The sequence below is a fragment of the Roseospira visakhapatnamensis genome (assembly GCF_014197915.1).
Lineage (GTDB): Bacteria > Pseudomonadota > Alphaproteobacteria > Rhodospirillales > Rhodospirillaceae > Rhodospira > Rhodospira visakhapatnamensis.
This window is the reverse complement of the sequence record NZ_JACIGK010000011.1, coordinates 1-55899: the sequence shown is the minus strand read 5'-3', so window position 1 is coordinate 55899 and position 55899 is coordinate 1. Positions and strand designations below refer to the sequence as shown.

General features: G+C 71.1%; 53 protein-coding genes, 1 tRNA gene and 1 riboswitch. Of the genes, 26 read left to right on the top strand and 28 right to left on the bottom strand.

Features of this window, described 5'->3' with window-relative positions:
* Window positions 1–107 precede the first annotated feature (107 nt).
* From GGD89_RS08805 to GGD89_RS08790, 4 genes are all read right to left on the bottom strand, one after another.
* Window positions 108–183, bottom strand: a tRNA-Phe gene (locus tag GGD89_RS08805).
* Window positions 184–288: 105 nt separating this feature from the next.
* A complete protein-coding gene (locus tag GGD89_RS08800) occupies window positions 289–2592 on the bottom strand; it encodes a VTT domain-containing protein (protein ID WP_184044236.1) in 2304 nt (767 codons plus the stop codon).
* A gap of 30 nt (window positions 2593–2622) precedes the next feature.
* Window positions 2623–3051, bottom strand: coding sequence for a MaoC family dehydratase (locus tag GGD89_RS08795; protein ID WP_184044382.1), 429 nt, complete (start codon window positions 3049–3051; stop codon window positions 2623–2625).
* A 114-nt stretch (window positions 3052–3165) separates the two neighbouring features.
* Window positions 3166–5580 carry a PAS domain S-box protein gene (locus tag GGD89_RS08790; protein WP_184044234.1) on the bottom strand — a complete coding sequence of 805 codons (2415 nt, stop codon included), beginning with the start codon at window positions 5578–5580 and terminating at the stop codon, window positions 3166–3168.
* A 129-nt stretch (window positions 5581–5709) separates the two neighbouring features.
* Window positions 5710–5825: riboswitch (glycine riboswitch) on the top strand.
* 256 nt (window positions 5826–6081) lie between these two features.
* Here GGD89_RS08790 and gcvT point away from each other — a divergent pair.
* The 5 genes from gcvT to GGD89_RS08765 all read left to right on the top strand — a co-directional run bounded on the left by gcvT (window position 6082) and on the right by GGD89_RS08765 (window position 11315).
* The gene (gcvT, locus tag GGD89_RS08785; RefSeq protein WP_184044232.1) at window positions 6082–7206 is read left to right on the top strand and encodes a glycine cleavage system aminomethyltransferase GcvT; all 1125 of its coding nucleotides are present in this window, start codon (window positions 6082–6084) and stop codon (window positions 7204–7206) included.
* 102 nt (window positions 7207–7308) lie between these two features.
* A complete protein-coding gene (gene gcvH, locus GGD89_RS08780) occupies window positions 7309–7686 on the top strand; it encodes a glycine cleavage system protein GcvH (protein WP_184044230.1) in 378 nt (125 codons plus the stop codon).
* 105 nt (window positions 7687–7791) lie between these two features.
* A complete protein-coding gene (gene gcvPA, locus GGD89_RS08775) occupies window positions 7792–9144 on the top strand; it encodes an aminomethyl-transferring glycine dehydrogenase subunit GcvPA (RefSeq protein WP_184044228.1) in 1353 nt (450 codons plus the stop codon).
* Window positions 9141–10676, top strand: coding sequence for an aminomethyl-transferring glycine dehydrogenase subunit GcvPB (gene gcvPB / locus GGD89_RS08770; protein WP_184044225.1), 1536 nt, complete (start codon window positions 9141–9143; stop codon window positions 10674–10676). The genes gcvPA and gcvPB overlap by 4 nt, the downstream gene beginning before the upstream one ends.
* A gap of 180 nt (window positions 10677–10856) precedes the next feature.
* On the top strand, window positions 10857–11315 hold the full coding sequence (locus GGD89_RS08765) for a hypothetical protein (protein ID WP_184044223.1): 459 nt from the start codon (window positions 10857–10859) through the stop codon (window positions 11313–11315).
* Window positions 11316–11406: 91 nt separating this feature from the next.
* Here GGD89_RS08765 and GGD89_RS08760 read toward each other — a convergent pair whose 3' ends face one another.
* The 5 genes from GGD89_RS08760 to rbsD all read right to left on the bottom strand — a co-directional run bounded on the left by GGD89_RS08760 (window position 11407) and on the right by rbsD (window position 16851).
* The gene (locus tag GGD89_RS08760) at window positions 11407–12444 is read right to left on the bottom strand and encodes a LacI family DNA-binding transcriptional regulator (RefSeq protein WP_184044221.1); all 1038 of its coding nucleotides are present in this window, start codon (window positions 12442–12444) and stop codon (window positions 11407–11409) included.
* 281 nt (window positions 12445–12725) lie between these two features.
* Complete coding sequence (rbsB, locus tag GGD89_RS08755; protein WP_184044219.1) at window positions 12726–13607, bottom strand: ribose ABC transporter substrate-binding protein RbsB; 882 nt, start codon at window positions 13605–13607, stop codon at window positions 12726–12728.
* Between the two features lie 254 nt (window positions 13608–13861).
* A complete protein-coding gene (rbsC, locus tag GGD89_RS08750) occupies window positions 13862–14875 on the bottom strand; it encodes a ribose ABC transporter permease (protein WP_246422992.1) in 1014 nt (337 codons plus the stop codon).
* 16 nt (window positions 14876–14891) lie between these two features.
* The gene (locus GGD89_RS08745; RefSeq protein ID WP_184044217.1) at window positions 14892–16379 is read right to left on the bottom strand and encodes a sugar ABC transporter ATP-binding protein; all 1488 of its coding nucleotides are present in this window, start codon (window positions 16377–16379) and stop codon (window positions 14892–14894) included.
* 52 nt (window positions 16380–16431) lie between these two features.
* Window positions 16432–16851 carry a D-ribose pyranase gene (rbsD, locus tag GGD89_RS08740; protein ID WP_184044215.1) on the bottom strand — a complete coding sequence of 140 codons (420 nt, stop codon included), beginning with the start codon at window positions 16849–16851 and terminating at the stop codon, window positions 16432–16434.
* Window positions 16852–17103: 252 nt separating this feature from the next.
* Here rbsD and GGD89_RS08735 point away from each other — a divergent pair, with 252 nt between their 5' ends.
* On the top strand, window positions 17104–17919 hold the full coding sequence (locus tag GGD89_RS08735) for a DeoR/GlpR family DNA-binding transcription regulator (RefSeq protein ID WP_184044213.1): 816 nt from the start codon (window positions 17104–17106) through the stop codon (window positions 17917–17919).
* 7 nt (window positions 17920–17926) lie between these two features.
* Here GGD89_RS08735 and GGD89_RS08730 read toward each other — a convergent pair whose 3' ends face one another.
* The 11 genes from GGD89_RS08730 to GGD89_RS08680 form a co-directional block, all read right to left on the bottom strand.
* Window positions 17927–18931, bottom strand: a complete 1005-nt coding sequence (locus GGD89_RS08730) for a phosphotransferase enzyme family protein (RefSeq protein WP_184044211.1) — start codon at window positions 18929–18931, stop codon at window positions 17927–17929.
* Between the two features lie 176 nt (window positions 18932–19107).
* The gene (locus GGD89_RS08725) at window positions 19108–20682 is read right to left on the bottom strand and encodes a receiver/sensor box histidine kinase (RefSeq protein WP_184044209.1); all 1575 of its coding nucleotides are present in this window, start codon (window positions 20680–20682) and stop codon (window positions 19108–19110) included.
* 478 nt (window positions 20683–21160) lie between these two features.
* Window positions 21161–22651, bottom strand: a complete 1491-nt coding sequence (gene glpK, locus GGD89_RS08720) for a glycerol kinase GlpK (protein ID WP_184044207.1) — start codon at window positions 22649–22651, stop codon at window positions 21161–21163.
* A gap of 96 nt (window positions 22652–22747) precedes the next feature.
* The gene (locus GGD89_RS08715; protein WP_184044205.1) at window positions 22748–24469 is read right to left on the bottom strand and encodes an ABC transporter substrate-binding protein; all 1722 of its coding nucleotides are present in this window, start codon (window positions 24467–24469) and stop codon (window positions 22748–22750) included.
* Between the two features lie 95 nt (window positions 24470–24564).
* Window positions 24565–24843 (bottom strand): DUF2160 domain-containing protein, encoded by a 279-nt coding sequence (locus GGD89_RS08710; protein ID WP_184044203.1) that lies wholly within the window; start codon window positions 24841–24843, stop codon window positions 24565–24567.
* Window positions 24844–24865: 22 nt separating this feature from the next.
* Entirely contained in the window at window positions 24866–25771 is a 906-nt protein-coding gene (locus GGD89_RS08705; RefSeq protein ID WP_246422988.1) for a carbohydrate ABC transporter permease, read from the bottom strand.
* On the bottom strand, window positions 25768–26670 hold the full coding sequence (locus GGD89_RS08700) for a carbohydrate ABC transporter permease (RefSeq protein WP_184044201.1): 903 nt from the start codon (window positions 26668–26670) through the stop codon (window positions 25768–25770). Before GGD89_RS08700 ends, GGD89_RS08705 begins: the two co-directional genes overlap by 4 nt.
* A 3-nt stretch (window positions 26671–26673) precedes the next feature.
* A complete protein-coding gene (locus GGD89_RS08695; protein ID WP_184044199.1) occupies window positions 26674–27750 on the bottom strand; it encodes an ABC transporter ATP-binding protein in 1077 nt (358 codons plus the stop codon).
* 33 nt (window positions 27751–27783) lie between these two features.
* Window positions 27784–28875, bottom strand: a complete 1092-nt coding sequence (locus tag GGD89_RS08690; RefSeq protein ID WP_184044197.1) for an ABC transporter ATP-binding protein — start codon at window positions 28873–28875, stop codon at window positions 27784–27786.
* 127 nt (window positions 28876–29002) lie between these two features.
* Window positions 29003–30598, bottom strand: coding sequence for a glycerol-3-phosphate dehydrogenase (gene glpD, locus GGD89_RS08685; protein WP_184044195.1), 1596 nt, complete (start codon window positions 30596–30598; stop codon window positions 29003–29005).
* Window positions 30588–31382: a DeoR/GlpR family DNA-binding transcription regulator gene (locus tag GGD89_RS08680; protein ID WP_184044193.1), complete on the bottom strand. Its 795-nt coding sequence runs from the start codon at window positions 31380–31382 to the stop codon at window positions 30588–30590. The genes glpD and GGD89_RS08680 overlap by 11 nt, the downstream gene beginning before the upstream one ends.
* Here GGD89_RS08680 and GGD89_RS08675 point away from each other — a divergent pair.
* Window positions 31381–31614, top strand: a complete 234-nt coding sequence (locus GGD89_RS08675; protein WP_184044191.1) for a hypothetical protein — start codon at window positions 31381–31383, stop codon at window positions 31612–31614. The genes GGD89_RS08680 and GGD89_RS08675 overlap by 2 nt on opposite strands.
* Window positions 31615–31721: 107 nt before the next feature.
* On the opposite strand, the gene GGD89_RS08670 is transcribed toward GGD89_RS08675, so the two are convergent.
* The gene (locus tag GGD89_RS08670) at window positions 31722–32630 is read right to left on the bottom strand and encodes a transglycosylase SLT domain-containing protein (protein ID WP_246422986.1); all 909 of its coding nucleotides are present in this window, start codon (window positions 32628–32630) and stop codon (window positions 31722–31724) included.
* A gap of 242 nt (window positions 32631–32872) precedes the next feature.
* On the opposite strand from GGD89_RS08670, the gene GGD89_RS08665 reads away from it, so the two are divergent.
* Window positions 32873–34102, top strand: a complete 1230-nt coding sequence (locus tag GGD89_RS08665) for a TsoY family (seleno)protein (RefSeq protein WP_184044189.1) — start codon at window positions 32873–32875, stop codon at window positions 34100–34102.
* Window positions 34103–34220: 118 nt separating this feature from the next.
* Here the strand turns inward: GGD89_RS08665 and GGD89_RS08660 are convergent, their stop codons facing one another.
* The 7 genes from GGD89_RS08660 to rplU form a co-directional block, all read right to left on the bottom strand.
* A complete protein-coding gene (locus GGD89_RS08660; protein ID WP_184044187.1) occupies window positions 34221–34439 on the bottom strand; it encodes a hypothetical protein in 219 nt (72 codons plus the stop codon).
* A gap of 65 nt (window positions 34440–34504) precedes the next feature.
* On the bottom strand, window positions 34505–35080 hold the full coding sequence (locus tag GGD89_RS08655) for a GNAT family N-acetyltransferase (protein ID WP_184044185.1): 576 nt from the start codon (window positions 35078–35080) through the stop codon (window positions 34505–34507).
* A 13-nt stretch (window positions 35081–35093) separates the two neighbouring features.
* Complete coding sequence (locus GGD89_RS08650) at window positions 35094–36371, bottom strand: glutamate-5-semialdehyde dehydrogenase (RefSeq protein WP_184044183.1); 1278 nt, start codon at window positions 36369–36371, stop codon at window positions 35094–35096.
* A gap of 26 nt (window positions 36372–36397) precedes the next feature.
* Window positions 36398–37579, bottom strand: coding sequence for a glutamate 5-kinase (proB, locus tag GGD89_RS08645; protein WP_184044374.1), 1182 nt, complete (start codon window positions 37577–37579; stop codon window positions 36398–36400).
* A complete protein-coding gene (gene obgE, locus GGD89_RS08640) occupies window positions 37567–38658 on the bottom strand; it encodes a GTPase ObgE (RefSeq protein ID WP_184044180.1) in 1092 nt (363 codons plus the stop codon). Before obgE ends, proB begins: the two co-directional genes overlap by 13 nt.
* 122 nt (window positions 38659–38780) lie before the next feature.
* Window positions 38781–39059 (bottom strand): 50S ribosomal protein L27, encoded by a 279-nt coding sequence (gene rpmA / locus GGD89_RS08635; RefSeq protein ID WP_184044178.1) that lies wholly within the window; start codon window positions 39057–39059, stop codon window positions 38781–38783.
* A 55-nt stretch (window positions 39060–39114) separates the two neighbouring features.
* Window positions 39115–39414 (bottom strand): 50S ribosomal protein L21, encoded by a 300-nt coding sequence (gene rplU, locus GGD89_RS08630; protein ID WP_184044371.1) that lies wholly within the window; start codon window positions 39412–39414, stop codon window positions 39115–39117.
* Window positions 39415–39750: 336 nt separating this feature from the next.
* Here rplU and GGD89_RS08625 point away from each other — a divergent pair, with 336 nt between their 5' ends.
* The 18 genes from GGD89_RS08625 (at window position 39751) to terL (ending at window position 55654) form a co-directional block, all read left to right on the top strand.
* Complete coding sequence (locus GGD89_RS08625; protein ID WP_184044176.1) at window positions 39751–41079, top strand: hypothetical protein; 1329 nt, start codon at window positions 39751–39753, stop codon at window positions 41077–41079.
* Window positions 41080–41206: 127 nt separating this feature from the next.
* Window positions 41207–41626, top strand: a complete 420-nt coding sequence (locus GGD89_RS08620; RefSeq protein ID WP_184044174.1) for a secondary thiamine-phosphate synthase enzyme YjbQ — start codon at window positions 41207–41209, stop codon at window positions 41624–41626.
* Window positions 41627–41833: 207 nt separating this feature from the next.
* Complete coding sequence (locus tag GGD89_RS08615; protein ID WP_184044172.1) at window positions 41834–42208, top strand: hypothetical protein; 375 nt, start codon at window positions 41834–41836, stop codon at window positions 42206–42208.
* On the top strand, window positions 42205–42666 hold the full coding sequence (locus tag GGD89_RS08610) for a hypothetical protein (RefSeq protein WP_184044170.1): 462 nt from the start codon (window positions 42205–42207) through the stop codon (window positions 42664–42666). Before GGD89_RS08615 ends, GGD89_RS08610 begins: the two co-directional genes overlap by 4 nt.
* A 143-nt stretch (window positions 42667–42809) precedes the next feature.
* On the top strand, window positions 42810–43142 hold the full coding sequence (locus GGD89_RS08605) for a hypothetical protein (protein ID WP_184044168.1): 333 nt from the start codon (window positions 42810–42812) through the stop codon (window positions 43140–43142).
* A 4-nt stretch (window positions 43143–43146) separates the two neighbouring features.
* On the top strand, window positions 43147–44856 hold the full coding sequence (locus tag GGD89_RS08600; RefSeq protein WP_184044166.1) for a portal protein: 1710 nt from the start codon (window positions 43147–43149) through the stop codon (window positions 44854–44856).
* Window positions 44843–45124: a Bbp19 family protein gene (locus GGD89_RS08595; protein ID WP_184044402.1), complete on the top strand. Its 282-nt coding sequence runs from the start codon at window positions 44843–44845 to the stop codon at window positions 45122–45124. The genes GGD89_RS08600 and GGD89_RS08595 overlap by 14 nt, the downstream gene beginning before the upstream one ends.
* 87 nt (window positions 45125–45211) lie before the next feature.
* Entirely contained in the window at window positions 45212–45979 is a 768-nt protein-coding gene (locus GGD89_RS08590) for a capsid assembly protein (RefSeq protein WP_184044164.1), read from the top strand.
* A gap of 48 nt (window positions 45980–46027) precedes the next feature.
* Window positions 46028–46846: a phage capsid protein gene (locus GGD89_RS08585; RefSeq protein ID WP_184044162.1), complete on the top strand. Its 819-nt coding sequence runs from the start codon at window positions 46028–46030 to the stop codon at window positions 46844–46846.
* A gap of 53 nt (window positions 46847–46899) precedes the next feature.
* On the top strand, window positions 46900–47136 hold the full coding sequence (locus GGD89_RS08580; RefSeq protein ID WP_184044160.1) for a hypothetical protein: 237 nt from the start codon (window positions 46900–46902) through the stop codon (window positions 47134–47136).
* Between the two features lie 107 nt (window positions 47137–47243).
* The gene (locus GGD89_RS08575; RefSeq protein WP_184044158.1) at window positions 47244–47813 is read left to right on the top strand and encodes a phage connector family protein; all 570 of its coding nucleotides are present in this window, start codon (window positions 47244–47246) and stop codon (window positions 47811–47813) included.
* The gene (locus tag GGD89_RS08570; protein WP_184044156.1) at window positions 47810–49714 is read left to right on the top strand and encodes a phage tail protein; all 1905 of its coding nucleotides are present in this window, start codon (window positions 47810–47812) and stop codon (window positions 49712–49714) included. Before GGD89_RS08575 ends, GGD89_RS08570 begins: the two co-directional genes overlap by 4 nt.
* Window positions 49714–50454 (top strand): hypothetical protein, encoded by a 741-nt coding sequence (locus GGD89_RS08565; protein WP_184044154.1) that lies wholly within the window; start codon window positions 49714–49716, stop codon window positions 50452–50454. The genes GGD89_RS08570 and GGD89_RS08565 overlap by 1 nt, the downstream gene beginning before the upstream one ends.
* A gap of 21 nt (window positions 50455–50475) precedes the next feature.
* Complete coding sequence (locus GGD89_RS08560; RefSeq protein ID WP_184044152.1) at window positions 50476–51648, top strand: hypothetical protein; 1173 nt, start codon at window positions 50476–50478, stop codon at window positions 51646–51648.
* Window positions 51648–52592 (top strand): phage head spike fiber domain-containing protein, encoded by a 945-nt coding sequence (locus GGD89_RS08555; protein ID WP_184044150.1) that lies wholly within the window; start codon window positions 51648–51650, stop codon window positions 52590–52592. The genes GGD89_RS08560 and GGD89_RS08555 overlap by 1 nt, the downstream gene beginning before the upstream one ends.
* Window positions 52589–53800, top strand: a complete 1212-nt coding sequence (locus GGD89_RS08550) for a phage head spike fiber domain-containing protein (protein WP_184044148.1) — start codon at window positions 52589–52591, stop codon at window positions 53798–53800. The genes GGD89_RS08555 and GGD89_RS08550 overlap by 4 nt, the downstream gene beginning before the upstream one ends.
* 32 nt (window positions 53801–53832) lie before the next feature.
* Window positions 53833–54165, top strand: coding sequence for a hypothetical protein (locus GGD89_RS08545; RefSeq protein ID WP_184044146.1), 333 nt, complete (start codon window positions 53833–53835; stop codon window positions 54163–54165).
* Window positions 54155–55654, top strand: a complete 1500-nt coding sequence (gene terL / locus GGD89_RS08540) for a phage terminase large subunit (protein WP_184044144.1) — start codon at window positions 54155–54157, stop codon at window positions 55652–55654. Before GGD89_RS08545 ends, terL begins: the two co-directional genes overlap by 11 nt.
* Window positions 55655–55899 lie beyond the last annotated feature (245 nt).

Below are 55899 nucleotides of genomic sequence, written 5' to 3'. Positions count from 1 at the left end.
ACGGTTTGCAAAACAATGCGGACCAAACCGCAAAACGGCCTCAAAGGCAGCCCCTGGAACGCAACACAAAACCCCCTGAAAACGGTTTGTTTTCAGGGGGTTGGAAATGGTGCCCAGGGACAGATTCGAACTGCCGACACGGGGATTTTCAGTCCCCTGCTCTACCAACTGAGCTACCTGGGCATTCAAAAAAGTCATCCAACGGACACAGCGCTCATGCCCGCCCCACCGTGGGAGGCGTTGTTTACGGGAAAACGGCGGGGCTGTCAAAGGGGTTTCACGCGCCTGTCACGGGGCCTCCGCCTCGGGGGCACGGTCGCGGTCCCGGCGCGCGATCAGGCGCGCCCAGACCAGCCGCGCCAGCACCACCGCCCCCAGCAGGCCGGCGGCGACGGGGACCGCCTGGGCCAGGCTGCCGGCGCGCAGAACCTGGCCCAGGCCCTCGCCGAACAGGCTGGCGGCGGCGATCACCGGCGCCATGCCGATCAGCGTGCCCCACAGGTAGGGCCGCCAGCGGATGCCGGTGGCGCCACAGGCGACGCTGACCAGGCCATACACCAGGGCCGGCAGCACCCGGGCGATGACCACCGTCTTGAACCCATGGTCCTGCAGGGCGTCCAGCACGCGCGCGGCCCGTGGCCAGCGTCGGGCCAGGTGGTGCGCCGGCCGGCGCCCCAGCGCCCGCCCCAGGGCGAAGCCCGCGACCGCGCTGGCGAGGGCTCCGGCCAGGGAACAGAGAAAGCCCGGTCCCGGCCCCAGCACCAGCGCCACGGCGGTGACCAGCAACAGGATGGGCGCCAGAAGCAGACTGCCCAGGGCCACGGCCACGACGGCCAGCGCCGGCGCCAGCGGCGTCTGGCGGGCGGTCTCCACCCACGCCGTCAGGGTTTCCGGAGTCAGCGCCGCGTCCACGGGCACGACGCGCCACACCCCCACCAGGGCCACCAGGGCCACCCCGGCGGCGACGGCCGGCCCCAGGGACCGCGACCGGCTCGGCACGGCGGCGGCCACCGGCCGCGCGTCACCGCGTGCCGAATGGGACAGGTCGGTTCCCAGATCCTCGACGGACACCGGCCGTTCGAAGTCGCCGGGCACCGGGTTGGGCAGCATGGAGAGCAGGTCATCGGGCGCGTCGCCGCCGGTCACCGGAGACAGGGCGCGCTCCGGATGGCCGTCATACCGGTCCAGGACGGCACACAGGGATCCGGTTTCGCGCAGTGTCTCGCGCACCGGTTCGGGGCCGACCCCCAGGTGTTCGCCCAGCATCTCGCATAGCACGGTGTCGGTCAGGTGCCGGACGGTCTCGGGATCACCCTGGATCTGGCCGTCACCGGGCCATCCCTCGGTGGCCTCGATGTGCCAGTCCAGCTCCGTATCCAGCCCCATGGAGCGGTTGTTGAGGTTGGCTGATCCATGACACAGGGCCCGGTCGTCAACGATCAGGAGCTTGGTATGGACCTTGATCGGCGCGGAGTCCCGCGCGCCCAGCGTCGGGCTCAGCACCCGCAGGCGGCCATGCCGGTCGGCGGCGCGCAGGTGGGACAGCAGGCGTTCGCGCCCCACCCCCATGGTGGCGGTCTCCAGCCAGCCGGCCGACACACAGGAGATGACGGCCACCACCTCGGGGCCGTCCGGCTCCCGCAGGCGATCAGCCAGCGCCTCGGCCACCATGCGGCCGGTCAGGTACTGGTCCTCCAGGTAGATCCAGCGACGGGCGGCGGCGATGTTGGCGTGGATCAGGGTCGCGATCTCGTCGATGCCGGGCGCGTCGTCGATGGGGGGCGCGGTGCGGGCCAGGGCCACGGGCATGGCCTCGGCCCGGGCCACGGCCAGCCGGTCGGCCTCGCTCTCCGGCCAGGGCGACGGCAGGTCGCCCGGCGGCGCCGGCTGCGGCGGCTCCTCCGTGACCCGGGCCCAGCGCTCCCGCACCATGGCGCCCAGGGTGGTCGCCACGGGTCCCTCCATCATCACCTGCATGTCATGGAAGGGGGGGTAGGGCTCGCCGCTGCCGGGCAAGCGTCGGCGCGGGTCGTTCGCTTCGTGGGCGCGGGTATCCCAGCGGGCCGGCGCCAGGTCCAGGCCCCCGAAGAACACCAGGCGGTCGTCGATGACGACGATCTTTTCGTGGTGCGCGCCCTCCACCGGACCCGACCCGTCCAGGCGCAGCCGCATGCGCGGGTGGGGGTTCCACGTCTCGCGCCACTCGGGCAGCAGTTCCCGCTTGCTGGCGTAGAGCATGGGAAAGTCCCACAACAGCACCGACACGGTCAGGTCCGGTCGCGCCTCGGTCAGGGCGCGCAACAGGGGGGCCAGGACCGTGGGCCACCCGTCGTCCGGGGGATCGGCCTGGGGGTCGAGCAACGGCACGGTGCCGGAGATGTCCCAGGCGACGATCAGGACCTGCCGCCGGGCGTTGATCAGGGCGGCCCGCAGGGTCTCGAAATAGGCGGCGGCATCGATCAGCAGCGCCAGGCGGTCGGCGCGGTCGATCCGCCAGCACGTTTCGCCGGGGTGGGCGATCACGCCCGGCGCGGCGGGGGGTGTGTCCGCGCGCGCGCTCTCGCCCTCGTCTGCGTTGGTGCCGTTATCCATGGGTGTCACCGATGCGCCGAGGCATGGGGGTCATCCCCGCGACGGCACCAGGAGGGTGGCCTCGCCATCGGTCACAAGCTTGCCGTTGACGGTGGCGGTGGTGCGGAACACGGCGAACTTCTTGTCCGCGATCAGGTCGGTGATCTCGGCCTTGACCCGCACCGTGTCGCCGATGCGCACCGGGGCCTTGAAGCGCAGTGCCTGGCTGACGTAGATGCAGCCCGGACCCGGGAACTTGGTTCCGAACAGCGCCGATATCAGGGCGCCGGTCAGCATGCCGTGGGCGATGCGTCCCTTGAACAAGGTGCCGGCGGCGTACTCCTCGTCCATATGGGCGGGGTTGGTGTCGCCGGACACACCGGCGAACATCAGGATGTCCGCCTCGGTGATGGTCTTGCCCAGGGTGGCGGACCGGCCGACCGCCAGATCCTCGAAATAGGTATGGACGATGTCTTCCATGGCGGTATCCACGGGGCGGGCCCTCCTTGCCGTGCCGGGGTGCGCGGGCGCGATCGCGCCGGGGTCACAGTAGGCCCTGTGGTGGCCCCGGCGCAACAGCCGGCGGCGGACCGGTTACGGCGGCGGACCATTCTCCGGCCGGACGCGCAAGAGGTCGGTCAGTTTCACGCGCAGGTGGTCGGGCTGCACCGGCTTTTGCAGCACCGGCAGCCGGCCCCGGTTGACGTCGTGCAGGCGGTGCGTGAGCGCGCCGCCGCTCAGGATCAGGGCCGGGACGGGCGTGTGAAAATGGCTGCGGACCAGGGCCACGGCCTCCACACCGGTGCGCTGGTGGGGCAGGTGAAAGTCCACCAGCATGGCGTCGGGGCAGGTCAGGGTGTCGGTGAGCAGCGCCTCCGTCAGTTCCGCCAGGTTGGCGAAGGGCGAGACCCGGAATCCCCATCCCTCCAGCAGCAGGGTGAGGCTCTCGCGCACCGTCGCCGCGTCGTCCAGGATCACCAGGTGGGGTTTGGCACGCGGTATCGCGTCGCCCTCGGCCGCCACGCCGGGGGGGGCCGCGCCGTCGCCGGCCGTCGCCGGGCGGGTTCCGTCGCCGGCGGTCGCGCGGGGCACGCGCACCGAGAACCGCGAACCGCGCCCCGGGGCCGAGGCCACGGTCACGGTCACCCCCAGCAGGTGGGCCACGCGGCTGACGATGCCCAGGCCCAGGCCCAGGCCGCCCCCGGGGTTGCTGGCGCGTTCCGCCGAGACCCGGTGGAAGTCCTGGAAGATCAGCGCCAACTGGTCGGCGGCGATGCCGTGTCCGGTGTCGATGACGTCCAGCCGCAGGTGACGGCCCTGGCGCCGGCCGCCCACGAGGATGCGTCCGCCGGGGTCCGTGTACTTGATGGCGTTGCCGATCAGGTTGCGCAGGATGATTTCCAGCAGGTGCGGGTCGGTCTGCAGGGTCGCGGTGGGCATCACCAGGCGCAGGTCGAGGTGCCGCTGGCGGGCCACCGGCGCCAGTTCCTCGGCCAGCCGCCGCAGCAGCGCGGCGGCGTCCGTGGCGCGCGGCTCGGGCAGGATGGTCCCGGCCTCCAGCCGCGAGACGTCCAGCAGGGTATTGAGCAGGTCGGCCAGCGCCCCCACCGATCGCTCGATCTTGGTGAGGATGTCCCGGGTCGAGGGCTCCTGGATGCGGCCGGCGAGCACCGAGACGAACAGGTTGAGCGCCTGCAACGGCTGGCGCAGGTCGTGGCTGGCGGCGGCCAGGAAGCGGGTCTTGGTCAGAAGCGCCTGTTCGGCGGTGTCCACGGCCTCGCGCATGCGCCGTTCGGCCTCGACCTGGCGCGTGATGTCCTGCACATGGGCGATGACGTGACGGGGGCGCCCCTTGCCGTCCCGGGTCAGGGCCAGGGCCATGTGTGCGTGCACCACGCCCCCCCCCTTGCGCACGTAGCGCTTCTCGGCCGAGAACACCCGCGCCTCGCCGCTGAGCAGCCGCCGCATGGCCTCCAGGTCGACACCGTGGTCCTCGGGGTGGGTCACCGCTGGCATATCCAGGGCGAGCAGCTCCGGTTCCCGGCGGGCGAGGATGGTGCACAGGGCCGGATTGACCTCCCGGAAGCGGCTGTTCAGGTCGAGGATGGCCATGCCGTGGGCGGCGGCGTCGAAGGTCTCGCGGAACCGGCTTTCGCTGGCGCGCAGCGCCTCTTCCATGCGGCGCTTGGGCGTGATGTCCAGGATCTGGGAGACGATCTCGCGCGGTGTGCCGTCGTCGTCGCGCATCAGGGCGCCGGTGACCCGGGCCCAGACGATGGTGCCGTCGGGGCGCAGGAAGCGCTTTTCCCGGTCGAGGGGGGTCTCGTCGCCGCTCAGGGCGCCATCCAGCCAGCCGAGATCGGCCGCCCAGTCGTCGGGATGGGTGGCGGACAGGGTCGAATGCCCCACCAGCGCCTCCGCCGGCCGGTCGAGGATGAGCGTCAGCGCCCGGTTGACGCGCCGCCAGCGGCCCTCGGTGTCGAGCAACGCCATGCCGTGGGGCGCCTGGTCGAAGGCGTTGCGGAAGCGGGCCTCCAGGCGCCGCTCGCTGGGGGGCGTGGGGGGGACCGGCGGCACGAAGGCGGCGTCCGATCCGGTCGGCGCGGCGGCCAGGGTCAGCGCGTCGTCCTCGTAGACCACCACCCGCGGAGGGGGCGGAGGCGCCCCGGCCTGGGTATCGCCGGACGGCGGCATCATCAGGGCCATGATGCAGCGCACCAGCCGCACACCGGCGTTCGAGTCGGGCACCCGCTCCACGGTGCTGACGCGCCCGCCGCCCTCGGCCGCCCCGGCGTCCAGCAGGGCGGCCAGGCGTGCCTGTCGCGCCCGCGCCAGGGCCGGCGGCAACAGGGCGAAGTAGTCGCGGCCCGGCAATGTGTCCGGCGCCGGCGTGCCCAGGCGCCGGGCCGCCGCCGGGTTCGCCGCCAGGATCACGCCGCCGTGGTCCAGGACCACCACGGCCTGGGGAGACAGGGCCAGGACGGATCCGGCCGAAAGGGAGTCGTCCATGCGCCGCGCATCCCGCGTCTTGGCGGTCCGGTTCCCCCGACCCGGCCGGACCGACGCGGGCCGCCCCGGCGCGGAGCGGTTGACCTGGGCCGCGTCGTGCCTATTCTGAAGGACAGACCATACACCCGTGCAGGCCGCGTGGGAGAGTCCGGTCCTCGCCTTGAGACGATCACAGGGTGGGAGATCGGCGCCGAAGGAGCAACCGCCCCCGGAAACTCTCAGGCACCCAGGACCGCGTGGCTTTCGGGACTCTGGAAAGCGGGCAATCGCCGGCCATGGCCGGCGCGCGCCTCACCGAAGATGTAAGCCGTCGTCTGAAGGACTGTCCGCCGGTCCTTCCGCCCACCTCGGGGATCGGTGATCCGCTTCCGCCGGGTGCTTGCGTGGACGGTCAATCTTTCAGGTTCCAAGACAGAGGGGGGCAGGGGATCGCCGGTGCGATCGCCCGTGCTTCCGTTCCGTCCGGCCTTGGCCGGACCCTGCTGGAAAGGAACCGACTCCATGGCGGATGCGGATATGGATCCCACCCCGGAGACCCCGCTCACCACCCCGCTGGACGCGCTGCATCGGGCGCTTGGTGCGCGCATGGTGCCGTTCGCCGGCTATGCCATGCCCGTGCAGTACCCCGCCGGGGTGCTGGCCGAGCACACCCACACCCGCGCCCGGGCCAGCCTGTTCGACGTCTCCCACATGGGTCAGGTCCGCCTGAGCGGATCCGATCCGGCGGGCGCGCTGGAGCGCCTGGTGTGCGGCGCCATGGTGGGGCTGAACCCGGGGCGCCAGCGGTACACGCTGCTCACCAACGACGACGGCGGCATCCTCGACGATCTGATGGTCGCCAACACCGGGGACGGCCTGTTCCTGGTGGTGAACGCCGCGCGCAAGGCCGCCGACATCGCCCATCTGCGCGCCGGTCTGCCCGATGTCGCCATCACCGTCCTGGAGGACCGGGCGCTGCTGGCCCTTCAGGGGCCGGCGGCGGCGGCGGCGCTGGCGCGGGGCGCGCCGGCGGTGTCCGCGATGCGGTTCATGGATGCCCGCGCCGTGTCACTGCTGGACATCCCGTGTTTCGTGACCCGTTCGGGCTATACCGGCGAGGACGGCTTCGAGATCAGCGTGCCCGCCGCCGAGGCAGAGCGGCTGGCGCGCTGGCTGCTCGACCAGCCGGAGGTGGCGCCGGCCGGCCTGGGGGCGCGCGACTCGCTGCGTCTGGAGGCGGGCCTGTGCCTGTACGGGTCGGACATCAACACCACCACCACGCCCGTGGAAGCGGACCTTGCCTGGACCATCGGCAAGGCCCGGCGCGAGGGCGGCGGCTTCCCGGGCGCCGAGGTCATCCTGGCGCAGCTTCGCGACGGGGCCTCGCGCCGCCGTGTGGGCCTGCGGCCCGAGGGACGCGCGCCGGCGCGCGCCCACACCGAGATCCGCGACGCCGGCGGTGCCGTGGTCGGCGAGGTCACCAGCGGCGGCTTCGGCCCCACGGTGGGCGGGCCGGTGGCCATGGGCTATGTGCCGACGGCCCTGGCCGCGCCGGACACGCCGCTGACCCTGACGGTGCGGGGGAAGGCCCTGCCGGCCCGGGTCGCGGCCTTGCCGTTCACGCCGCCCCGCCAGCATCGGGGCTGACGGTCGGGCAACCTCGCCGGGCCGACGGCGAGACGGGATATCATCACGGGATATCATCACGGGATATCGTCACGGGACATCATCACAGGGGGATCACGGATTATGACGACGCTTTACTTTACCGAGGACCACGAGTGGATCGCCGTCGACGGCGACGTCGGCACGGTGGGCATCACCGACCATGCCCAGGCGCAACTGGGCGACGTGGTGTTCGTCGAGGTGCCCGAGGCCGGCCGCGACCTCAACCGGGGCGACGAGGCGGCGGTGGTCGAATCGGTCAAGGCCGCCAGCGAGGTGTATGCGCCGGTCAGTGGTACGGTGACCGAGGGCAACGCGGCCCTGGCCGAGACCCCGGCGATGGTGAACACCGATCCCCTGGGCGAGGGCTGGTTCTTCCGCCTGACCCTGGCCGATCCCTCCGAACTGGACGGGCTCATGGACCAGGCCGCCTACGACGCCCATGTGGCCGGTCTGGACTGAGGCGCCCGCCCCGATCCGTGCGGCCCGCGCCGTGATGCCGGTGGTTTTCGCCGTCAACGAGGGCGCGTCCGTTCGCGTCGCCGCCCCTCCGGAGGACCTTGCCCGATGCGTTATCTGCCCCTGACCGACGGCGACCGACGGGCCATGCTGGCCCGCATCGGCGCGGCCTCGGTGGATGATCTGTTCCGCGACGTGCCGGACGAGGCCCTGGCCGCCGCGCGCTTCGACGACCTGCCCGACCACGCGACCGAGATGGCGGTCGAACGCCAGTTGTCCGCCCTGGCCGCGCGCAACCGGGCGGCGGGGGCGGGGCCTTGCTTCCTGGGCGCCGGGGCCTATCGCCATCATGTGCCGGCGGCGGTGGATCACCTGATCCAGCGGGGCGAGTTCCTGACCGCCTACACGCCGTACCAGCCCGAGGTCAGTCAGGGAACCTTGCAATACCTTTACGAGTTCCAGACCCAGGTGGCGCTGATCACCGGCATGGAGGTGGCCAACGCCTCCATGTACGATGCCGCCACGGGCGTCGCGGAGGCGGCGGCCATGGCCTGCCGCATCACCCGGCGCAAGCACGTCCTGCTGTCGGGCGGGCTGCATCCGCACTACGGCGACGTGACCGGGACCTTCCTGCGCTACACCGACGTCGCCGTGGAGCGGCTGGCGCCCGATCCCCTGGGGGTCGAGGACCGGATGGGGCGGGTCACCGGCGAGACCGCCTGCGTGATCGTCCAGAACCCGGACGTGTTCGGGCGCCTAGCCGACCTGTCGGCGCTGGCGCGGGACTGCCATGCCCAGGGGGCGCTGCTGGTGGTGGCGGTGGCCGAGCCGGTGTCCCTGGGGCTGGTGACGCCGCCGGGGGCGATGGGCGCCGACATCGTGGTGGCCGAGGGCCACGCCATCGGCAGTCCGCTCACCTTCGGCGGTCCGGGCGTGGGCCTGTTCGCCACCCGCCAGAAGTTCCTGCGCCACATGCCCGGGCGGCTGTCCGGGGAGACGGTGGACGAGGACGGCCGGCGCGGCTGGGTGCTGACCCTGTCCACCCGCGAGCAGCACATCCGCCGCGAGAAGGCCACCTCCAACATCTGCACCAACAGCGGCTTGATCGCCCTGGCCTGGACCATCCACATGACGCTGCTGGGCGAGGCCGGGTTCACGCGGCTGGCGCGCCTGAACCACCAGGCGGCCGTGGCCCTGGTGGAGCGGCTGGAGCGGGTGCCGGGCCTGACCGTGGTCACGCCCACCTTCTTCAACGAGGTGCTGGTGCGCCTGCCCGGGCGCGACGCCGCCGCCGTGGTCGAGACCCTGGCGGCGCGCGGTGTCCTGGCCGGGGTGCCGCTGGCGCGGTTCTGGCCCACCTGGCCGGAACTGGCCGATGGCCTGCTGATCTGCGCCACCGAGACCAATACCGACGCGGACATGGACGCCCTGGTGGCGGCCCTGACGGAGGCGCTGCAATGACCGGACCCACCCCGTCCACCGTCTCCGGCAACCTCGGTCTGCGTCTGGAGGAACCCTTGATCTTCGAGCAGGGCGACCCCGCCAAGACCGGCGTGGACCTGCCGGAGCCCGGCGACCGGCCGGACCGCCTGGGCGGGCTGGCGCGCTCGGGGCCGATCGGCCTGCCGGGCCTGAGCGAGCCCGAGGTGGTGCGCCACTACACCCGGCTGTCGCAAAAGAACTATGCCATCGATTCCGGGTTCTATCCCCTCGGCTCCTGCACCATGAAGCACAACCCGCGCCTGAACGAGCGCATGGCGCGGCTGCCCGGGTTCGCCGACCTGCATCCGTTCCAGCCTCAGGGGACCGTGCAAGGCGCCTTGGCGGTGATGGGGGCGCTGTCCGACTGGCTGCTGGGTCTGACCGGCATGCGGGCCGTTGCCCTGTCGCCGGCCGCCGGGGCGCATGGCGAGTTGTGCGGCATGCAGGCCATCCGCGCCGCCCTGGACGCGCGCGGCGAGGGCGATCGGCGGGTGGTGCTGGTGCCCGAGTCCGCCCACGGCACCAACCCGGCCACCGCCGCGCTGTGCGGCTTCAAGGTGCGCGGCGTCCCCGGCGACGCGCGCGGGCGGGTGGACCTGGACGCCTTCCTGGCGGCGCTGGACGACGGCGTCGCCGCCGTCATGATCACCAACCCCAACACCTGCGGGCTGTTCGAGACCGAGATCATCGCCTTGTCCCAGGCGGTGCATGATGCCGGCGCGTTCGTCTACATGGACGGCGCCAACTTCAACGCCATCGTCGGCCGGGTCCGCGTCGCGGACCTGGGCGCCGATGCCATGCACATCAACATCCACAAGACCTTCTCCACGCCGCATGGCGGCGGCGGCCCGGGCGCAGGCCCGACGGTGCTCAGCGCGGCGCTCGCGCCCTTCGCGCCCCTTCCGCATGTGGTGGCCGAGGGCGAGGGTGAGGGCGACGACGGCGGGTGGCGCCTGGTCGAGCACGCCGAGGGCGACATGCGGCCGTTCGGTCGCATGAAGGGCTTCCACGGCCAGTTCGGCGTGCTCGTGCGCGCCCTGTCCTACATGATGAGCATGGGCAAGGACGGCTTGCGCCAGGCCTCGGGCGACGCGGTGCTCAATGCCAACTACCTGCTGGCCAGCCTGGGCGACGGGCTGACCCCGTCGTTCGAGGGGCCGTGCATGCACGAGGCCCTGTTCGATGATCGGTTCCTCAAGGGCACCGGCGTCTCCACCCTGGATTTCGCCAAGGCCCTGATCGACGAGGGCTTCCACCCCATGACCATGTACTTCCCGCTGGTGGTGCACGGCGCCATGCTGATGGAGCCCACCGAGACGGAGAGCAAGGCCAGCCTGGACGCCTTCTGCGAGACCGTGCTGGCGCTGGCCGAGAAGGCGCGGGCCGGGGAGACCGCCGTGTTCACGGAGGCGCCGCGCCACACGCCCCGCCGTCGCCTGGACGAGACGCGCGCGGCGCGCCAGCCCGTGTTGCGCTGGGCGCCCCCCGCGTCGGCCAGGGCGGCGGAGTAGGGAGGGGTGCGGCGCCTGCACCTCTGACGCGGGAGAGCGGTCAGGCAACTTTTTGGATGGATACGGCCGAACCAAAACTAGGTTCGGTCGTATGCATCAACTGTCATGTATAAATCCGTTGCCGACTCTATCTCAGGCCACTAGTGTGCCAAGCGCTCATCGTATGGAGGGAGCCGGCATATGGCCGTGGACGTTAAATACCATGACGAGGGTGGCTTTCTTGAAGTCATTCTTTCCGGTTTATTTTCCTTGGATGAGGTCGTCGACGCGCTGGGCGTCATCGTCAATAGCAATGAATGGCCACCGAACGTGAACGTCATTTGGGACGGGCGCGCGGTCGATCTTGAACACACGGATCGGCGTGTCTTCGAGGATTTGGCGGATTTTCGAAGCAATATTGATTTGTTACGCCGCGATTCCCGGTCGGCCGTGGTCGTGTCCGCGCAGTCGAAAGACGTTTCGGCGCACCTGGCGAAGTTGTTCTCTGAACGATACATGGTCGGCGACATCCGGGTGTTCCTGGACTGGGAGGAGGCGGTCCGGTGGATTCTTCGCGCGGGTGGACCGGAGGCGCCGGATACCGTACCCGCTGGAGACGCTGTCGAACCCGGCGACCGTTGTCGGCCGCCCCGGCGATGATCGTGGCGTCACGCCGGCACGACGTGGTGCCGGCAGAACGTGTTGAAGACAGCGGGCATCTTGAAAACAGGGACCTCCGCCCTGGCGCGGCCTAAAGTTGAGGATGCCGTCTGATCTGTCGGCATGCCGCCGGTCGGCCCACGGACCGCCGTTCCACCAGCCGGGGGGTCGTCTTGATCACCGGGGGCAGGTCGGCGACACCGTCCAGGTGATCGATCAGGGTGGTGGCCGCGACGGTGCCCAGCCCGCGCGTATCCTGTCGGATGGTGGTCAGCGGCGGCGTCATGTAGGCCGCCAGCTCGATATCGTCGTAGCCCATCACCGACACGTCGCCGGGGACGCTCAAGCCGACCTCGTTGGCGGCGCACAGGGCCCCCATGGCCGACATGTCGTTGAAACAGAAGACGGCGTCCGGCCAGGCGGACCGGGGCTGGGCGAGCAGGGCGCCCATGGCGCGGCGGCCGCTGGCCACGGTCAGGTCGCCGGGCATCACCAACGCGGGATCGATGGTCAGCGCGGCCGTGGTCAGCGCGGCGGTGAAGCCGGCCATGCGGCAGGCCGCGCGGGGATGTCCCGCCGGTCCGGTGACGCAGGCGATGCGCCGGAAGCCGCGCTCGGTCAGGAACCTCCCGGCCATCAGGCCGCCGGCATGGCTGTCGTCGGCGACGGTGGCGATGCCCGGCGTGGCCTCCGCGTCCAGCGCCAGGGTGGGCACGCCGGCGGTGGCGAAGGCGGCCGGTGCCTTGGGGTTCATGTTTCGGGTCATGACCACCAGGGCGTCGATGCGCTTCATGCGCAGGGTCGCCAGGCAATCGTGCTGCCTCAGGGGGTCGTCCGCGGAGTTGCACAGCATCAGGCTATAGCCACGGTCGGAGCAGGCGGACTCAACCCCCTGAATGACCTCGGCGAAGAAGGGGTTGGTGGAGTTGGTGACCATCATGCCGATGGTCAGGGTGCGGTTCGCCTTCAGGGCACGGGCCACGCCGCTCGGCGCATAGGCCAGGCGGGTCACGGCGTCGTGGACGCGGGCGGCGGTCTCGGGGGCCACGGTCCGGGTCCCGTTGATGACGTGGCTGACCGTGGTGACCGAAACGTCGGCGGCGCGGGCGACGTCCTTGATGGTGGCCATAAGAGAACCCAGGAAGCGAAAGCATGGGGCGAGCGGGCGACGCCATCCAGAGCGGTGGCCCAGAGCGGTGACCCAGAGCGGTGACGACGTCGCCGGCCCTGGATGGCGTCGGAGGTCATGCGCCCCGCGAAGACGGGGCCCCGCCGAACGGGGTGGTGTACCAGCGGTCCTTGACCACGACCGGTGCCCGTCTTCCAGGATGGGGCGCCTGCACGGCGCCTGTCTTCCAGGACGGGGCGCCTGCGCGGCGCCCCTGGGCGCAGGACGACGGGGCGCCGGTCCTACTTCGTCACCGCCTGGAGCGGAACCGGCGTGAACGCCGGCACGTCCTCGCCGGACGCGACCTTGGCCGCCGTCTCCACGCCCATGGCGCCGATCTTGGCGGCCTGCTGGGCGATGGTCGCCAGCATGGAGCCGTCCTCGACCGCCGCCACGCCGTCGTCGGTGCCGTCGAAGCCGACCACGATGATGTCGCGGCCCGACGCCTGGATGGCCTTGATGGCCCCCAGCGCCATTTCGTCGTTGTGGGCGAACACGGCGTCTATCTCCGGCTGGGCCTGAAGGATGTTCTCCATGACGTTCAGGCCCTTGGTGCGGTCGAAGTCGGCCGGCTGGCTGGCGACGATCCGGATGCCCGAGGCGGCGTCGACGGCCTGGTGGAAGCCCTCGCCACGGTCGCGGGCGGCCGACGTGCCGGGCACGCCCTGCAGTTCGACGACGGCGCCGGACCCGCCCAGGGCCTCGATGATCACCTCGCCGGCCATCTTGCCGCCGGCCACGTTGTCGGAGGCGATGTGGCTGACCACCGTGCCGCCGCTGGCGGCGCGGTCCAGGGTGATGACCGGCACGTCGCGGCGGTTGGCCGTGCGCACGGCCGAGCGCACGGCGTCGCTGTCGGTCGGATTGATCAGCAGCACCGCCACGTCCTGGTTCAGCAGGTCCTCGACATTGGCCAGTTCCTTGGCCGGGTCGTTCTGGCTGTCGAGGACGGTCAGGTCGTAGCCCAGCGCCTCGGCCCGGGCCTCGGCCCCGTCCTTGAGCGTGACGAAGAACGGATTGTTCAGGGTCGAGACCACCAGGGCGATGGACTCGGCCGCCTGGGCGGTCATCGCGGCGCCGAGGACGGTGATCGACGCGACGGTCGCGATCAGTATCTTGCGCATGATGTTTCCTGCCTTTCTTGTCTTGTCCGGGACGAGGGTCCGGGACCGGAAACCCCTGATCCGAGGCCGGGCGGTTTCGGGCCGGACGGCGTGGATCGGAGGTCGCGAGGATGCCTCGGGCGCGCGCCTAGTGCACTGATCCAGACAAAAGATGCAGTCCACATTCTTTTGTCTGGATCGAAAGTGCACGAGAAACAATGTTTTGTGCAGCGACGTTTGCATTCAAGGGGGAACCCCTTGAATGCGTCGCTGCACTAGGCACGCGACTTGCCCCGGCTGTCCACCAGCACGGCCAGCAGAATGACGGCGCCCTTGGCGATCATCTGGTAGTAGGACGAGACATCCATCAGGTTCAGCGCGTTGTTCAGCACGCCGATGATGAGGGCGCCGACCAGCGTGCCGAAGATCAGGCCGCGTCCGCCCATCAGGCTGGTCCCACCCAGGACCACCGCCGCGATGGCGTCCAGTTCATAGGCCATGCCGGCGGTCGGCTGGGCGCTTTCCAGGCGCGCGGTGAGGATGATGCCGGCCAGGGCGGCCATCAGGCCGGAGACGGCGAACACCGCGATCTTGACGGCGGTCACGTTGATGCCCGCCAGCCGGGTGACCTGCTCGTTGCCGCCGATGGCGTAGACGTAGCGGCCGAAACGCATCTGGCCGAGCACGAACCAGCAGATGCCGAAGGCGACCGCCGCGATCACCACGGGGACCGGAATGCCCTGAATGTAGGCGCCACCGATGGCCCAGAAGGGATCCGAGAGGGTGGTGATGGGCCGCCCGTCGGTGAACACCAGCGTGGCGCCCCGAAGGACGGTCATGCTGACCAGCGTGGCGATGAAGGGCTGCACGCCGCCGATCGCGACCACCACGCCGTTGGCGGCGCCCAGCGCGGCGCCCAGCATCAGGGTCGCCGGCAGCGCCACCCACAGGCTGGCGTCGGCGGCCACCAGCGAGGCGCAGACCGCGCCGGTGAACGCCAGCACCGACCCCACCGACAGGTCGATCCCGGCGGTCAGGATGACGAACGTCATGCCCATGGCGATGATGGCGTTGATCGAGGTCTGCCGAAGGATGTTCAGCAGGTTGTCGACCGTCAGGAAGTTGGGGCTGTACGCCGCCACGACGGCCATCAACACGATGAGGCCGATCAGGGACTTGTTGTCGGCGAGCATGCGCAGCAGCACCCGCCCGGCGCCTCCCGTCGACGGGGGGCCGATCTCGGTGGCCGTGGCGGCCATGGTGGTGGCGGGCGGCTTGGTCTTGGGCATGGTGGTGGATCCCTCCTCAGGCCACGGCGCGTTCCATGATGCGTTCCTGCGTCGCCTCGCCGCGATCGAAGGATCCGGTCAGGCGGCCCCGGGACAGCACCAGGATGCGGTCCGACAGGCCCAGCAGCTCCGGCATGTCCGAGGACATCAGGAGCACGCACAGGCCCTGGCGCTTCAGCGCGTTGATCAGGGTGTAGATGTCCCGGCGGGCGCCGACATCGACGCCGCGCGTGGGCTCGTCCAGGATGACGATGCGGGGCCGGGTGAGCAGGGACTTGGCCAGCGAGACCTTCTGCTGGTTGCCGCCCGATAGCGTGCTGACGGCCGCCTCCATGTCGCGTGCCTTGACCGAGAACATCGTCATGTACTCGGCGACGCTGGTGGTTTCGCGCCGACGGTTCACAACCGGGCCGGTCGACAGCCGCCCGAGCGCCCCGAGCGCCATGTTGAAGCGGATCGAATGCGACTGGATGAGCCCGTCCGCCTTGCGGTCCTCGGTGACATAGGCGATGCCGGCGCGCTGGCCGTCGCACGGGCTCCTCAGGCGGATCGCGGCGCCGTCCACCCGGACCGTGCCGCCGGAGAGACGGTTGGCGCCGTAAAGGGCGCGGCCCAGCTCGGTGCGGCCGGCGCCCATCAGGCCGGCGAAGCCCACCACCTCGCCGGCGCGGGCGGTGAAGGTCACATCCTCCACGCCCCGGGCGGAGAGCTGGCTCACCTCCAGCATCACCGGCTTGGCGTCGCTTTGGACATACGGATACTGGTCGGAGATCTCCCGCCCGACCATGTGGCGGATCAGGTCGGCCTCCGTCAGGTCGGCGACCGGTCCGGCATGAACCATCCGGCCGTCGCGCAGCACCGTGACGTCGTCGCACAGGGCGAAGATCTCGTTCAACCGGTGGCTGATATAGATGATGGCCTTGCCCTCGGCCTTCAGCGTGTCGACCACGTCGAACAGGATGCGGGTCTCCACGTCCGTCAGGGCGTCGGTGGGTTCGTCCATGACGATGACCTCGGCCTCCAGGGACAGGGCGCGGGCGATTTCCACCATCTGCTGGGTCCCGACCCCCAGGTGTTCCACGGGCGTGCCCGGCGCGACATGGCCCTGGCGCAGGCGCGCCAGCAGATCGGCGGCGCGGACCTTCATGGCCGACCAGTCGATGCGGCCGATGGCCGTGCGCGGCTCCCGGCCCAGAAAGATGTTCTCCGCCACGGACAGGCTGGGCAGCAGGTTCAGTTCCTGGTGAATGATGGCGATGCCGGCGTCCATGGCCTGACGCGGCGTGGTGAAGCGCACGACCTCGCCTCGCAGGCGGATTTCGCCGCCCGGGTCGGGCGGGTGGATGCCCGACACCACCTTCATCAGCGTCGACTTGCCGGCGCCGTTCTCGCCGACCAGGGCCATGACGCGCCCCGCGCGCGCCGTGAAGGCCACGTCCCGCAGCACGGTGACCGACCCGAACGTCTTGCCGATGCCATGGAGAGAGAGGAGGGGCGGTGTCATGCGGTCGCCTTCCCTGAGCCGGGGACCGTTGCGGGGAGCGTGACGAGGTCGGTCAGAACACCACGCCGGCATACAGGATCACGTTCGCGAACGGAGAGCACTCGCCGGTGCGGACGACGGCCCGGGCCTCGCGGGTGCGCGCCTTGAAGCGCGCGTGCGGGTCCTGGTCGATGGAGATGGGGGCGCCCTGCGCGGTGCCGATCTCGTCCAGCAGGGCTTGCAAGGCGGCATGAACCCGGGGGTTGCGCGCGGGCAGGTCCGTTGCGATGAGCGCGCGCTCGATCCGAAGCTCGGCGCCGATGGCGGCCACGACCTCCAGGAACGACGGCACGCCCGCCACCAGGGCCAGATCGATCCGCTCGGGACCGGCGGGGATCGGCAGGCCCGCGTCGCAGACCACAAGTCCATCGGTGTGACCCATGCGCGCGACGGCGGCCGACACCGGGGCGTTCAACAGGGCGGTCTTCTTCATCGGGGGGGTCCTCTCGTATCCGGAGGCCGACGGGGGACGCGCCATCGACGATGATCGACGCAGGCCAAACCGTAACATAGTTTTCATATTTCCGCAAACGTTTGCGCAAACGTTTGCGGAAAGGTTGGCGTAGGATGCGCGAGACCATGCGCATGAGCGTGCGGAGACCATGCCGCGCTGTTCTCGTAAGGGCCGGCGGGTGGCCCGGCCGTTCGGCTGGTGTCCACGTTGGGGATCGGCTAGCGTGCGGCCATGGCAAGCCGTCGGAAGACAACGCGACAGCGGCGCATCATGGAGATCCTGGGCACGCGGTCGGCCCTGCGGGTCGCTGACCTCGCCGCCGAGCTCGACGTGTCCACCGAGACGGTTCGCCGCGACCTGGACGACCTGACCCGACAGGGGCTGATCGACCGCACCTATGGCGGCGCGGTCCGCCGGCCGTCGCTGGAACCGGGCTTGAGCGAGCGCCAAACCCAGTTGGTGCCGCAGCGTCAGGCGATCGCCCGCGCGGCGGTGCCGCTGCTGGCCGGGGCCCGCCATGTGATGATCGGGTCCGGGTCGACAACGATGCACGTGTCACGGCGCCTGGCCTTCGAGATGCGCGATGTCACCGTGCTCACCCACTCCTTCGGCGCGGCGACCGTGCTGGCGGGCAATCCGGCCATCACCGTGATGATGACCCCGGGCGTGTACCACCTGGGGGAAGGGGCGCTGCACGGCGGCCAGACGTTGCGCTTCCTGGAGGACTTCCGCGCCGACTGGGCGGTGGTGGGCGCGAGTGGGCTGATGCCCGACGGCGCCAGCGACGCGATGATCGAGGCCGCCGAGGTCTACGGCGCCATGGCGCGCCGCTCCGCGCGGGTCATGGTGGTCGCCGACAGTTCCAAGTTCGATCGCGCGTTCCCGGCGTCGTACGCCTCGTGGGAGGGGATCGACGTGCTGGTGACCGACACGCCGCCGCGCGGCCCGCTGGCCCGGGCCATCGCCGCCGCCAAGGTGTCGGTGCGGGTGGAGTGCTCCGCTGCTCCGCCCCCGGGGACGGAGACCTCCGGCGGTCGGGCGTCGTGACGGGTGCTCAGGACGTGCCCAGGAACCGCTCGGCCAGGTCCACGGTACCGTCGGTGTAGGGCGCGCCCAGCTCCTGCGCGGTGGGGGTCTCGGCATGGCTGGCCAGCCAGGCGGTGAGCAGCACACGGCGCAGCATGACGAACGTGGGCAACATGGCCTCCTCCTCGGCCCGCAAGGGGGCGACGGTCCGATAGCCCGCGACCCAGGCGTCTTGCAGGTCGGGGATATAGGGTTCGTGTTCGAGGAAGCTGACGGCGGCGGCGAAGTCGTAGCCGAACCAGCCGAAGCCGCAGTCGTCGAAGTCGATGACCCCCAGGCGGTCCCCCTCGACCAGCAGGTTGGCGAGCCGCAGGTCCGCGTGGATGAGGCCGAACCGGTCCGGCCCCGTGCCATGGGCCTCCAGGCGCGCGCGGAGCACCCGGCACGCGCGCGCCAGCACGGCGGCGCCGGCCGGCTCCAGGCCCATGGCGGCGCGCCAGTCGCCCCAGTGCGGCGTCGGTCCCACGGTGGTGTCCCAGGTCCAGGTCTTGCGGCGGAAGCCCTGGGGGCGGGTCCAGGCGCGGGCATGCGCGTGGAGGCGGGCGCTGATGGCGCCCAGGGTGTGGAAGTTGCCGGTCAGGTCGGTGTCGGGGGACGGCTCGGCCCCGCTCATGAAGGCGAAGGCCGCGACCGCGCGGTGGTCGCCGTTCAGGGCGAAGGTGGCGATGTGGCCACCCCCGGCGACGGCGAGGGGTTCCGGGGTGTCCACGACGTGGTGGGCGCGCAGGTCAGTGATCCAGTCCAGTTCGGACTCGATCTCCTGGCGGGTGTGATAGCCCGGGCGGTACACACGAAGCACGATGGTGTCGTCCGACGTGGGGTCGGCCCCGGCCTCCCTGGCCAGGAAGGTGGCGTTCTCCGAGATGTTCAGCAGCGTGACCCGGGCGTCCGGCGACAGGCCCCAGGTCCCCAGCAGGCCGGCGGCGCCGACGCGAAGCGTGTCCAGGACCTCATCGGTGTACAGACCGGTCATGTCGCGTCCCAGGTTTTGAGTTCCAACAGAAGCGGGCGCATTCTGGGCTCAAAATGTGGGACCTGCAACATGTCCGCGGTGTTCTGGCCGTCGGGCGGCGGCTCGCGCGGGGACGGGCGCGGGGACGGGCGCGGGACGGGCGCGGCGGTGGTGCCGGCGCTCTCAGGCTGCGGCCATCACGCCGCCGCCACCGTCACGACCCGGTCGCGGGGAAGGCTGACCGTCGCCTTGGTGCCACGGCCCGGCTGGCTGGCCAGCGCGAGGGTGCCGCCGTGCAGTTCCACCAGGCCCTTGGTCAGGGGCAGGCCAAGCCCCGTGCCCTCGTGCTTGCGCGACAACGAACTGTCCACCTGGCCGAAGGCGCTCATGGCCTTGCGAAGCCCGGCCTCGTCCATGCCGATGCCGGTGTCCGTCACCGTCAGCACCAACGCGCCGTCCTCGCCGACGAAGGCGTCGCAGGCGACCGTGCCCCCCGGTTCGGTGAACTTGACCGCGTTGGACATCAGGTTCAGCAGGATCTGCTTGAGCCGGCGCGGGTCGGCGCGCACGGCCGGCAGGTCGGGATCGCCGATGCCCGTCAGGACGACGTCCCCTTTCTGGGCGCGCGACATCAAGAGGCGGGTCGCCGCCTCGCAGAGGTCGCGGAGGCTGACCACCTCCTCGTGCAACACCAGCTTGCCGGCCTCCACGGCGGAGACGTCGAGGATGTCGTTGATCAGCTCCAGAAGATGGGAGCCGGAATGGTGAATGAAGTCGGCGTATTCGCTGTAGCGATCATGGCCGAGCGACCCGAACAGCCCGTCCCGCATGGCCTGGGAAAAGCCGATGATGGCATTCAGGGGGGTGCGGAGTTCATGGCTCATGTTGGCCATGAAGTCCGACTTCGCCTTGTTGGCCATCTCGGCCGCGTGGCGCGCCTCCGCCATGACGCGCGCCGCCTGTTTGTGCTCGGTGATGTCCTCGCACACCGCCACATGGTGGGTGACGGCGCCGTCCGATCCCCGGATGGGCGCGAAGGACACGTTGGCCCAAAAATCGCTGCCATCCTTGCGGCGATTGCGCAACTCCGCCCGCCAGGCCCCGCCGGCGCGAAGCGTGGCCCAGAGGTCCGCCAGCACGCCCCTCGGCGTGTCGGGTGACATCAGGATCCGCGGCGTCTGGCCCAGGACCTCGTCGCGCGCGTAGCCGGTGAGCGCCTCGAACTTCGGATTGACGTATTCGATCAGGCCCTCGGGGTCGGTGATGAACGTACAGACGGGGCTCTGCTCCACCGCCAGGCCCAGCTTGCGCGAGGCGGTCTCGGCTTCCCGCCGCATCACCACCTCGGCCTTGAGCGAGGCGGTGCGTTCCTCCACCTGGCGTTCCAGGGTCTCCCGGGCGGCGCGCAGGTCTCCGGTGCGATCGGCGATCTCCTGTTCCATCGGCTTGACCATCCAGCGGAACAGGACGAACCAGAGGGTCAGCGCCGTGGCCCCGATCAGGAAGAAGGCCAGCAGGAACAGGCCCCGGCCCATCGACGTCAGCGTCGCCGCCGTCTCCGAGTCGTCATGGCACAGCACCAGCGAGAGCGATCTGTCACGGTAGTGGAACGTTCGGGTCACGGTCAGGGGTGTGTCGATCTTGCCCGGCGTTCGGTACGAGAACAGGGTGCGACCGTTGTCGAAGGTCACCTCCAGCACGTTGACGTCGGTATACTTGACCGGCCAGTCCGCCAGGAAGACGCGCGCCTCGGCATAATCATTGCGTAGCATGGAATCGGTGAGGAACGCGCCGATCAAATCCGCCTCAACATCCATCTTACGCAAGTAAGATGTGATTAACTGTTCCCTCTGCTGGTTGTAGACCAGGACGCAGGAAATCGACGCAAATACCGTCAGAACCAGGACGATTGCCGCCAGCAGTCGCCAGCGACTATATTGAAATCTTCGTCCCGACATGCCGCGCCGTCCCGACCCTGGTCGCTCCCCGCCCTCCCGCCAACACCGGCACCCGCACCCGCGCTTCTGGTTCGTGCGAAGGATAACCGGACGGACGAGAGGGCCACCCTTTCAGCATCCGGCCAAACCACCGGGCAAATCAAGGGGTGCCGAAGAAATAGAGGTCAGCGGGTCCCCTGCCTTTCGACGGGGACTGGGCATCTGGGTTGAATGTTGTGCGCGCTCTTTCAGGTTTTGGGACCGGCGACCTTGGTTGATTGACCCATCCGGCCGCCGGTGTTGTCGCGGTCCGCTATCGGTCGCCGGTCATGACCCGGCGCACGGCGGCGGCCCAGCCGGCGTACAACCGTTCCCGCCGGTCGGCTGGCATGTCCGGCGTGAACATCCGGTCGCGGCTCCAGCGATGCGACAGGTCGTCGAGGCCCTGGAACACCCCAACCTGAAACCCCGCGAGGTAGGCCGCGCCCAGCGCCGTGGTCTCGATCACCGCCGGCCGTTCCACCTGGATGTCCAGGACGTCGGCCAGGAACTGGCAGGCCATGTCGTTGGCCACCAGGCCGCCGTCGACCCGCAGCGACACCGGCGCGGTGCCGCTGTCGGCGGTCATGGCCTCCATCAGGTCGCGGGTCTGGTAGCCCTGAGCCTCCAGCGTGGCGCGGGCCACGTGGGCGCGGCCGGTGTCCCGGGTCAGGCCGACCAGGGCGCCGCGCGCGTCCGGGTCCCAGTAGGGCGCGCCGAGCCCGGTGAAGGCCGGCACCAGGTAGCAACCGCCGCTGTCCGGCACCTGTCCGGCCAGGGCCTCGCTCTCCGCCGCCGTCGCGATGAGGCCGAGGCCGTCGCGCAGCCATTGCACGGCCGCCCCGGCGACGAAGATGGACCCCTCCATGGCGTAGACCGTGCGGCCATCGAGCCGGTAGGCGATGGTCGTCAACAGCCGATTGCGGCTTTCCACGAAGGTCTCGCCGATGGTGAGCAGCGCGAACGCCCCGGTGCCGTAGGTGGACTTGATCATGCCGGCGTCGAAGCAGCACTGGCCAACCACGGCGGCGTGCTGGTCGCCGGCCATGCCGGCCACCGGGATCGGCGCGCCCAGCAGGTCCGGAACCGTGGTGCCGAAGTCGGCGGCGTTGTCGCGCACCTCGGGCAGCACGGCGCGCGGGATGGTGAACAGGGCCAGCAGGTCGTCGTCCCAACGGTGGGTGCGGATGTCGAACAGCAGGGTCCGCGCGGCGTTGGTGGCGTCGGTGGCGTGCACGGCGCCGCCGGTGAGGTTCCACAACAGCCACGAATCAACGGTGCCGAAGCAGATCTCGCCGGCCTCGGCGCGGGTCCGCAGGCCGTCGACGTGGTCCAGCATCCACGCCACCTTGGTTGCCGAGAAGTAGGGGTCGATCAACAGGCCGGTCTTGCGCCGGATCAGGGGTTCGTGGCCGCCGGTCCGCAGGTCGCGGCACAGGGGCGCGGTGCGGCGGTCTTGCCAGACGATGGCGCGATGCACCGGCGCGCCGCTGGCCCGGTCCCACAGGATGGCGGTCTCCCGCTGGTTGGTGATGCCGATGGCGGCGATGTCGCCGGCCGTCACGCCAGAGTCGGCGATCGCCCGCCGGCAGACGGCGAGGGTATCCATCCAGATGTCGGTGGCGTCGTGCTCGACCCAGCCGTCGGCCGGGAAGTGCTGGGTCAGGTCCTTCTGGGCGCTGGCGACGGCGTGGCCGTCGGCGTCGAAGACAATGGCGCGCGAACTGGTGGTGCCCTGGTCGATGGCGAGGATGTGGCTGGCCATGGGAACGGGAGTCCTCGATGGGGGAGTGCTGAGATCCGTGGGGCATGGCGGCGGCCATGAAACGGACGCGTCCGTTTCATGGCCGGTCGCACGGACTCACTGCGCGTTGGCGTCCTGCCAGCTCTGCACCAGCTCGTCATAGTCCACGGTCTGGCCCTGCGGCTTCTCGTTCTCCAGGCGCGGCTTGGGCGCCCCCGGCTGCGACAGCCAGTATTCGGGATCCCGCGCGTCGTTGAGGCGCGGCCCGCAGTCGCCCTGGATGCCGGCGCGCTCCAGGCGGGCGAGAATGTTGTCCTGCTGCTCGGCCAGGCTGTCCATGGCCTCCTGCGGGGTCTTGGCGCCGGTGACCGCGTCGGCGACGTTCTGCCACCAGAGCTGGGCCAGCTTCGGATAGTCCGGCACGTTGGTGCCGGTGGGCGTCCACTGCACCCGCGCCGGGCTGCGGTAGAACTCCACCAGGCCGCCCAGGAGGGGCGCCCGCTCGGTGAAGGACTCGTGGCGGATGTCGCTGTCGCGGATCGGCGTCAGGCCGACGTGGGTCTTCCTGAGCGACACCGTCTTGGAGGTGACGAACTGGGCGTACAGCCAGGCGGCCTTGCGGCGATCGACCGGCGTGGACGTCATCAGGGTCCAGGATCCGGCGTCCTGATAGCCCAGCTTCATCCCGTCCTCCCAGTAGGGGCCGCGCGGCGACGGCGCCATGCGCCACTTCGGTTCACCGTTCTCGTCCACCACCGGGATGCCGTCCTTGGCCATGTCGGCCGTGAACGCGGTGTACCAGAAGATCTGCTGGGCGACATTGCCCTGGGCGGGAATCGGGCCGGCCTCGGAGAAGGTCATGCCGGCCGCCTCGGGCGGGGCATAGGCCTTCAGCCAGTCGATGTACTTGGTCAGCGCGAACACGGCCGCCGGGCCGTTGGCCGCGCCGCCGCGTGACACGCTGGAGCCGACCGGATTGCAGCCCTCCACGCGGATGCCCCATTCGTCCACCGGCAGGCCGTTGGGAATGCCCGTGTCGCCGGCGCCGGCCATGGACAGCCAGGCGTCGGTGAAGCGCCAGCCGAGGGACGGGTCCTTCTTGCCGTAGTCCATGTGGCCGTAGACGCGCTGGCCGTCGATCTCGCCGACGTCGTTGGTGAAGAACTCGGCGATGTCGGCATAGGCCGACCAGTTGACGGGCACGCCCAGGTCGTAGCCGTATTTGTCCTTGAAGCGCGCCTTCAGGTCGGGATCGGTGAACCAGTCGTAACGGAACCAGTAGAGGTTGGCGAACTGCTGGTCCGGGAGCTGGTAGATCTTGTCGTCCGGGCCGGTGGTGAAGCTGATCCCCATGAAGTCGTCGATGTCCAGCGTGGGGCTGGTGACGTCCTGGCCCTCGCCGTCCATCCAGTCCGACAGCGCCACCACCTGGTCATAGCGGAAGTGGGTGCCGATCAGGTCGGAATCGTTGATGTAGGCATCGTAGATGTTGCGGCCCGACTGCATCTGCGTTTGCAGCTTCTCGATCACGTCACCCTCGCCGATCAGGTCGTGGGTGATCTGGATGCCGGTGATTTCCGTGAACGCCTTGGCCAGCACCTTGCTTTCGTACTCGTGCGTGGTGATGGTCTCGGAGACGACGTTGATCTGCATCCCCCGGAACGGCTCGGCCGCCTTGATGAACCAGTCCATCTCGGCCAGCTGTTGGTCCCGGGTCAGGGTGGAGGGCTGGAACTCGTCGTCAATCCATCGCTCCGCGGCGGCCATGTCGGCCCATGCCGGCGTCGCGGACAGCATCGCGACGCAGGTTGTCGCCGCGACCACGGTTGTCCGTTTCATGAAGGAACCTCCCTCTTTCGTTGTCCGTCCGCGGTTCGGGAACGACGACGCCGGCCGGGCCGCGGTTTCACGGCCGGGCGCCCCTCGGTCCCCGCCTAGACCCACCGGAACACGGCGGCGGCATAGACGAGGCATACGGCCAGCGCCCCCCACAGCGGCGGACCGGCGAACGCCAGCCAGCCGACGCAGATGAAGGCGCTGCCCAACAGGCTGATGAACACGCGGTCCCCGCGCGTGGTCTCGATGCCCAGGATGCCGATCCGCGGCACCGTCGGGCGCGCCTGCTGGAGGAGGGTGAAGGTCGCCAGGATGAGGGCGATGACGATGAAGAAGATCGCCGTCGGCCAGGTCCAGGCCATCCATGCAAGGGTCATGGTCGTGCCTCCCCGGGTCCGGTCACACTCGCCCGAGGGCGAAGCCCTTGGCGATGTAGTTGCGCACGAAATAGATGACCAGGGCCCCCGGGACGATGGTCAGGATGCCGGCCGCCGCCAGCACACCCCAGTCCAGCCCGGAGGCCGAGACGGTGCGGGTCATGGTGGCGGCGATGGGCTTGGCGTCCACGCTGGTCAGGGTGCGGGCCAGCAGCAGCTCCACCCAGGAGAACATGAAGCAGAAGAAGGCGGCGACGCCGATCCCCGGCGCGATCAGCGGCATGAAGATGCGGGCGAAAAAGCGCGGGAAGCTGTAGCCGTCGATGTAGGCGGTCTCGTCGATCTCGCGCGGCACGCCGGACATGAAGCCCTCCAGGATCCACACCGCCAGCGGCACGTTGAACAGGCAGTGGGCCAGCGCCACCGCGATGTGGGTGTCGAACAGCCCGATCGAGGAATAGAGCTGGAAGAACGGCAGCGCGAACACCGCCGGCGGCGCCATGCGGTTGGTCAGCAGCCAGAAGAACAGGTGCTTATCGCCCAGGAACCGATAGCGCGAGAAGGCATAGGCGGCCGGTAGCGCCACGGCGACGGAAATGATCGTGTTCATGACGACGTAGAGGGTCGAATTGACATACCCCATGTACCACGCCGGGTCGGACAGGATGACGGCGTAGTTGGCGAAGGTCAGGTCGATCGGCCACAGGCTGAAGGTCGACAGGATTTCGTCGTTGGTCTTGAGCGACATGCCGAGCAGCCAGTAGATCGGCAGCAGCAGGAACACGAGGTACAGCGTCAGCACCAGCGGCTTCACCGGCAGGCCGCCGCCGCGCGTGCGGCGTTTCGGTCGCGCCCGTCCCTGGTCCTGTCCTTCACGCGCCGTGTCCGTGGGCCCCGGGGGGGCGGGCCTGGTGATCCGGGTCATCATGCGTCGGCCCTCCCCCGGCGGCGCGTGGCGCGGCCGTTGCCCTCGCCACTGGTCATCACGGTGTAGAACACCCAGGACAGCAGCAGGATGGTGAGGAAGTAGAGGATCGACATGGCCGCCGCCTTGCCCAGGTCGAACTGGCCGATGGCCATCTTCACCAGGTCGATCGACAGGAAGGTGGTGGAGTTGCCGGGGCCACCGCCGGTCACCACGAAGGGCTCGGTGTAGATCATGAAGCTGTCCATGAAGCGCAGCAGCACGGCGATCAGCAGCACCCGCTTCATCTTCGGCAACTGGATGTGGCGGAACACGGCCCAGCGCGAGGCGCCGTCGATGCGGGCGGCCTGATAGTAGGCATCCGGGATGGACTGGAGCCCGGCGTAGCACAGCAGCGCCACCAAGGAGGTCCAGTGCCAGACGTCCATGACCACGACGGTGATCCAGGCGGACAGGGGATCCTGCGTGTAGTTGTAGTCGACGCCGAGCGAGTAGAGGGCCTTGCCCAGCAGGCCGATGTCGACGCGCCCGAACACCTGCCAGATGGTGCCGACCACGTTCCAGGGAATCAGCAGCGGCAGCGCCATCAGCACCAGGACGACGGCGGTCCAGAAGCGGCGGGTCGGCATGCACAGGGCGACGGCGATGCCCAGCGGGACCTCGATGGCCAGGATCAGGGCCGAGAACAGGATCTGGCGCAGGAAGGCGTCATGGAACCGCTCGGACTGGAGAATGTCCTCGAACCACTCCAGGCCGACCCAGAAGAACTGATTGTTGCCGAACGTATCCTGGACCGAATAGTTCATCACGGTCATCAGGGGGATCAACGCGCTGAACGCCACCAGCAGGAACACCGGCAGGACCAGGAACCAGGCCTTCTGGTTGACGGGTTTGGTCTGCATGGCTCATGCCTCCCCCTCGACGAGATGGTCGTCGACGTAGACGTTGACGTGCGCCGGATCGAACCCGACGCGGGTGGTGTGACCGTCCAGGCGGGCGCCGTCGGGCAGGATGGCGGCCATCGGATGCCCCTCCAGGCGTAGCCGCGCGATGCGGTAGCGGCCCACGTCCTCCACGTCGGTGACCTGCGCCGCCAGGCCGTCCGGGCCGTCGTCGACGCGCACGAACTCCGGCCGCACGCCCAGTTCGACCTTGCCGCCGCTGGGCGCGTAGCCGCGCGCCAGCGGAACGGTCTGGTGCCCGACGCGGGCGCTGGCGCCGGTGATCTCGCAGGGCAGCACGTTCATGCCGGGCGAGCCGATGAAGTAGCCTACGAAGGTGTGGGCGGGGCGCTCGAACAACTCGGTCGGCGTGCCCACCTGCACCACCGCGCCCTCGTGCATCACCACCACGCTGTCGGCGAAGGTCAGGGCCTCCGTCTGGTCGTGGGTGACGTAGATCATGGTGAAGTCGTAGCGGCGGTGCAGGTCCTTGAGCTGCGAGCGCAGCAGCCACTTGAGATGGGGGTCGATGACCGTCAGCGGCTCGTCGAACAGGATGGCGGCCGTGTCCCGGCGCACCAGCCCGCGCCCCAGCGAGATCTTCTGCTTGGCGTCGGCGGTCAGGCCGCGCGCCTTGCGTGGCAGGTCGTCGGTCATGTGCAGCGCCTCGGCGATCTCGGCCACGCGGGCGGCGATCTCGGGTTCGGGGACCCGCCGGTTGCGCAAGGGGAACTCCAGGTTCTGTCGCACCGTCATGGTGTCGTAGATGACGGGGAACTGGAACACCTGGGCGATGTTGCGGTCCTCGGGGATGATGTCGGTGACGTCCTCGTCGTCGAACAGCACCTGTCCCTGCGACGGCACCAGCAGGCCGGAGATGATGTTGAGAAGCGTCGTCTTGCCGCAGCCCGAGGGGCCGAGCAGCGCATAGGCGCCGCCGTCGCGCCAGGTCATGTCCATGCGCTTGAGCGCGTAGTCGGCGCGCCCACGCGGGGCGGGTCGATAGGAGTGCGCCAGGCCGCGCAGGTCGATCCGGGCCATGATCGGGGGGACCTCCGTTTCCCGGGGTGTCGTTCAGGCCGCCGCCAGCGTGGGCGGCTCGGCGACCAGGCGATCGTCCGGCCCGAACACCAGGCAGCGCCGGGCGTCCAGGTACAGGGTGACGGTCTGGCCGGGCGAGACCGCGTGGATGCCGGGGTCCAGCGCCACCCAGCGCTGGCCCAGCGCCTGGGCGTGGACGTAGCTTTCCGAGCCCGTGATCTCGGTGACCGCCACCACGCCCGGCGCGCTCAGCACGCCGGCCGTGGTCGCCGGCGGACGCAAGGACAGCTCGTGCGGCCGGAAGCCGAGGGTGTATCCGCCGTCGCCAAGGCCGGTCATGCGATCGCCCAGCGGCACGGCCGTGCCGTCTGCGGCCGTCACGGCGGGGCCGCGCTTGGTCACCGGCAGCACGTTGAGGGGCGGGTCGCTGAAGGTCTGGGCCGTCAGCAGCGTCGCCGGGCGGCGGTAGACGTCCAGGGTGGGGCCGAACTGGGTGACCCGCCCCTGGTGCAGGGTGGCGGTGTGGCCGCCCAGGAGCAGCGCCTCGGCCGGCTCGGTCGTGGCATAGACCAGGATGGATCCGCTGGCCGCGAACAGGCGTGGCAGTTCGGCGCGCAGGTCCTCGCGCAGCTTGTAGTCCAGGTTGGCGAGCGGCTCGTCCAGCAGCACCAGGCTGGCGTCCTTCACCAGGGCGCGGGCCAGGGCCGTGCGCTGCTGCTGACCGCCGGAGAGCGCCTGCGGCGTGCGGTCCAGCATGTCCTCCAGGCGCAGCAGGGCGGCCGCCTCGCGGACCTTGCGATCGATCTCCGCCTTCGGCCGGCGCGCCACGCGCAGGGGCGAGGCGATGTTCTCGTAAACCGACAGCGTCGGATAGTTGATGAACTGCTGATAGACCATGGCCACGGCGCGGTCGCGCACCGGCACGCCGGTCACGTCGCGATCGTCGACCAGCACCCGCCCGCTGGTGGGCGCGTCCAGCCCGGCCATCAGGCGCATCAGGCTGGTCTTGCCTGCCAGGGTGGGACCCAGCAGGATGTTCAACGAGCCACTCTCCAGGGTCAGCGAGATGTCGGCGAGATGGGTCTCGCCGTCCACGACACTGGTGACCGTGTCCAGGGTAAGCATGGGGTCCGTTTCCTCGTCTCAGGGCCTCTTGATGGGCCTTCGGGGAGCCGTCGCGCGGCCCGGTCCGATCCAGTCTCGCCGTCGTTGCGGTCGTCCGTCTCCTTGTCGTCGTTGCGGATCGGCTGGCTCAAGCCGCCGGCGACGCCATCCGCTCGGCATGGTCCGCCATCCAGGTCTCCAGGTCGGCGGCTTCCGCCGTCGTCACCCGCAGTCCCAGCTTGGTCCGCCGCCACAGCACGTCGGCGGCCGCGCGGGCGAACTCGCGGCGCATCAGGTAGTCGACCTCGCGCTCGTACAGATCGGCCCCGAAGTGCCGGCCCAGGTCGCGCCGCGCCCGGGCCGTGCCCAGCAACTCGCGGGCGCGGGTGCCGTACAGGCGCGCCAGCCGGCGGAGGTGGTCGGCCTCCAGGAACGGGTAGGCCCAGCGCAGTTGCGCCACCAGCGTCTCGAAGCCGTCGACCGGGATGTCGCCGCCCGGCAGCGCGCGGCCCGCCGTCCAGGCGCCACCCATGTCCGGCAGCGCCGGCCGCATCTTCTCCAGGGCGCTTTCGGCCAGGCGACGATAGGTGGTGATCTTGCCGCCGAACACCGACACCAGCAGGGCCCGGTCGCGCCCGTCGCCGTCGGCGCGCAGCACATAGTCGCGGGTGACCTGCTGTGCCGTGCCGGCGCCGTCGTCGTGCAGCGGCCGGACGCCGGCGTAGCTCCAGCACACGTCGTCGCGCGTGATCGGCGTGCTCAGGTAGGCGCCCACGGCCTCGATCAGATAGTCGATCTCGGTGTCGTCGATGGTCACCTCGCCCGGGTCGCCGTCGACGTCCAGGTCCGTGGTGCCGATCAGGGTGAAGTCCTGTTCGTAGGGGATGGCGAACAGAATGCGTCCGTCGGTGTTCTGGAAAATGTAGCAGTGGTCGTGATCGAACAGCCTGCGGGTGACGATGTGGCTGCCCTTGACGAGGCGCACGCGCTCCGACGTCGCGGCGTGGATGGTCTTGAGCACGGGCAGCACCCAGGGGCCGGCGGCATTGACCAGAACGCGCGCGTGTACGGTTTCGTTTGGCGCGGTTGCGTCGTCGGCGGCCGACTCCAGCGTGAGCCGCCACAGGGTACCCGTCCGGACCGCCGTCCCGCAGCGTGTGCGCGGGCGCACGACCGCGCCGCGCTCCACCGCGTCCAGGGCATTGAGGACGACCAGGCGGGCGTCCTCGACCCAGCAGTCCGAGTATTCGAGGGCGCGGGTGAACGCCGCCCGCAGGGGCGCGCCCCGCCGGTCGTCGGCCAGATCCAGCACCTCGGTCCCGGGCAGCAGGTGGCGGCCCCCCAGATGGTCGTACAGGAACAGCCCCAGCCGCAGCAGCCAGAACGGCCGCAGCCCGCGATGGTGAGGCAGCACGAACCGCAGCGGATGAATGATGTGCGGGGCGGCGCGCCACAGCACCTCGCGTTCCTTCAGGGCCTCGCGCACCAGGCGGAACTCGTAGGTCTCCAGGTAGCGCAGGCCGCCATGGATCAGCTTGGTGCTGGCCGAACTGGTGCCGCCGCCCAGGTCGCCCTGGTCGCACAGGAACACCGACAGGCCGCGTCCGGCCGCGTCCCGGGCGATGCCGCAGCCGTTCACGCCGCCGCCGATGATGGCGACGTCGAAGGGCGCGGCGGCGCTGCCGTCGGGGCGGGCTCCAGGGGTGGCGGTGGGGGCGGCGGTGGGCGCGGGGTCAGGCCGCATGGCTCGTCTCCTCCCCCCGTCCGCAGGTCTCGTGGATCTCGGTGCCGGCCTCCCGGCAGAGGCGCCGGATCTCCGGGTCCGGCAGCGTGTCGGTCACGAACACGTCGAGCTGGCTCAGATGCGCGATCCGCACCGGCGCCCGGCGGGCGATCTTGGACGAGTCGGCCACCAGGATGCGGCGCCGGGCATTGGCCAGGATGGCCTGGGTGATGCGAACCTCGCGGTAGTCGTAGTCCAGGAGCGTGCCGTCCTCGTCGATGGCCGAGGTGCCGATGATGGCGATGTCCACCTTGAACTGCCCGATCATGTCGAGCGCGGCCTCGCCGACGATGCCGCCGTCCGAATGGCGCAGCAGACCGCCGACGATGACCACGTCGAGCCCCCGGGCCTCGCGCAGGATGGTGGCCACGTTCAGGTTGTTGGTGATGACCAGCAGGTCGGAGCGCCCGGCGAGCGCCCGCGCCACAGCCTCGGTGGTGGTGCCGATGTTGACGAACAACGAACTGTCGTCGGGAATCAGACCGGCGGTGCGCTCGGCGATGCGGTCCTTGGCGTCGGCCGCGATGAGGCGGCGGGCCTCGTAGCCGACGTTGGCCTTGCCGGTGCGCAACAGGGCGCCGCCGTGCGTGCGCACCAGATGGTTGGTGTCGCACAGGTCGTTCAGATCCTTGCGGATGGTCTGCGGCGAGACGGCCAGCCGGGCCGCCAGATCGTCGACCGCCACCCGGCCCTGTTCACGGGCCAGGTCCAGGATCAGGCGCTTGCGCGAGAGGGCGGTGCTCATGGCCGACTCCACTCAACCCGTGATCGACCGAACCAGAATTCGCCGACGCCAGCGCGGTGTCAATCAAAAACCGAAAAAAATGCGTTTCGAAATAGAGCATGTGGCGTGGGAAACCGAGGGAATCGCGCTCCTAAACGAGCGCCACGCCCCATGGCACGGGGATGCGGGCGCCGACGGCCGCCCGGCGATGTCGCCGGCCCGGTCCACGCGGATGAAGATGTCGAGCGGATGAAGAAGAACGGAGCACCGCGCGCGTCGGGACGCGGCGCGGCGCCCAAAGGGATGCCTTCAGGGATGCCCAAGAGATAGATCGGGGGGGCCGGGGGGGGAGGCGGTTGGTCAGGACGCCCCGGCGGCCGCCCGCCGTGCCTCCACCTCGGCGCGGCGCGCCAGGTAGGCGGCCAGCTTGTCGCGCCGCCAGGACTCGGCGTATGCCCGCGCCTCCGCCTGGGCCTGGGCCCGCTCGGCTTCCTGGCGCGCCCGCTCGGCCTGGCTGGCGGCCTCGATCTCGGCGGCCCGCGCCAGGATGTCGCGCATCGGCGGCGCGCCGGATGCCGCGCGACCGTCCTGAACCTCGCGCCACGCGACGCGGAACTTCTTCATGTAGCGCCGTGCCAGGTGCGGCGTGCCCGAGTGGTAGCGCGAGACCGCGCGTGTCCAGGATCCGGTGTCGGCGTGCAGGCGGGTGAGGAAGTCCACCGCGTAGGCGACGTTGGCCCGGGGCTCGAACGCCTTCTCCAGCGTGGGAAAGGCATCGCCGTGATAGCGCAGGTTGATCTGCATGCAGCCGACGTCGATGTTGGTCACGCCGCGTGCCTGCAAGGACCGGACATGGGCGATGGCTTCCGTCTTGGTGCGGAAGAACCTGCCGTCGGGGCCGCTGGTCACCGTCCAGGGCCAGGCAATTCTTGCCTGCCGGCGTTCGTCCCAGCGTCCCGATTCCACCAGGGAAATGGCCGTCAGGATATGCAGGGGAACGCCGCTGGTCTGCTCCTGCCGCGACGTCTGGTCGTGGCACAGGTCGTCGGCCGAGGCGTACTGGTGTTCGCTCGGCGGCTGGGCGCGCGCGCTGGCGACTCCCAGGGCTCCAGCCAGAACCAGGCCCAGAATCGCCCCCGGAATCGACGCCAGCGTCGCCCGCCGGGCCATCCGCCGGGCCACGCCCGCGCGGCGCGACGGCTCTGGGGAGAGCACGGCCGGGCGGTGGGGGCGAGGGCAGGGGGCCGGGGTGGGGGCGGTCTGGACCATGGGCTGAGTCCGGGCTGGCGGTGGGAACGGCGATCCGTTCGATGACATGCGGTGCAGCAAACCACGTGCCAGGCCCGCCGGTCGCATCGGCCGCCCCCGGTTCGGACGGTGACCGGCGCGCCTCGACCCCCAGGGCGGCCCCCGTGTCCCGCCCGATTGCGATTCGTCAATGTCATATCAGAAAAAACTAATATTATAGCCGCTTTCCTGGTTTCCCCCTTTCGCATGCACGAGGTCCCCCAATGGCCCTGAGACACGGCCTGAAGGAGCACTACAGCCCCACCCTGTTCCTGGCGGCGCTGGGCAACGGCGGCCTGACCGTCTCCTTCTTCCTGTACCTGCTGTTCCTGACGCCGCGCCCGAGGACGGCGCCCATTCCCACCTTCGACACCCTGTGGCCGCTGCTGACCGGCCCCGATCCGGCCATGGCCGGCCTGGTCGCCGTGGCCATGGTCGGCATCCTGATCTTCGCGGCGCGGTTCTATCGGCTGTTGGTCTGGAACCTGGTCGAGTACCGGGGCTTCAAGGACACCGATGCCTACCGGCGCCTGAAGACCGGCAACGCCGAGGTGTCGTTGATGGCCATTCCGCTGACCCTGGCCATGGCCATCAACGTGGGCTTCATCCTCGGCGCGGTGTTCGTGCCCGGCCTCTGGGCGGTGGTGGAGTACCTGTTCCCGCTGGCCATCGTCGGCTTCGGCGCCGTGGCCGTCTATGGCGTGCGCCTGTTCCTGGACTACTTCGGCCGCGTCATCGTCGAGGGCAGGTTCGATCACGGCCAGAACAACCACCTGAGCCAGCTCATCGCCATCTTCGCCTTCGCCATGATCGGTGTCGGCTTCGCCGCCCCGGCGGCCATGAGCACCGTGCGCGAGACCGTGGCGGTCGGGACGGTGCTGTCCATCACCATGCTGTCGGCGGTGCTGCTGTTCGCGCTGGTCAAGACGGCGCTCGGCTTCCGCGACATGATGGAGCACGGCATCAGCGAGGAGGGCAGCCCCAGCCTGTGGATCATGATCCCCATCCTCACCGTCACCGGCATTGCCCTGGTGCGGCTGTCGCACGGCCTGCACGCCTTCTTCGGCGGCCATGTGCAGCCGGGGGACTACCTGGTGATGCTGTCGCTGCTGATGGGATTGCAGGTGACGTTCGGCCTGCTGGGCTGGGTTGTCATGCGCCGGCTGAACTACTTCCAGGACTACCTGCACGGCGACAAGTACTCGCCCATGTCCTTCGCGCTCATCTGCCCCGGCGTGGCCTCGTATGTGGCCGGTATGTTCTTTGTGCACCTGGGCCTGGTGAAGACCGGGCTGGTGGACAAGTTCTCCATCGCCCACATCGTGCTGATGGCGCCGCTGGTCTATGTGCAGGTCATCACCATCGTCACAAACGAGCGGCTGGTGTTTCGCCTGCTGAAGACCAAGGGCGGCGCGGCGATCCTGGCCCGGCGGCCGGCCGGCGCGGCGGAGTAGGGATCGCGGGCCTTCGCGAGACCGGCGGGGGCGACCTTTCGGGGCGCCCCCGTCGGCGCTCCGGACCCTGGTGTCGACCGCTGTGACCGGCGCGAGGCCGGATCCCGCCGACCGCCGGTCAGGAGGACGGCGGGGCCGTCATCCGGGCCGACCGCACGCCCTCGCGGATGTACAGGACGGCATCCTCGACGGTCTCACGGATGGCGGCGCGGGCGGCCTCGCCCACCGCGTCGGCAATGACATTGCAGGTAAACACCTCCTCGGATGCCTGGCCCGTTCCCTGCACGGTGTGTTGAAAAGACAGGCCATCGGCCGTCACGATCGCGATTACACCCATCCGTGGTCCGGACACCATGATCAATCCATGCGAACGCCGTCCCTGTCGTGGGCGCGGGTGTGCCGTCACGGCACCCAGCGGAGGAGGCTGCGCCGCTCGGAGCGTTTCTCGACCAGGGTGAAGCCGGCGCGCTCCAGCGCCGAGGCGATCCCCACATAGCCATCGTCCCACGTCAGCGGCCGGTGGGGGGTGACGGGCGCGGCCTCCACGGCCTGGGCGCCCTGGCGGGCGGCGAAGGCGCAGGCCTCCCGCGTCAACGCGGTCATCAGACCCTGCCCGCGCGCGTCCTTGCGCAGGAAGAAGCAGGAGATGGCCCACACGGCGTCGAGATCGGTCTCGGCGGGGCTGGGCTTCGCCGAGCGTGCCCGGTTGAACCGGGGCACGTCGGCGCGCGGCGTCACCTGGACCCAGCCGATGGCCTCGCCGTCGCGGTAGGCCAGGATGCCGGGCGGCGGACCGGCCCCGACCCGCGCGCGCAACGCCTCGCGGCGGTCGTCGCCACAGCCCGCGTTCCACTCCTTCCAGGTCTGCCGCCAGTACACGCACCAGCAGTTTCGCGTGGTCGCGCTGGTGCCGAACAGGGACTCCAGATCGGCGAAGCGATCCGGGGTCAGGGGGTGAAAGGTGATCGCGCCGTCCATGGAACCCCCCCGTCTACGGCCGCGTCTGGCCGCTGCCGCGCACCTGGTACTTGAAGCTGGTGAGCTGCTCCACGCCGACCGGGCCGCGCGCGTGCAGCTTGCCGGTGGCGATGCCGATCTCCGCGCCCATGCCGAACTCGCCACCGTCGGCGAACTGGGTGGAGGCGTTGACCATGACGATGGCGCTGTCCACGGCGTTGAGGAAGCGCTCGGCGGCGGCCGGATCCTCGGTGAGGATGGCGTCGGTGTGGTCGGAGCCATGTGTATCGATATGCGCCAGGGCCTCGTCGAGGCCGGCCACGACGCGGACCGCGACCACGGCGTCCAGGTATTCCGTGTCCCAGTCGTCGTCCGTCGCCGGCGTGACCCGGTCGTCGAGCGCGCGGACCTCCGCGCAGCCCCGCACCGCGCAGCCGGCACCGGTCAGGTCGTCCACCAGCCCGGGCACCACGGCGGCGGCCACGGCGCGGTCGATCAGGATGGTTTCGGTGGCGCCGCAGATGCCGGTGCGCCGCATCTTGGCGTTCAGGGCCACGGCGCGCGCCTTGGCCAGGTCCGCGCCCGCGTGGATGTAGGTGTGACAGAGCCCCTCCAGATGCTTGAACAGGGGTACCCGGCTCTCGGCGGTGACGCGTTCGATCAAGGATTTGCCGCCGCGCGGCACGATGACATCCACATGCTCGGCGGCGCGCAGCAGGGCACCCACGGCGGCGCGGTCGGGGGTGGGGATCATCTGGCAGGCATCCAGGGGCAAGCCGGCCTCGGCGAGTCCCGCGTGCATCGCCGCGAGGATGGCGCCCGAAGAGTGCAGGCTCTCCGAGCCGCCGCGCAGGATCGCCGCGTTGCCGGCCTTCAGGCACAGGGCGGCGGCGTCGGCGGTAACGTTGGGCCGGCTTTCATAGATCACGCCGATCACCCCAAGGGGCACCCGCACCCGGGCGATGCGCAGGCCGTTGGGACGCTCCCAGGCGGCCAGTTCGGTCCCCACGGGGTCGGGCAACGCGGCCACCGCCTCCAGGCCGGCGGCCATGGCCTCGATCCGGGCGTCGGTCAGCAGCAGACGGTCGAGCAGCGCGGGGCTCAGGCCCTTGGCGGCGCCGGCGGCCATGTCCTCGGCGTTGGCGTCCTGGATGGCGCGGGCCTGGGCGCGCAGGGCGGCGGCGGCGGCGGTCAGGGCGCGATCCTTGGCCCCGGTCGGCGCGGTGGCCAGCACGCGGGCGGCGGCGCGGGCGCGCCGGCCCATGTCGTCGATGAGGGCCTCGACATCGGTGGTCTGCTCCAACGCGTCCATGCCGTCGTTCTCCTTTGCCCTTGCGGTCATGTGGTCTCGCCACCCAAGGTCAGCGCCAGATCGTCGCGATGCACCAGTTCGTCCGGGCCGTGATAGCCCAAAAGGGCCTCGATGTCGCCGCTGCGATGGCCCACCAGGGCGCGGGCCTCCTCGGCCGGGTAAGCGCACAGCCCCACGCCGAGCCGTCGCCCGTCTCCCTCGACGATGCGCACCGGCGCGCCTTTCTGGAAGGCGCCCTCCACCCGCGTCACGCCGGCCGGCAGCAGGCTTTTTCCGTGCGTGAGCGCCCGCGCCGCGCCCGCGTCCACCGTGACCACGCCCTCCGGCTGGAGCGCCCCGGCGATCCAGCGCTTGCGGGCGGCGCGCGGCTCCTGCGCCGGCAGGAACCAGGTGCCCGGGCCGCCGGCCTCCAGCGCGCCCAGCGGCGCCAACCCCTTGCCCGGGGCGATGACCATGGCGCAGCCGGCGTCCATGGCGACGCGCGCGGCGATCAGCTTGGTGACCATGCCGCCCGTGCCCATGGTCGATCCCGCCGCGCCGGCCATGGCCTCGATCTCCGGCGTCACCGCGCGCACCTCGTCCAGGCGGCGGGCGGCCGGGTCCTGGCGGGGGTCGGCGGTGTACAGGCCGTCGATGTCCGACAGCAGCACCAGGGCGTCGGCCGAGACCATGGCCGCCACCCGCGCGGCCAGCCGGTCGTTGTCGCCGAAGCGCATCTCCTGGGTGGTGACGGTGTCGTTCTCGTTGACCACGGGCACCACACCCAGGGCCAGAAGCTGGTCCAGGGTCTTGCGGGCGTTCAGGTAGCGTCGGCGGTTCTCGCTGTCGTCCAGGGTCAGCAGCACCTGCGCCACCGTGATGTCGTGGTGGGCCAGGGCCTCTTGGTATGCATGCGCGAGGCGGATTTGACCGGCGGCGGCGGCGGCCTGCTTTTCCTCCAGGCGCAGCGGCCGGCCCACCTCGGTCAGGCCCAGGACGCGGCGGCCGACGGCGACGGCGCCCGAGGACACCAGGATCACCTCCTGCCCGCGCTGGCGCAGCATGGCCACCTCGTCGGTCAGCGCGTCCAGCCAGGTGCGGTGGGTGCGGCCCGAGCGCGAGTCCACCAGCAGCGCGGAGCCGATCTTGACCACCACCCGCCGCGCGGTCCGCAAGCGGTGGGCGGGCGCGGCGGCGGCCACGGGGGAGGGCGCGCTCACGGTGTCCAGCCGGCGGCGGCCTCCCCGGCCGGTCCCCCGTCCTCCGTCCGCTCCTCCACCCGCGTCTCCGCTGTCCGCCGCGCGCGCACCAGGGGCAGCACCTGGCGCAACACCGGGGTCAGGCCCTGGCCGGAGGCGCTGGAGACCACCGCCACGGGCTGGCCGCAGGCGGCCTCCAGGGCGGCCCGACGCTCCGCGATCAGGTCGTCCGACAGGGCGTCGGCCTTGGTCAGCACCACCACCTCGGGCTTGTCGGCCAGCCCGCCGCCGTACTCCGCCAGTTCGGCGCGCACGACGCGATACGCCTCGGCCACGTCGACGCCCGGGTCCTCGAACGCGCCGGACTGCGCGCCGTCCACCAGGTGCAGCAGCACGCCGCACCGCTCCACGTGTCCCAGGAAGCGCGTGCCCAGGCCGGCGCCCTCGTGCGCGCCCTCGATCAGGCCGGGGATGTCGGCGAGGATCATCTCCTGGTCGTCCACCTGCGCGACCCCCAGGTTGGGATGCAGCGTCGTGAACGGATAGGCGGCGATGCGCGGCCGCGCCCGGGTGACGGTCGCCAGCAGGGTGGACTTGCCGGCGTTGGGCAACCCCACCAGGCCGACGTCGGCGATCAGCTTTAGGCGCAGCCACACCCAGTGTTCTTCCCCGGGCCAGCCGGGGCCGGCCTTGCGGGGCGCCTGGTTGGTGGAGGTCTTGTAGTGCGCGTTGCCGAAGCCGCCGTCGCCCCCCCGGCACAGCACCACCGTCTGGCCGGCGGTGGCCAGGTCGGCGAGCAGCGTTTCCTTGTCGTCGGCCAGGACCTGGGTGCCCACGGGCACGTGGATGACCAGCCGTTGCCCCCCCCGCCCGGTGCGGTTGGCGCCCATGCCGTGCAACCCGCGCTCGGCCTTGAAGTGCTGGCGGTAGCGGAAGTCGATCAGGGTGTTGAGGTTGGGCACCGCCTCCAGCACCACGTCACCGCCGCGTCCGCCGTCGCCGCCGTCGGGACCGCCGAACTCGATGTACTTCTCGCGCCGGAAGGAGACGCAGCCGGGGCCGCCGTCGCCGCTCTTGACGAAGATTTTGACCTGGTCGAGGAATTTCATGAGGGGATCCTGGTGCGGCGTCCCAACGCGAAAAAGGGGAATGGTCGGGCCATTCCCCTTTCAACATGGTCCCGGAGCCGCGCGTGAGACGGTCCGGCGACGGCTGGCGAAGTCCGGGAGTCCTACTCCGCCGCCTCGGCGGCCGGCGGCGCGGCGTCGACGGACACAAAGGTGCGCCGCTTGAAGCCGCTGTGGAAGCGGACCTGACCGTTCACCAGGGCGAACAGCGTGTGGTCCTTGCCGATGCCCACGTTCTGGCCCGGATGCCACTTGGTGCCGCGCTGGCGGATGATGATGTTGCCGGCGGTGACGACCTCGCCGCCGTACTTCTTGACGCCGAGACGACGACCCGCCGAATCACGCCCGTTGCGCGACGAACCGCCTGCCTTTTTGTGAGCCATGGAGGGCCTCCTCGGAAAAAACTCTGGTGACGCGCCGATCGCGCCCGGCCGGGGATCAGCCCGCGATGCCGGTGATGCGCACCCGGGTCAGGGACTGGCGGTGGCCCGCCTTGCGGCGATAGTTCTGGCGGCGCTTCTTCTTGAAGACGATGATCTTCTTGTCCCGGAACTGGCGTTCCACGCGGCCGGTCACGGTGGCGCCGGCCACGGTGGGCTGGCCCAGCGTATCGCCGACCATCAGCACCTGGTCAAACGTGACATCGGCGCCTTCCTCGGCGTCCAGCTTCTCGACATCCACGATGTCGTCTTCGGCGACCTTGTACTGCTTGCCGCCGGTCTTGATCACTGCGAACATCACGCCACCCGTCGGGACAAAGAAAATTCGGAACTCGGGGATAACCATAGTCAACGGCGGCAGCGCCACCGCGCTACCCCGGGAGCGCGCTAATCTACGCGGGCGCGCCCCGGAGTCAAGGTGTTTCGGACCGTCCGGGCATTTTCGGGACCCGTGGCGGGGCCCCGGTCCGGCGGGGCCGATCCGCGACGGCCTCATCCTTCTGCGCGGGGGCGCGCGGCCGGACCATCATCCCGCACGGGGGCGCCTCGCCGCCGGGGGTGGGCTTAGCGTGTATCGTTGACGCACACCGCGATTTGGTTGATGTTCTTTACTCCTTCTGAGGGTGTGCGACCAATGCATGACGACGATGCGCTGGAGGTCTCCGTTTCGGCGGTCCTGATCGCCCTGATCTCCACCATGATTCCCTTCGGAACGCTGTTTTGTCCGCTGATCATCGGCGGGTTCGTGCGCCGTTACATCGGTATGGTCGGCGCCCTCACCGCCATTGGTGCCTGGGTGGTCCTCAGCGGCACCTACGAGGGGGCCAGTCACGGCGAGACCATCACGCCGGCCCGATTCTACCTCGACCGGGCGCTGGACCTGATCCCGTGGTACCTGGGGCTGGCCCACCTCGCCTACGCCGTCCAGCGCGTGGTTCTCGGCGTGCGCCAGCCGCGTCGCCGGCAGGGGGGCGACCTGTCCGGGACTGGATCGCCGGTGGTCATGCGGCCGGCGATGACGGCGTCGGGCACCGAGGGGACCGAGGCCCGGTCGCGCCAGGATGCGGCGGACGGGACCGTGCCGTGGCCGGCCCCATCCCCGGGTCCATCCCCGGTGTTCTCGCAACCGCCATCCCCGCCGCCGGCTCCGGCGCGTCTGGCCGGAGTCGCCAGGGACCGACCGCCGGCGCCGGCGATGCCGCCACCGTTGCCCCAAACGCCGCCGTTGCAGATGCCGGCCCCGTCCCCGGTGCCGGACCTCGTGTGGCCCGGGGCGCCGCCCCCGGACCGTCCGCCCGCCCGACCCGCCGCGGAGGCCCCCCCACCCCAGGCTCCCTCGGGGCCCCGGGCCTCTCGCGCGCTTCGGGCGCGGCCGTCCCCGGACGTCAAGACGCGCGCGCCCGCCGGTGTCCCGGCCGCCGTGCTGCTCGTCGTCGGGGTCGTGCTCGGCTCCACCATCGCCGTCGGGGTTCTGGGCGCGCTGGGCGCCTTGCCGCCGTTCCGCGCGGCCCCGCCGCCGCGACCCGAACCCGCCCCGGTCGTGGTCGCCGCCCTGGCCCCTTCGGGGGCGTCCTCGGGGGCGTCCTCGGGGGCCCCGGTCGCGGACCCCACCGCGCGCGGACAGGAGCCCGCCTCCCTGTGCGCGTCGCCCGACGAGCATCCGTTCCTGGTGCCCGAGAACTCGCCCTACAGCCTCGCGCGGTCGACGCTCGACGGCGTGCCCTTCCTCTGGATCACCGATCGCCACGGCGAGACGTGGTGGATGGAAGACTTCATGGGCGGCGGGCGGACCACCGCGCAGGTGTCCGGTCCGGGGGGACATAACTGTGGTGTGTTCATTGATGCATTCCTGTCGTATGGCAACACGGTGTATTCGTTTGACGGCCAGCGATTCGTGAACCGCCGCGTGATCTGCGTCGTGGGCGCGGACACCATCGTCTGCGAGACCAACCCGTCCTGGTGATCGCGGCCCGGCCCCTGGGCGCCGATGTCCACGATGACCGCGCCGCCGTCGCCGCCGTCGATCTGTTCGACCGGCGCGCGTCGTCCGATCACGCCCTGACACATCCCCGATCCGAGGCACCGACCCCATGCTTCAGCGCCAGACCATCCTGTCCGTGTCCACCAGCGATACCGGATTCGTCGACATCACCCGCCACCTGGCCCGCTTTGTCGCCGACAGCGGTGTCAAGACCGGCCTGTTGACGGCCTTGCTGCGCCATACCTCGGCCGGGCTGGTGATTCAGGAGAACGCGGACCCCGATGTGCTGGCCGATCTGGCCGACCGGCTGGAGGCCATGGCGCCGCGTGATCCGTCCCTCTATCGCCACCGCAGCGAGGGATCGGACGACATGCCGGCGCATGTCCGCGCCATGCTGACCAACGTGCAGTTGTCGATTCCGGTGATGAAGGGGCGGCTCGCCCTGGGCAAGTGGCAGGCGGTCTATGTCGCCGAGCACCGGGCGCGTGGCAGTGACCGGCAGGTGGCCTTGCACCTGACGGGCGAGTAGCGCCGTCCCCCCATCAGCGAAACGCCCGTCTCCGCCGGGACCGGACCCTCCGTCCCCGGGTTGTGGTCGTCGCCCTCCACCAGCACGGTGAACAGCCCCGTCTCCGCCGGGACCGGACCCTCCGTCCCCGGGGGATGGTTTGCGTTTGGCCCCGGACTCCCCGCCTGCAACGCTCGGCGGTCTCTTCCACGATCGAGGAGACCGCCGATGTCCCGCGAAAGCCGTACCCGTCATGCCCCCCGTCCCATGGCCGACCGCCCGACGGCGCCATTTGACTCGGCCGAGTCGGCCTGGTTCTGGTACCAACGCGCCCGCCTGAACCGGGCCGAGGGCGCCCGGTTGCGGGCCGATCCCCTGTCCATGGCCCGCCCCTGCGATCCCGACGACATCGTCCGCGCGGTCACCCGGCTGGCCCGCGCCCGGACCCTTCAGGGGCATCATCTGCGGGTGCTCGACCGGCACGGCCGGCGCCTGACCCCACCGGACGGACGCCTGCCCGAGGAGGCCGCCGACGCCACCATCTGGCACGAGGCCCTGGACCACCTGGCCGCGCCCCTAAGGTCCAAGGGCATCGTCGCATGATGCGGCTCGACCCGCCGGACCCGCCCCCCACCCGGGCGCTGGTGGTGTTCACCGACGGCCAGGACATCTGGTGGCTGCGGCTGTTGCGGCCCGGCTTCCGCCATGTGCTGGTGGCGGTGCGCCGGTCCGACCGTCTTCCCGGCTGCTGGGTGATCGTCAATCCGCTGGCCCACATGACCCGCGTCGACCTGGCGACGGACCGGCCCGGCCTGGATCTGGCCGGCTGGTTCCGGGCGCAGGGGTTGACCGTGGTGGAGACCATGACCCGGACTCCACCCCGTCGCGAGGCCCCCTGGGCACCCCTGACCTGCGTGGAGGTGGTCAAGCGGTTGCTGGGCCTGCAGGCCCGCTGGGTGCTGACGCCCTTCGCGCTCTACCGGTGTTTGACGATGGCGGAGGCGGCGGGCGCGACCGGCGCGCCGCCACCCCGGCGAAAAAGTTTGCCGCCGGACGGATGATCCGGCACTAGAACAAATATCGAACGGGGACACGTGTATCCACACAACTTTGCGCCCTCCGATTTTAGATCGGAGGGCGTTCGCCTGTGGGCACGCCACTGCTCCGCTCGCCCGGCCCAAGCCCAGCCAAGGGAGTCCCGCCCATGGGCTCGCTGTTCGACCTCCCCGACGTGCCCGACTATCCCGCGCCGCTGCCCCCCCTGCCGCCGCCGGATCCGTTGCCGCCGACCCCGCCGGTGCCCGAGCCCGAGCCGCCGCCCGAGCCGGAGCCGCCGCCGCTGCCGCCCGAGCCCGAGCCCGAGCCGGCGCCCGAGCCGGACGACACCGGCGCCGACGAGGCCGAGCGCCAGCGGCGCGCGGCGGAGGAGCGGGCCGCGCGCGGCTGGCGCTCGACGGTCAACACGTCGTTCCGGGGGGTGCTGGATCCGCTTCCCCCCACAAGCTCGTTCGGCTCCAAGACCCTGTTGGGAGACTGACCGCATGGTCCATCCGCAGCCGACCAAGCCGGGCGCGATCGGTGCGCCGGAGGCCGATGACGAGGCGGTCGTGGACAGCCTGATGCGGCGCTGCCGGCGGGCCTGGGCGCGGCGCGAGCGCTGGGTCGGGGTCTGGCGGGAATGCCTCGCCTTCACCATGCCCTACCGGGATTCGGCGGTGGACGCGGGCCTCCCGGGTGGCCGCAAGGGCGGCGGGCTGTTCGATGGCACGGCGCCCGACGCCGTCGATCAGGTGGCGGCCAGCCTGCTTGCCCAACTGACGCCTCCCTGGTCGCGGTGGTTCGACCTGACCGCCGGTCCGGATCTGTCGCCGGCCGACCAGGCGCGCCTGGGTCCGGTGCTCGCCCGGGCCGGCGCGGTGCTGCGCGGCCATTTCGAGGCCGCCGCCTTCGCCGTGGAGATCCACCAGGCGTACCTGGACCTGGTGACCCTGGGCACGGCCTGCCTGCTGTTCGAGGAGGCGGCGCCCGGCGAGCCCTCGGCGTTCCGCTTCACGGCGGTGCCCATGGCCGACGTGGCCCTGGATGAGGGACCGGGGGGCCACCTGGACACCGTGTTCCGGCGGGTGCGGTTGTCACTGCCGGCGTTCCGGGCGCGGTTTCCGGGGGCCGCGCTGCCGCCGGACCTGGAGACGCGCGCGGCGCGGGAGCCCGACCTGGAACTGTCGGTGCTGGAGTGCGTGGTGCCCGACGGGCGCGGCTATGCGTACACGGCGCTGTTGCTGGGCGCGGGCGATCCCGTCGCGACGGTCCTGGACGGTCCGCCGGTCCCCGCCGGCATGGTGCCGGTGCTGGCGCGCGGGCGCTTCGGCGTGTCGCCCTTCATCTGCTTCCGTTGGGGAAAGGCGCCCGGCGAGGTCTATGGCCGCAGCCCGGTGATGAAGGCGCTGCCGGACATCAAAACCGCCAACAAGGTGGTGGAACTGGTGTTGAAGAACGCGTCCATCGCCGTCACCGGCATCTGGCAGGCCGACGACGACGGGGTCCTGAACCCGGCCACCGTGCGCCTGGTCCCCGGGGCCATCATCCCCAAGGCGGTGGGGTCGTCGGGCCTGACGCCGCTGCGCGCGGCCGGGGACTTCGACGTCTCGCAACTGGTGCTGGACGGGCTGCGCCAGCGCATCCGCCACGCCTTGCTGGCCGACAGGCTGGGTCAGCCGGACAGCCCCGGCATGACGGCCACCGAGGTGGTGCACCGCGCCGCCGAGATGGCCCGGGTGCTCGGCGCCTCCTATGGCCGGTTGCAGTCGGAACTGCTGGCGCCCCTGGTGCGGCGGGGGCTGGTGATCCTGCATCGGCGCGGCGAGGTGCCGCCGATCCATCTCGACGGGCGGCTGGTGGACCTGCGCCATGCCTCGCCCCTGGCTCAGCAGCAGCGCATGAGCGACGCCCACGCCACCCTCACCTGGATCAACGCGATCCAGGGGTTGGGACCGGCCGGCGCGGCGGTGCTGGATGGGGAGGGCGCGGCGCGCTGGCTGGCGACCACGCTGGGGGTGCCTGACGAGGCGGTGCGGCGGCCCGGGGCGCGGACGGTTCCGGTCTCTCGGCCGCCGCCGGTCACGACCCGGCCTCCGATACCGCCGCGTGCGGCCGGTGGAGCCGGTGGGGCCGGCGCCGCGCCGGCCCTGTCGGCCCTGGCGCGCGGCGTGTCGTCGACCATGACGGGAGGGGTCGGCCATGGTCGCCGATGACCCCGCGTCCTGGCCCTGGGGACCGGGACCGCTCCCCGCGTCGCCGGGGTCCCCCGAGACCGAGGCCCACGCCGGTCTCGCCCGGGTCGCTGCCCGTGTGTTTCGCGGGGACGACGGCGCCCGGGTGCTGGCGCACCTGCGGGCGCTCACCACCCACCGCCACTTGGGGCCGGAGGCCAGCGACGCGGCGCTGCGGTTCCTGGAGGGGCAACGCGCCCTGGTGGCCCATCTGGAGCGCCTGATCGCCGAGGGCCGCGCCGGGGGATGAGATCCCGAGCCGGGCCGGCGTCACCGGCCGTCGGCGCGGTGACCAAGAAAGACATCCATCCGTTCCGTCTGACCAGGAGAGATCACCATGGTTCATGCCCCTCCGTCCGGCCCCGCCGGCCCCGCCGAGCCGGTGGTGCCTTCTGTCCGGCCGGCGTCTTCCAGACCGCGCGAGAGCTTGGCCGCCCGCTTCCGCGATCCGGTGTCCGGCCGGCTGGACGCGGGTGCGCTGCTGTCCGCCTATGAGGACCTGTTGCGCCGCGCCCAGGCCATGGTGATGGTGCCCGGTCCGGACGCCGACGACACCGTCCGCGCCCGCTTTCGCCGTGCCTTGGGGATCCCCGACGACCCTGGCGGCTATCGGGTCACGGTGCGTCACCCGCGCCTGGCGGTCGACCCCAAGATCAATGCCCGCCTGCATGCCGCCGGCTTCACGCCCGAGCAGGTGCAGGTGGTCTACGATCTGGCGGCCGAGCGGGTCATGCCGGTGATCGAGGCCATGAGCGCCGGCCACCGCGCCGATACCGACCTCGCGGCGCTGGTCCAGCACTTCGGCGGCGACGATCGCTGGAGCCGGATCAGCCGCCAGCTCTCCGCCTGGGGCAAGGCGCACCTGTCGCGCGACGTCTACCGGGCGCTGGCCTCCACCCGCGAGGGCGTGCTCGCCCTGTCCCGCATGATGACCGAGGGCGAACCGGGCCTGGTGGCCGGGGACGGCGGCCTCGGGGGCGCGGGCGGGGCGGGGGAAGAGGACCTGAAGGCGCTGATGCGCGACCCCCGCTACTGGAAGCACCGCGACCCGGCCGTGCTGCGCCGCGTCGCCGAGGGTTTCCGGCGCCTGTACCCGCAGGGATGACGGCGCCCGACCCCAGCCGAGGCTTCATCACCACAAGGAACCCCGCCGATGTCGATCACCATCGACCAGTCGTTCATCAAGCATTTCCAGGCCGACGTGCACCTGGCGTTTCAGCAGATGGGCTCCAAGCTGCGCAACACCGTGCGCGTCAAGGACAGCGTGCAGGGCGCCAGCACCGTGTTCCAGAAGGTGGGCAAGGGCACCGCCTCGACCAAGGCGCGCCATGGCAAGGTTCCGGTCATGAACCTGGACCACACCCCGGTCGAGTGCGAGGTGCAGGACTTCTATGCCGGCGACTGGGTGGACCGCCTGGATGAACTGAAGACCAACATCGACGAGCGCCAGGTGCTGGTGAACGCCGGTGCCTATGCCCTGGGCCGCAAGGCCGACGACCTGATCATCGCGCAACTGGACAGCTCCACCAACCATGCGCTGGACGATGCCTCGGGGCTGACCCTATCCAAGGTGATGGCGGCCTTCGAGATGCTGGGCGCCGCCGACGTGCCCGATGACGGCGAGCGCTACGCCATCGTCGGCTGGAAGCAGTGGTCGGAGCTGATGCAGATCGACGAGTTCTCCCACGCCGACTACGTGGGCGCCGACGACCTGCCCTGGCGCGGCACCCAGGCCAAGAAGTGGCTGGGCACGCTGTGGATGCCCCATTCCGGCCTGACCCTGAGCGGTGGGGTGCGCCGTTGTGCCTGGTACCACAAGACGGCCGTCGGCCACGCCATCGGCGCCGAGGTGCAGTCTGACATCACCTGGCACGGCGACCGGGCCGCGCACTTCGTCAACAACATGATGAGCCAGGGGTCGGTGCTGATCGATGCCAGTGGCGTGATCTCGCTGCGCTGCCTGGAGAGTTAGGCGGGCGCTCCGCGTGAGACTCCCGGCATTCCGTTCTTCTGGAGGATCGAGTCATGGCCTTCACCACCCAGGACTTTTCCGTGCTGTGCTACAGCAACGGCTTCACCCTCTGGCACTACACCACCACCGACGGCGCGGTCACCGGCGCCGGCTACTTCGACGACACCGCGCCCTATGTGCGGGTGGGCGACGTGATGATCTGCAACACGGACACGGACGGTACCCCGGCGGCGGCGTTCTACCGCGTCGCCGGCAACACGGACGGGACGGTGACGGTGGCGGGGGTGTAGGGGGCCGGTCGCTTCCGGATCGGTCGCGCTGGTCTCCGACACCCCTGCCTCTACCCCCGCCCCTCCGGCGGGGGTTTTTTGTGGCCCGCATCATAAGGACACGTCCCATGCCGCTGTCCGCCATCGCCCTGTGCTCGCGCGCGCTGATCAAGCTGGGGGCCGGCCCGATCGCCAGCCTGGACGAGGGGACGGCCGAGGCCCAGGTGGCCACCGTCCTCTATGCGCCGATCCGCGACGCCCTGCTGGCCGCGCATCCCTGGAACTTCGCCACCGCCCAGGCCACGCTGGCCCGTCTGGCCGCCGCGCCGGTGGCCGACTTCGCCCACGCATACCAACTGCCGGCCGGTCATCTGCGCACCCTGTCGGCCGGCGGTCCGGGACGGGGCGAGAGACTGGTCTATCGCATCGCCGAGGACCGCCTGCTGACGGACGCCGAGGCGGTCTCGCTCACCTACATCTTCCGCGCCGATGAAAGCGGTTACCCGCCGCACGTCGCCGAGGCGCTATCGGCGCGTCTGGCGGCCGAATTCTGCCTGCCCCTGACCGAGAGCACCAGCCGGGCCGACCTGCTGGCGCGGCTGGCGGACGAGGCATTCCGCGCCGCCCGCCGGGTGGACGCCCAGGAGGACACGCCGCGCGCCCTCGGCCACTTCCCGCTGGTGGAGGTGCGCGGATGACCCGGGCCAACGACACCCAGACCAACTTCACCGCCGGGGAGCTGTCGCCGGACCTGCAGGGTCGCGCCGACCTGCGCGCCTATGCCAACGGGGCCTCGCGGCTGCGCAACGTGTTCCTGCGGCCCACCGGCGGGGTCACGCGGCGCGACGGCCTGCGCCACGTCGACCGCCTGCCGGGAACGGCGCGCCTGATCGCCTTCGACTTCAACAGCGAGCAGACCTACCTGCTGGCGCTGGGCGATGGGCGCATGGATGTCTACCTGGGGGACGCGCGGGTGTTCAGCCAGTTCACCCCCTGGGACGCCTGGCACCTGCCGGGCCTGTCGTGGACACAGATGGCCGATACCCTGCTGGTGGTGCATCCGGAAACGGCGCCCCGGCGCATCACCCGGGCCGCGCACGATAGCTGGACCATCCGGACCTGGGAGTATCCCCACGAGGGTCACCGCTATTACGAACCCTATCTGCGGTTCGCCCATCCGCTGATCAGCCTGGCGGCCTCCGACGTGCTGGGGGCCGTGACGCTGACCGCCTCGTCGCCGGTGTTCGCGCCCGCGCATGCCGGCACCCGCCTGTTGCTGCGCGGCGCGCCGGTGTCGATCACCGGCTATCAGTCGTCGACCCGGGTATCAGCCACCCTCCATGACGAGATCGTCACCGGCGCCGCCTCCAGCGACTGGGTGGAGCAGGCGTTCTCGCCGGTGCACGGTTATCCGCGCACCGTCACCTTCCACAAGAACCGGCTGGTGGTGGGGGGCTCGCGCGACGTGCCCCATCACCTATGGATGTCCAAGGTGGGGGATTTCTTCAACTTCGACACCGGGGAGGGCCTGGACGACGAGGCCATCTCGTTCGCCCTGATGTCGGACCAGCTCAACGCCATCCGCGCGCTGTTCTCGGCGCGCGACCTTCAGGTGTTCACCTCGGGCGCCGAATGGACCGTCAGCGGCGCGCCCCTGGCCCCGGCCACCGTCACCGCCACGCGCGAGACCCGCATCGGCACCCAGGGGCCCACCGTGGTGCGGCCGCTGAACGTGGACGGCGCCACCCTGTTCGTGGGCGCCAGCGGCCGCGACCTGCGCGAGTACCTGTTCACCGACCTGGAGCAGGCCTACCAGTCGGCCGACCTGGCGCTGCTGGCGCGTCACCTGATCCGGGACCCGGTGGACATGGACTACGACCCGGCCCGGCGCCTGGTCCATGTGGTGCTGGCCGACGGTGCCCTGGCCACCATGACCAACTACCGCGCCGAGCGCGTCACCGCCTGGACCCTGCACACCACCGACGGCGCCTTCAAGGCGGTCGCCGAGACCGGCGGGCAGGTCTACGCGGTCGTGGAGCGTGCCGGCGTCCACGCCCTGGAGCGCTTCGACGCCGCGCTCACGCTGGACGCGGCCCTGGACGGCACGGCGTCCTCGCCCCGCCGGACCTGGAGCGGCCTCGCGCACCTGAACGGGCGCGCCGCGCGGGTGCTGGCCGACGGCGCCGACGCGGGCACGGTCATGGTCGCCGATGGCGCCATCACCCTCGATGCGCCGGCCTCCCGCGTGGTCGTGGGCCTGCCGTTCGCCCACGAGATCGCGCCGCTGCCGCCGGTGGTGTCCGGCGGGCGCGGGGGTGGCCCGGGGACCCTGATCCGCCTGATCCGCGCCACCTTCCGGGTTCGGGACACGGCGGCGCTGGTGGTGGACACCGGCGCCGGTCCCCGGCCTCGGCCGTTCACGACGCTCGGCCCGCATCCCGTGCTCGACCAGCCGCCGGGTCCGCGTGACGGCGACCTGTCGGTGCGCGCCCTGGGCTGGCAGCGTGATCCCCGGGTGCCGCTGTGGCGCGTCGACCAGGACGCGCCGCTGCCCTGCACCGTTCTCAGTGTCACCACCGAAGTGAAGGTCACCGACTGATGGGCCAATTCGCCACGCTCTTCGTTCCCGTCGCCCTGCAAGCGGCCACCACGGCCTGGACCCAGTACGAACAGCATGCGTTGTATGAGCAACAGCGCCAGGAACAGGCGCTCGCCAACCAGGCGTCGGCCGAAGCCGCCCGCCGCCAGGCCGAGGCGTCGGCGCAGACCACGATCCAGTCGGCGGCCATGACCAATCAGGCGGCCTGGGACGCCCACGACCTGTGGACCGAGGACGCGCGCCGCCAGTCGAACGCCCGGATCGCCGACATGCAGCGCGATTATGGCCTGTCCCAGCAGGACCAGGCCGAGGCGTTGCGCCGGGCCAGCGCCAGCGAACGCGCGCGCTTCGCCGGCCGGGGGCTGGACGCGGCCTCGGGGTCGGCGCGCGCGCTCCTGAGCGGCCTGGAAAGCGACACCGCCGACGCCACGCGCCGCGCCTGGGATGACCTGGCCCATGACAGCGGCCGCGTGCACGACGCCACCAGCGATGCCATCCGCGACAACTGGCAGGCCACCGCCGACCAGACCCGCACCCGCGCGGAACAGGCCAACCTGGATGTCTGGGGGCGGCAAGCGGACCTCGACCTCTATCTGTACAACCTGGGCGTCCAGTCCGCCGCCGATCAGCGCCAGGACCTGCTGGACCTGACGCTGAGCAACCAGCGCGCCCTGCTGGGCCTGACCGGGACGAGTTTCAACTCCGTCGCCACCGGTCTGCAAAGCAGGTTTAACGGCTGATCGGGGCGGAGGGGCCGGGCCATGACCACGCATATCCAGATCGGGGACACGCGGCCCCGCATCCAGTATCTCGGGGACGGCAACCAGACCGTGTTTCCCTATCCCTTCGCCCTCTTTCGCGAGGCCGATCTGGCGGTCTACCTCGACGACGATCCGCAGGACGGCGGCTATGCGGTGTCCGGCGCCGGGGACAGCGGCGGCGGCACGGTGACCTTCACCAGCGCGCCGGCCGTGGGCCAGCGGGTCACCCTGCTGCGACACCTGGCCATCGCCCGGGTCACCGATTTCCAGGCGGGGGGGGCGCTGCGCGCCGCCGCCCTCAACGACGAACTGGACCACCTGACCGCCGTCGACCAGCAACTGGACGAGGCGCTGAGCCGCGCCGTGCGGGTGCCGGCCACGGCCCCCGACGGGGTGGCCGCCGCCCTGCCACAGCCCGCGCCCGGGGCCGTGATCGGCTGGAACGAGACCGCCACCGCCCTGGTCAACGATCCGCACAACTACGCCGGGTTTTCCGAGGCGCTGGCCGCCATCCACGCCGCCGCCGGCGCGGGCGCGGTGGCCCTCGGCCACGCCGGCCGGGCCGCCGGCTGGGCCCGGGACGCCGCCCTGTCCGCCTGGCTGGTGGGGTTGCGGGAAGATGACAGCGGCGATGCCCGGGCCACCGCCGTCGCCGCCGCCGACCGTGCCGAGCGGTGGGCCGACGATGCCGCCCGCTCGGCGTGGCGGGCGGCGATGGAGAGCGGCCGGGACGGCGGCGACCTGACGGTCGCCAGCCTGACCACCACCGGCGCGGTGCATGTCGGGGGCGCGCTGGTGGTGACCGGGGGACCGGTGTCGGCTCCCCTGGTGGACTACGGCGTCGCGCGCTTCACCGTCGCGGTGGCGAGTGCCGGCGCCACGGTCGCCGTGGACCCGGCCGACGGCGAGGTCCAGGCCCATACGCTGACGGCCGATACGCGCTTCACGCTGCCCGATCCTCCGGCGGGGCGGGGCTACTCGGTGTCGCTCAAGCTGATCCAGGACGCCACTGGCGGCCGGGCACCGGTTTTCGAACAAGCCGACGCCACCGCCGCCCGCTGGCTGGGCGGATCGGCGCCCGCGTGGCAGACCGTGGCCGGCGCCTTCGACCTGGTGGTGCTGACCCACGACGGCACCGACCTGATCGCCCTCCATGCCGGGGGGACGACCTGATGCTGGGGCAGGCGACCCTGCGGGGCGGGGCCGGCGCCGTTTCGGCGGTTCTGGTCCGGGATGGCGCCCTTGGTCCGGCGGCGACCTTCGCGCGAGCCTCCCCGGCTCGGTGGACGACGGCCGCCGGCCTGCTGGACACGGCGGCGCCTGAAACTCCGCGCGCCGACCACGATCCGATGACGGGCGCGCCTCGCGGCGTGCTGATCGAACCCGCCCGCACGAACCACCTGCTCGCCTCGGATGCCATGGCGGGCGCGCCCTGGCAGACTCTCGCCGCCAGCGTCGCCGCCGACACGGTCGCCGGCCCGGACGGATCGACCCGCGCCGAGACCCTGACCGAGAGCATGGCGACGGGCATCCACACGCTCTACCAGAGCGGCCTGTCGTACGCGGCGGGCCAGCCGCACACCCTGTCGGTGTTCGCCAAGACCAACGGCCGCGAGCGCCTGCAACTGGTGCTGCCGTCCACCGCCTTCGGGGTGGTGTGCTCGGCCGTGTTCGACCTGACCACCGGCGCCGTGGTGGCCACCGAGGGGCCGGTGTCCCACGGCCTGGTCCACTGGCCGGGTGGCTGGATGCGTTGCGCCGTGACGGCGACTAGCGCGGCCGGCGGCACCAGCAACGCGCATGTTCGCCTGCGCACCCTCGGCGGCTCGTCCGCCTACGCGGGGGACGGGGTCAGCGGGGTGCATCTGTGGGGCGCGCAACTGGAACGGGGGGAGGATCCGTCCAGCCCCATCGCCACCGTTGGCGCGCCGGCCACCCGCGCCGCCGACAGCCTGACCTACGCGCCGCCGTATCCCAGCGATCTCCATCTGGTCGGCCAGGCGCCGGACGGCACCGGCTATCCGCCGGCCCGCCCGCTTGTCGTTCGCGGCCGGAGCACGGCCTGGACGGCGCCGCCCGGCCTCTGGAGCAGCATCCACGCGAGGACCGCCGCATGACCACGATGATCTATCCCACGCTTCACCTGCTGGCCCGCCCCGACGTCATGCCCTCGGGGTTGCACGTCACGCGCGCGTCCGAGGCCACGCGCGTCAACGCCCTGGGTCGGGTGGAGACGGTGTCCGCCCATGTGCTCCGCCACGACTACGCGCCCGACACCGGGGTGTATCGCGGCTGGCTGGTGGAGGAGGCTCGCACCAACCAGGTGCGGTTCTCCCAGGTCCTGACCCAGGCGCCCTGGCTGACCGGCGACGCCACCGTGACCGCCAGGGCGGTCCTGGCGCCCGATGGCGTGAGCCTTGCCGGCACGCTGACGGAAACCGCCGCGACCGCCGTCCACACGCTGTTCCAGGAGTCCCTGTCGTTCACCGCCGGGCAGCGCTACGCCCTGTCGGTGTTCGCCAAGGCCAACGGCCGCGAGCGCCTGCAGCTGGTGCTGCCCTCGACGGCCTTTGGCGTGGTCCAGTCGGCGGTGTTCGACCTGGGCGGCGGCAGCATCGGCGCCACCGAGGGCGATCCCGCGCCGACCATCGAGGTCTTCACCGACGGCTGGGTTCGCTGCGCCCTCTCGGCGACGGCCACCGGCACCGCGCTCTCGCCGGTGCACCTGCGGCTGCGCGACACCGGTGCCGTGTCCAGCTACACCGGCGACGGCGTCAGCGGCGCCCACCTGTGGGGGGTGCAACTGGAGGCCGGGGCCGCGCCGTCCTCCCTCATCGCCACTACCACGGCGCCGGCGACCCGGGCGGCCGACCGGCTGCGCATGACCCTCGGCGCCGGTGACGTCCACCCCCACCAGGGGACCCTGATGGCGCGCGGCGCCGTGCCCGCCGGCCTGGCCGCGCCGCTGGTGGAGCTGAGCGACGGGACCGCCGACGCCCGCATGACCCTGAGCGTCGACGCACAGGCCGGCTCAGCCGCCTTCACCGTCGTCGACGGCGGCGCGACGGTGGCCGCGCTCAGCCGCGATGGCGTGACCGGCGGCGCCGAGGTCCGCGCCGCCGCCGCCTATGCCGACGACGACGTCGCCCTCGCCCTGGGGGGATCCGCGCTGGCGACCGACGGCGACGCGACCGTGCCGACGGTCACCACCCTGACCTTGGGCGGGACCGCGTCCGGCGCTGTCGGCCCGCGCTGCTGGGTCCGGCAGGTGGGCGTGTTTCCCCGGCGCCTCGGCGACGGGGACCTCCAGAGCCTGAGTGCGTGACCCGTGTTGTTTCCCGTGGAGCCGAAGCCCCCATGACTGTTCAGGATCTCTCCGACGCCCGCGATCGCCTGCGCCGTACCCTGCCCGGGACCCTGCGGGCGGCGCTGGATGCCTACGACGCCTTCGCCGCCCGGCCGGTGCCCGCCGACGCCAGGGAGTTCGGCGCCTGGCAGGGGGGCTGCAAGGCGGCGCTGGGTCACGTGGAGTTGCTGCTGAAGCTGGGCGCCCGCGTGGGGCTGGCGCTGTCGCCCCCCGGCGCGACGGCCGGGGACACGGCGCTGGCGGACCTGCTGGCGCGAGCGCGCGCGGCCATGGCCGAGGAAGGCGCCGCCGCCGGGGTGGAGGAGGGCGTGGATGACCCCTGACTCGTCCGTGTCCTTCGCCGAGTTCCTCTGGGTCTGGAACCACCTTCAGGGGCGCGGCACGCCCGCCCATCACGCCCGCATGGCGCGCTGGCTGGAAGCGCGGCGGGCGGACGGCGGGCGAGGGTGCCTGCTGATGGCCTTCCGGGGCTCGGGCAAGTCCACCGTGGTCGGCCTGTTCTGCGCCTGGCTGCTGGCCCGCGACCCGAACACCCGCATCCTGGTGCTGGCCGCCGAGCACGCGCTGGCCAGCCGCATGACCCGCGCCGTCAAGCGGGTGATCGAGCGACACCCGCTCACCCGGGGCCTCAAGCCCCGTCGTCCCGACCAGTGGGCGGCCGACCAGATCACGGTCGAGCGTCCGCTTGAGTCCCGCGACCCCTCCCTGATGGCGCGCGGCATCACCGGCAACCTGACCGGCAGCCGCGCCGACGTCATCGTCTGCGATGACGTCGAGGTGCCCAACACCAGCGACACCCTGGTCAAACGCGCCCAGCTGCGCGCCCGGCTGGGGGAGCTGGACTACATCCTGACCCCCGGCGGGGTGATGGTCTATGTGGGCACGCCGCACGCCTACCACTCCCTCTATGCCGCCGAGGCGCGCCCGGAGGCCGGCGAGACCCAGCCGTTCCTGGCCGGGTTTCCGCGCCTGGAGATCCCCTTGCTGGACGCCGAGGGGCGCAGCGCCTGGCCGGAGCGGTTCTCCATGGCCGTGATCGAGCAGATCCGCCGCCGCCAGGGGCCCAACGCCTTCGCCAGCCAGATGCAGTTGCGGCCGGTGAACCTGGTCGACAGCCGGCTCGATCCGGACCGCTTGCGGCGCTACGACGACGACCTGGTGGTCTCCGAGGCGGCCGGACGGCCGGTGTTGCGTCTGGCCGGGCGGCGGCTGGTCTCGGTCGCCTGCTGGTGGGATCCGGCCCTGGGCGATCCCGCGCGCGGGGGCGATGCCAGCGTCATCGCCGCCCTGTTCACCGCCGAGGACGGCTCCTACTGGCTGCACCGCATCGCCTACCTGACCAGCGCCGGGGGGACCGGGGACGCCGCCTCGGACCTGTGCCGCCAGGTGGCCGGCGTCGTCCGCGACCTGGACCTGCCGGCGGTCACCGTGGAGACCAACGGCCTCGGCCGCTTCCTGCCGGGCCTGCTGCGCAAGGTGCTGCGCGAGGACGGGGTGGGGGCGGCGGTCCTGGAACACGCCAGCCACCGTCCCAAGGCGCTGCGCATCGTCGCCGCCTTCGATCCGGTGCTGGCCGCCGGGGTCTTGTGGGTGCATCGCTCGGTCTGGGACACGCCGTTCATCGCCGAGATGCGCGCCTGGACGCCCCAGGGTGGCGGAGGCGGCCACGACGACGGCCTGGACGCCGTGGCCGGCTGCCTGGCGGCGGAGCCGGTGCGCCTGGGCCATGGCGCCGCCGCCGGTCCGCGCGCCGGCGCCTGGCGCCCGGGCGCCGGCCAGGTCGACGCCGCCGACGATGACTGGACCCCGTGAGGGCGAGGCGCTGCCCCACACCCGTCAATGACACAGCCTGTCCCGAACACGAGGAGACAAACGCATGGGTGGTTTTGGAAACGCATCGCCGACTGAGTGGGATTGGTCAGGTCAGGCTCCGGCCGCCCCGGCCCCGACCCGGCCGCGTATGCGCGATTTGCCCGCGCGATATGATCAGGACCCCCCATGGACGATGACAGATCTGGGAGCAGGCGCGCCGCCGGCGGACCCCGGCGCGGCAGAGT

Bases quoted from the DNA above. Each gene is read 5' to 3' on its own strand.
- GGD89_RS08800 (WP_184044236.1), bottom strand. From the start codon at position 2,592: ATGGATAACGGCACCAACGCAGACGAGGGCGAGAGCGCGCGCGCGGAC.
- GGD89_RS08795 (WP_184044382.1), bottom strand. From the start codon at position 3,051: ATGGAAGACATCGTCCATACCTATTTCGAGGATCTGGCGGTCGGCCGG.
- GGD89_RS08790 (WP_184044234.1), bottom strand. From the start codon at position 5,580: ATGGACGACTCCCTTTCGGCCGGATCCGTCCTGGCCCTGTCTCCCCAG.
- gcvT (WP_184044232.1), top strand. From the start codon at position 6,082: ATGGCGGATGCGGATATGGATCCCACCCCGGAGACCCCGCTCACCACC.
- gcvH (WP_184044230.1), top strand. From the start codon at position 7,309: ATGACGACGCTTTACTTTACCGAGGACCACGAGTGGATCGCCGTCGAC.
- gcvPA (WP_184044228.1), top strand. From the start codon at position 7,792: ATGCGTTATCTGCCCCTGACCGACGGCGACCGACGGGCCATGCTGGCC.
- gcvPB (WP_184044225.1), top strand. From the start codon at position 9,141: ATGACCGGACCCACCCCGTCCACCGTCTCCGGCAACCTCGGTCTGCGT.
- GGD89_RS08765 (WP_184044223.1), top strand. From the start codon at position 10,857: ATGGCCGTGGACGTTAAATACCATGACGAGGGTGGCTTTCTTGAAGTC.
- GGD89_RS08760 (WP_184044221.1), bottom strand. From the start codon at position 12,444: ATGGCCACCATCAAGGACGTCGCCCGCGCCGCCGACGTTTCGGTCACC.
- rbsB (WP_184044219.1), bottom strand. From the start codon at position 13,607: ATGCGCAAGATACTGATCGCGACCGTCGCGTCGATCACCGTCCTCGGC.
- rbsC (WP_246422992.1), bottom strand. From the start codon at position 14,875: ATGCCCAAGACCAAGCCGCCCGCCACCACCATGGCCGCCACGGCCACC.
- GGD89_RS08745 (WP_184044217.1), bottom strand. From the start codon at position 16,379: ATGACACCGCCCCTCCTCTCTCTCCATGGCATCGGCAAGACGTTCGGG.
- rbsD (WP_184044215.1), bottom strand. From the start codon at position 16,851: ATGAAGAAGACCGCCCTGTTGAACGCCCCGGTGTCGGCCGCCGTCGCG.
- GGD89_RS08735 (WP_184044213.1), top strand. From the start codon at position 17,104: ATGGCAAGCCGTCGGAAGACAACGCGACAGCGGCGCATCATGGAGATC.
- GGD89_RS08730 (WP_184044211.1), bottom strand. From the start codon at position 18,931: ATGACCGGTCTGTACACCGATGAGGTCCTGGACACGCTTCGCGTCGGC.
- GGD89_RS08725 (WP_184044209.1), bottom strand. From the start codon at position 20,682: ATGCTACGCAATGATTATGCCGAGGCGCGCGTCTTCCTGGCGGACTGG.
- glpK (WP_184044207.1), bottom strand. From the start codon at position 22,651: ATGGCCAGCCACATCCTCGCCATCGACCAGGGCACCACCAGTTCGCGC.
- GGD89_RS08715 (WP_184044205.1), bottom strand. From the start codon at position 24,469: ATGAAACGGACAACCGTGGTCGCGGCGACAACCTGCGTCGCGATGCTG.
- GGD89_RS08710 (WP_184044203.1), bottom strand. From the start codon at position 24,843: ATGACCCTTGCATGGATGGCCTGGACCTGGCCGACGGCGATCTTCTTC.
- GGD89_RS08705 (WP_246422988.1), bottom strand. From the start codon at position 25,771: ATGATGACCCGGATCACCAGGCCCGCCCCCCCGGGGCCCACGGACACG.
- GGD89_RS08700 (WP_184044201.1), bottom strand. From the start codon at position 26,670: ATGCAGACCAAACCCGTCAACCAGAAGGCCTGGTTCCTGGTCCTGCCG.
- GGD89_RS08695 (WP_184044199.1), bottom strand. From the start codon at position 27,750: ATGGCCCGGATCGACCTGCGCGGCCTGGCGCACTCCTATCGACCCGCC.
- GGD89_RS08690 (WP_184044197.1), bottom strand. From the start codon at position 28,875: ATGCTTACCCTGGACACGGTCACCAGTGTCGTGGACGGCGAGACCCAT.
- glpD (WP_184044195.1), bottom strand. From the start codon at position 30,598: ATGCGGCCTGACCCCGCGCCCACCGCCGCCCCCACCGCCACCCCTGGA.
- GGD89_RS08675 (WP_184044191.1), top strand. From the start codon at position 31,381: ATGGCCGACTCCACTCAACCCGTGATCGACCGAACCAGAATTCGCCGA.
- GGD89_RS08680 (WP_184044193.1), bottom strand. From the start codon at position 31,382: ATGAGCACCGCCCTCTCGCGCAAGCGCCTGATCCTGGACCTGGCCCGT.
- GGD89_RS08670 (WP_246422986.1), bottom strand. From the start codon at position 32,630: ATGGTCCAGACCGCCCCCACCCCGGCCCCCTGCCCTCGCCCCCACCGC.
- GGD89_RS08665 (WP_184044189.1), top strand. From the start codon at position 32,873: ATGGCCCTGAGACACGGCCTGAAGGAGCACTACAGCCCCACCCTGTTC.
- GGD89_RS08660 (WP_184044187.1), bottom strand. From the start codon at position 34,439: ATGGGTGTAATCGCGATCGTGACGGCCGATGGCCTGTCTTTTCAACAC.
- GGD89_RS08655 (WP_184044185.1), bottom strand. From the start codon at position 35,080: ATGGACGGCGCGATCACCTTTCACCCCCTGACCCCGGATCGCTTCGCC.
- GGD89_RS08650 (WP_184044183.1), bottom strand. From the start codon at position 36,371: ATGGACGCGTTGGAGCAGACCACCGATGTCGAGGCCCTCATCGACGAC.
- obgE (WP_184044180.1), bottom strand. From the start codon at position 38,658: ATGAAATTCCTCGACCAGGTCAAAATCTTCGTCAAGAGCGGCGACGGC.
- rpmA (WP_184044178.1), bottom strand. From the start codon at position 39,059: ATGGCTCACAAAAAGGCAGGCGGTTCGTCGCGCAACGGGCGTGATTCG.
- rplU (WP_184044371.1), bottom strand. From the start codon at position 39,414: ATGTTCGCAGTGATCAAGACCGGCGGCAAGCAGTACAAGGTCGCCGAA.
- GGD89_RS08625 (WP_184044176.1), top strand. From the start codon at position 39,751: ATGCATGACGACGATGCGCTGGAGGTCTCCGTTTCGGCGGTCCTGATC.
- GGD89_RS08620 (WP_184044174.1), top strand. From the start codon at position 41,207: ATGCTTCAGCGCCAGACCATCCTGTCCGTGTCCACCAGCGATACCGGA.
- GGD89_RS08615 (WP_184044172.1), top strand. From the start codon at position 41,834: ATGTCCCGCGAAAGCCGTACCCGTCATGCCCCCCGTCCCATGGCCGAC.
- GGD89_RS08610 (WP_184044170.1), top strand. From the start codon at position 42,205: ATGATGCGGCTCGACCCGCCGGACCCGCCCCCCACCCGGGCGCTGGTG.
- GGD89_RS08605 (WP_184044168.1), top strand. From the start codon at position 42,810: ATGGGCTCGCTGTTCGACCTCCCCGACGTGCCCGACTATCCCGCGCCG.
- GGD89_RS08600 (WP_184044166.1), top strand. From the start codon at position 43,147: ATGGTCCATCCGCAGCCGACCAAGCCGGGCGCGATCGGTGCGCCGGAG.
- GGD89_RS08595 (WP_184044402.1), top strand. From the start codon at position 44,843: ATGGTCGCCGATGACCCCGCGTCCTGGCCCTGGGGACCGGGACCGCTC.
- GGD89_RS08590 (WP_184044164.1), top strand. From the start codon at position 45,212: ATGGTTCATGCCCCTCCGTCCGGCCCCGCCGGCCCCGCCGAGCCGGTG.
- GGD89_RS08585 (WP_184044162.1), top strand. From the start codon at position 46,028: ATGTCGATCACCATCGACCAGTCGTTCATCAAGCATTTCCAGGCCGAC.
- GGD89_RS08580 (WP_184044160.1), top strand. From the start codon at position 46,900: ATGGCCTTCACCACCCAGGACTTTTCCGTGCTGTGCTACAGCAACGGC.
- GGD89_RS08575 (WP_184044158.1), top strand. From the start codon at position 47,244: ATGCCGCTGTCCGCCATCGCCCTGTGCTCGCGCGCGCTGATCAAGCTG.
- GGD89_RS08570 (WP_184044156.1), top strand. From the start codon at position 47,810: ATGACCCGGGCCAACGACACCCAGACCAACTTCACCGCCGGGGAGCTG.
- GGD89_RS08565 (WP_184044154.1), top strand. From the start codon at position 49,714: ATGGGCCAATTCGCCACGCTCTTCGTTCCCGTCGCCCTGCAAGCGGCC.
- GGD89_RS08560 (WP_184044152.1), top strand. From the start codon at position 50,476: ATGACCACGCATATCCAGATCGGGGACACGCGGCCCCGCATCCAGTAT.
- GGD89_RS08555 (WP_184044150.1), top strand. From the start codon at position 51,648: ATGCTGGGGCAGGCGACCCTGCGGGGCGGGGCCGGCGCCGTTTCGGCG.
- GGD89_RS08550 (WP_184044148.1), top strand. From the start codon at position 52,589: ATGACCACGATGATCTATCCCACGCTTCACCTGCTGGCCCGCCCCGAC.
- GGD89_RS08545 (WP_184044146.1), top strand. From the start codon at position 53,833: ATGACTGTTCAGGATCTCTCCGACGCCCGCGATCGCCTGCGCCGTACC.
- terL (WP_184044144.1), top strand. From the start codon at position 54,155: ATGACCCCTGACTCGTCCGTGTCCTTCGCCGAGTTCCTCTGGGTCTGG.